Genomic DNA, 57,671 nt, shown 5'->3' with positions numbered 1-57,671 from the left:
GCTATTAATAAAAGTAACGCCACCACGCCTTTCAAAAGCTCCCCCTTCAGGGGGCCGGGGGGCTAAATAATCATACAACTCCCCTTTGCCTTTCTTCACGCCTTCTACCCCGCCAAAGCCTTCCAGGTGCGCTTTGCCTACGTTGGTAATTAAGCCATGCGACGGCTGGGCGATGGTGCAAAGCAGTTCGATTTCTTTTTGGTGATTGGCCCCCATTTCGATAACGGCCACCTGGTGGCTGGCGTCGATGGTTAAAATGCTGAGGGGTACGCCTATATGGTTGTTTAAATTGCCCTGGGTGGCCTGGGTTTTAAAGTGTTGGGACAGTACGGCGTTGATAAGCTCTTTGGTGGTGGTTTTACCGTTGGTGCCCGTAAGGCCGATAACTGGGATGGTTAGTTGGCGGCGGTGATGGCGGGCCAAATCCTGCAAGGCAGTAAGTACATCGGCCACCAGCAAATAATTATCGCCCAGCTGGTACCCGGGATTATCAATTACGGCGTAGGCTGCGCCTGCGGCAATGGCCTGTTGGGCAAAGGTATTGGCATCAAATTTATCGCCTTTAAGGGCAAAAAACAGGCTGCCGGTCGCAATTTTGCGGGTATCGGTGCTGATAACAGGGTGTTGCAGGTATAGCTGGTAAAGTTGCTGGGTAGTAATCATACGTGACGCGTTACGCTTTGGCGTTTGGATAACAAAGTTAAAGGATGGTGCGGACATATTGGCGGGGTGGTGGAAAAATTGTGGGGAGGGGGTATCAACCGGCTTGTCGCTTTTTCTGGTACCGGCCCGTGACATGCCCAGTTTTCCTGTCATCCTGAGGTACGAAGGATCTATCAACTATGCATGACCGATAGAAAAGTTGGCGAATAGATGCTCCGTTTCTACCTATGACATATCCAATTTTCCTGTCATCCTGAGGAACGAAGGATCTATCAGCTGTGCATGACCGATAGAAAAGTTCGCGAATAGATCCTTCACTACGTTCAGGATGACAGTTCTCTTATTGTATGTCATTTCTCCCCCTTCAGAATTTCGCTAAATTTTATCACTACCCATGACATATCCAATTTTCCTGTCATCCTGAGGAACGAAGGATCTGTCAGCTGTGCATGACCGATAGAAAAGTTCGCGAATAGATGCTTCGTTCCTACCTATGATATATCCAATTTTCCTGTCATCCTGAGGAACGAAGGATCTATCAGTTGTGCATGATCGATAGAAAAGTTCGCGAATAGATCCTTCACTACGTTCAGGATGACAGTTCTCTTATTGTATGTCATTTCCCCCTTCAGAATTTCGCGAAATTTTACCACTCAGCATGACATATCCAATTTTCCTGTCATCCTGAGGAACCTTTATTTGCGCACAAATGATCGCGTTGCAAATGACACTTTTTTTTACAATTGATAATCAGTCAGTTACAAATGTGTCAATGGCAGGAACGAAGGATCTGTCAGCTGTGCATGACCGATAGAAAAGTTGGCGAATAGATGCTTCGTTCCTACCTATGATATATCCAATTTTCCTGTCATCCTGAGGAACGAAGGATCTATCAGCTGTGCATGACCGATAGAAAAGTTGGCGAATAGATCCTTCACTACGTTCAGGATGACAGTTCTCTTATTGTATGTCATTTCCCCCTTCAGAATTTCGCTAAATTTTATCACTACCCATGACATATCCAATTTTCCTGTCATCCTGAGGAACGAAGGATCTGTCAGTTGTGCATGATCGATAGAAAAGTTCGCGAATAGATCCTTCACTAGGTTCAGGATGACAGTTCTCTTATTGTATGTCATTTCCCCCTTCAGAATTTCGCGAAATTTTACCACTCAGCATGACAGTCTTTATTTTTATATGTCATTCCCCCTATTCATCCAACTAATCACCGCTTTAATTTCGCCGTAGCTGTAGTTGTCGCCGAGGATTTGTTTGAGGGGCGAGAGCATTTGGGAGCCGTAGCTTTCAACGGCATCTTTAATGGCGGGGATTTTTTGGGCGGGTACCAGGGCTTCTACTTCCAGCTCGCCCGATTGTACAAAAAAGCTGAGGTGGCTTTCGATGGTCATGGGCGAGAGGTTGCGCTCGGCGGCAATTTCGGCAACGGTTTTGCCGGTTTGGTAAAGCCGGAGCGACTCGGTACGGGTATCGTTTGTTTTGCGGGCCTTAATGGGTTGTGCCGGACGGACGGACGCCACCTTGCGCTCCCGCTTGGGCGATTTATAGGCTATTTTTGATTCGAGGCCTTTTTCTTTGGCGTAATCTTTCACGGGCTGCAACAGCTCGCGGCCGTAGCGGGCCAGTTTTACATCGCCGAAGCCCGAGATAAGGCGCAGCTCGTCGAGGCTTTGCGGCAGGTAGGTGGCCATCTCGACAAGGGTAGCATCAGATACAATGATGTAGGCCGGCACGTTTTCATGTTGGGCAATATCGTTACGTACGCGTTTGATGCGGCTTAGCAGTTCGGCTTCGTGCGGTGGCGCCTGTACGTGGGTGTGTGTTTCTTCAACGGTTTCGCTTTCAATAAACTCAACCTTTTGCAGGCCTTTAAGTACGGCGGCGCTTTGGTCGGTCAGTTTTACAATGGGGTATTCGTCGCCGCCCATTTGCAGGTAGCCCATGGTAAGCAGCTCGCGAATGTAGCGCTGCCAGTCGGGCTTGCTGATATCGGCGCCAATGCCGTAGGTTTTAAGGCGTTTATGTTCGTCGCGAATTTTTTCAGATTTCGATCCGCGTAAAAAATCAATCACATAGTTAATGCCGAAACGCTCGTTGAGGCGGGCCACGGCCGAGAGGGCTTTTTGGGCTATCAGCGTACCGTCAAAGCGTTTAAATTCGGTAAGGCAAACATCGCAGGAGCCGCAATTGGGCGGGAAAGCCTCATCAAAATAGTTCATCAAATACTGGCGGCGGCAGCTTTGCAGCTGGCAGTAGCGCACCATATCGTTCAGCTTGTTGAGCATAATGCGGCTTTGGGCCTCGTTGCCCTCTATCCTTGCAAAATGCTGCAGCTTACCCGCATCGCCCGGCGAATACAGTAGCAAGGCCTCGGATGCCAGCCCGTCGCGCCCGGCACGGCCGGTTTCCTGGTAATAGCCCTCGATGTTTTTAGGCAGATCGATATGCACTACGTAGCGCACGTTTGATTTATTGATGCCCATGCCAAAGGCGATGGTGGCTACAATGATCTTCACTTCATCGCGCAAAAAAGCTTCCTGGTTACGCACTTTGGTTTCGTTGCTGAGGCCGGCGTTGTAGGCTTCGGCAGAAAAGCCGGCGGCTTTCAGGTCGTCGGCCAGGTCTTCAGTAGATTTACGGGAGAGGCAGTAGATAATGCCTGATTCATCCTTCCGCTCATTTAAAAAGTTAACCAGCTGCTGAAAGCTGTTTTTTTTGGGGATAACCCGGTAGGTAATATTTTCGCGGTTAAATGATGATACAAATACTTTGGGCTTGTTAAGATTGAGTTTCTCGAGGATATCCTTTTGTGTAAGCTTATCGGCAGTGGCGGTAAGCGCAATAACCGGCACATTCGGGAACTCGGTTTTCAGTTGGGCCAGCATCAAATACTCGGGGCGGAAATCGTGCCCCCATGACGAGATGCAGTGGGCTTCGTCGATGGCTATTTGTACTACATTCAGTGTTTTTAAAAAGGGAACCAGTTTGTTCTCGGCGCCAAACAAACGCTCGGGCGCAAGGTATAGCAGGCGGATCTGGTTGTTCCTTAATTTTTCTACCAGTTGGCGCTGCTCATCGGGGTTTTGGGCCGAGTTAAGGAACGCTGCAGGGATACCACTTACATTCAGGCTATCTACCTGGTCTTTCATCAAGGCTATGAGCGGCGAGATAACAATGGTTAAGCCGTTAAGCAATACCGCGGGCAACTGGTAACATAATGATTTGCCGCCGCCGGTTGGCATCAGCGCCATTACATCCTGCCCGTTTAATATATGCTGGATAATGGCTTCCTGCTGGTGCCTGAAAGCGCTATAACCAAAATATTTTTGCAGAGCCTCTTGCGGATTCATGGTAGATGTGCAGATTACAGATTTCAGATGTGCAGATTGATTTGCTTTTTCAGGGGCAAATTACAAATTATCAGGGAGATTGCTAATATTTTTAGATTTTTTGTAGGTGGGGAGTTGTCTGAACCTGGATTAAGCGGATTTTTCGGATTATTGGATTTTGATTTTCAGGTTCCCATAGCGGAAAGATCAGGTAATCTCTTAATCTGATAATCTGCTTAATCCAGGTTCAGGCAAGTCATCTTCAAATTTTCAAATCCTCAAATTTTCAAATGTTCTTTTGTAACAATCTCCACATCTGCACATTTGAAATTTGCACATCTGCACATATTTTCCGCATATTTAGCTTTTACTACCATCTATTCAGTTTTATGATAAAAAAGCTACTTGTTGTTTTATTGGCTGTTGTTTTCGCATCAGCTGCGTTTGCCCAAAAAATACAATCGCCTGAGGAGTTCCTGGGTTATAAGCTGGGTACACAGTTTACTCCGCACTACCGTATTGTTGAATATTTTAAATATGTTGCCCAGGCTTCAAAAAACGTAAAGCTGCAGCAGTTTGGTACTACCAACGAGGGCAGGCCTTTGCTGGCTATGTTCATCGCATCGGATGAAAACATTGGCAGGTTGGAGGAGATTCGCCATAATAACCTGCGGGTAGCCGGTGTTGAAAGCGGGCCTGTTATTACCAATGTACCTGTAATTACCTGGTTAAGCTATAACGTGCATGGCAACGAGCCGGCATCAAGCGAAGCCGCCATGTGGACTTTATATGATTTGGTCGATCCATCAAACGCGCAAACCCAGGGCTGGCTTAAAAACACGCTGGTGGTTATTGACCCTTGCCTGAACCCGGACGGACGCGACAGGTATGTTAATTTTTATAATTCGGTACACGGTCTGTCGCCCGATGCTTACCCAACCTCGCGCGAGCATGCCGAGCCATGGCCGGGCGGCCGGGTAAACCACTACTACTTTGATCTTAACCGCGATTGGGCCTGGCAGCAGCAAAAGGAAACGCAGGCACGCGTAGGCCTGTATAACCAATGGCTGCCGCAAATACATGTAGATTACCACGAGCAAGGCCCCAACGCCCCATACTACTTTGCCCCAGCTGCCGAGCCTTACCATAAAGACCTTACCCAATGGCAACGCGATGCCCAGGTACTTATCGGTAAAAACAACGCCAAATATTTCGACCAAAATGGCTGGATGTACTTTACCAAATACGAGTTCGACCTGCTGTACCCATCCTATGGCGACACCTACCCGTTATATAACGGCTCAATCGGGATGACTTATGAGCAGGGCGGTATTGGCGCGGGCCTGGCCGTTGTTAACCGCAGCGGCGATACGCTTACGCTGGTTCAGCGGGTGGCGCATCACCATTCCACGGGTTTAAGTACGGTTGAAACGGCATCGGCCAACGCCCAGAAATTTAAAGACGAGTTTAAAAAGTTTTATGATAACAGCCGCGCCAACCCGCCGGGCGAATACAAAACCTACGTTGTTAAAAACGACAACAACAATAAAATAAATGCCATGGCCAAACTGCTTGCCCGCAATGGTATTCAATATGGTTTTGGTTTGGCCAATAAATCGGTTACCGGCTATGATTATATGAGCGGTAAAACCGAAGCATATACCGTTGGGCCTAATGATTTGGTGGTAAACGCCTATCAGCCCAAAGCGGTATTGCTGCATGTGCTGCTGGAGCCAAAAACTATTATCCCCGATTCAAATACGTATGATATTACAGCATGGTCGTTACCCTATGCATTTGGGTTGAAGGCTTATGGTGTAAAAGAATCGCTAAAACCGGCAAGCGCCGAGTGGGGTATTACCGCGCCGAAGCCTTTGGTTAACACCCATGCTTACGCCTATGTATCGTCATGGCAGTCGTTGGGGGATGTTAAATTCCTTGCAGCGTTGTTTAAAAAGAAGATCAGGGTACGTTATGCCGAAAAATCATTTGAGGCCGCAGGCAAAACTTTTGCCCCCGGATCGTTATTGATAACGCGGGCCGGTAATGACCGTGCCGATTTTGACCAGGTGGTTACCCAAACCGCTGCTGAGCTTAACCAGGAGGTTACGCCACTTTCATCGGGCTTTGTGGATAAGGGCTCAGACCTGGGATCTGATGCGGTTAAGTATATCCGCCAGCCCAAAGTAATGCTGGTTGCCGGCGATGGCGTAAACTCCGAAGGCATGGGCGAGGTTTGGCATTTGTTTGAGGCGCAATTAGGTTATCCTATTACCTTGATCAGGTATCAGGACATTGGCCGCACCCGCCTGTCCGATTTTGATGTGGCTATTTTCCCGGACGGACGCTACGATGATTTTCTGTCGGAGAAGTTGCAAAACTGGATCCGCGATGGGGGCAGGCTGATTGCCATTGATAATGCAGTGGCAGCGCTGGTTGATAAAAAAGGCATCCTGCTTAAAAAGAAGGATGATAAAAAAGACGATAAAGATAAAGACAAAACCGTTAAAATTTACGGCGACCGTGACCGGGACGCCATCCGCGGCATGATCCCCGGGGCTATATTTAAGCTGAACCTGGACAATACCCACCCGCTTGGTTTTGGCCTGCCCGACTATTATTATTCACTAAAAATGAACGATGATATTTATGAGTTATTTGGCGGCGAGGACGGCTGGAATGTAGGCACCATTAAAAAAGATAGTTATGTATCGGGCTTTGCCGGAGCCGCAGCCAAGCAAAAAATTAATAACGGTTTGCTGCTTGGCGTTCAACCCATGGGCCGCGGCTCGGTTATATATATGGTTGACGATCCGCTGTTTCGCAGTTTTTGGGAAAACGGCAAGCTGCTGTTTAGCAATGCGGTGTTTATGGTGGGGCAGTAAGCCCCCCAGCCCCCTGAAGGGGGAGCTTTTGATTTGCTAAAACGTCTGTCGGCTTAAACGGCAGGCGTTTTAGCAAATCAGATGTTAATGGCAGGCTTAAATACCCGCCATTAATCTTTCCCTAACAATTTATTCACCATTCACTACTCACCACTCACCAACAGGGGCGTCTTTAATTTTCTCGAGTATTGATGCTGGCAAATAAGGCCGCCCGCCTGTTGCGGGTACGCAGGTGCCTGTGAATACGGCTTTGGTCATTACCTTATTATTAAAAATGATGGATTGTTTAAAGTGTAGTTTAGGCAGGCCTGCCTTATCAGTATATAGCGTGCAGGTAACCGAAAATTCATCCCCTTTTTTTAACGACCGTAAAAAACTGATGCTGTAGTTTGATAGCACCATATGAACGCCGTTTTTAGCCTCGGTTTCAAAATCGAAGCCCAGCACTTCCCTGATATAATCATGCCGGCAATATTCCATATAAAACGGATAGTATAAGCCATCCATAATTTGCTGCACATCTATGTGCTCGTCCTTGGCAACGTAAGTTTTTGAGTATTCCATGGTGGTTGATTTTAACGGGTAGCGGGCAAATATATAGCAATCCGACGTATGGTACCCACCATTTCTGTCTCAAATCTCAAATCTCACATCTAAACATGGCGTACCCCCGCCGGTAGAAGCGGGGTCGTGCTTTCCCCTCATACGCCTGCAGGCATTACGCTCATTGGCCGGTATCCGGTACAATCACTTACGCGAAATTGGGGTACTGATGAACTTTGAGTAAGCTGCTAATTTGTTTTAGCGGTGGTTTACCTGTCAGCAAGGTATACGCGACAGCCGTGCACCAACGGAGGCGGAGGCACAACCATTTAAACAATTTCCTTCTTTTTCATTCCCCAACATATTCCTAAATTATTACCTTTAAACAAATTGACTGTTTATGAATAAAGTATTTTACCTGTGTGTAGCGTTGGTTGTTTTGGGTGCCTGGAAATACCAGGACGATCATAAAAAAGGTTTTGTTGACGTTGCCGGGATCGACTCCCTGACAAAACCCGGCGATAATTTTTTTCGCTTTGTTAACGGACGCTGGTACGATACCGCCAAAATTGCTGCCGATCAATCGGGCGTGGGTTCTTATAGTTTCATGAACATTCCGCAAAAGCTACTGCTGCAAAGCATCCTGGATAGTGTTTCAAAAGCCCGGAACCCAATGGGCAGCATCGACCAAAAGGTGGGCGATTTTTACGCTTCAGGCATGGATACCGCAACTATTAACCAACGCGGATACCAGCCCATTAAACCGGTACTGGCACAAATTGATGCCATTGCCAACGTGCCCTCACTCATCAAATTTGTAGCCGCGCAGCTAAAATCCGGTAACGACCTGATTATTGGCTTTGGTATTTATCCCGACAATAAAAACAGCAGCATCAATATTGCCCATGCATCACAAACCGGCATTGGTTTGCCAGAAAGGGACTATTATTTTAAAACAGATTCATCTACGCTTGGCATTCAGCAGGCCTACAAAAAATATATAAGCACCCTGTTCCGGTTAACCGGGAGCAGCCCTGCCGCCGCCACAAAAAACGCGGCTATCGCTTACGGCATCGAGCAGCAAAACGCGGCATCGCATAAAACCAATGTCGAATTAAGGGATGTTAACGCCAATTACCATAAGGTAGCGGTTGCGGCCATCAGCAAAACACAGGCTAATATAGGCTGGCCAACATTGCTTGCCGAACTGGGCGCCACAACCGACTCGGTTGATATGGGCCAGCCCGCTTATTACGATAAGCTGAACGTACTGTTGAAATCGGTATCCATAACCGACTGGAAAATTTATTTAAAAGCCGCCACCCTCCAAAACTACGCCGAAATACTGAGCAAGCCATTTGTAGATGCCACGTTTGAGTTTAATAAAGTATTAAACGGGCAGGCCGTACAAAAAACCCGCAGGCAAATCATGACTCAAAACGTCGACAATTACCTGGGGCAGGCTTTGGGGCAATTGTATGTGAAACGATATTTTAACGAGGATGCAAAAAAACGGGTACTTGTATTGGTAAACAACCTGCAAAAATCTTTCGAAAACAGGATCAACCACCTGGACTGGATGAGCGACAGCACCAAACAAAAAGCAAAAGAAAAATTATACGCCATCACCAAAAAATTGGGCTACCCCGATAAATGGCGCAATTACGATAAGGTGCAGATAAACCGCACCAAATACTTCGAAAATATCCTGTGGCTTAAACAAAACGACTACCAGTTTCAATTGGCCAAACTAAACAAGCCTGTTGATAAAACAGAATGGGGCACCACGCCATCTACGGTTACCGCTTACTACAATCCCTCGTTTAATGAGGTTGTTTTCCCGGCGGGCATCCTACAGTTTCCCTATTTCGACTTTGCGGCAGATGACGCTATCAATTATGGCGGCATCGGCATGGTGATTGGCCACGAAATGACCCACGCCTTTGACGACCAGGGCGCGCAGTTTGACAAAGACGGCAACGTAAAAAACTGGTGGACAAAAGAAGATTACGAAAAGTTTAGGGCCAAAACAAAACAGCTGGCCAATTTATATGGCTCCTTTACCGTTTTAGATACCGTACACATAAAAGGCGCACTCACCCTGGGCGAAAACACCGCCGACAATGGCGGCATAGCCATAGCCTACGACGCATTTAAAATGACCGAACAGGGAAAAGGCAACGTTAAAATTGACGGCTTTACGCCCGACCAGCGCTTCTTCCTGTCGATAGCCCAAATCTGGAGGGTAAAAACCAGGGACGAGTTCCTGCGCACCTACGTAAACACCAACCCGCATTCACCAGCCATGTGGCGTGTAAACGGCCCGTTAATGAATTTCGCCCCGTTTTACAAAGCATTTAACGTGCAGCCGGGCGATAAAAATTATAAGGCGGAAGATCAGAGGGTTAAGATTTGGTAGGAGGGAACTCAATTGTTGTTGAGAAAAAAGTAGAAGTAAAAAATAATATCGAACACTGAATTTCGAATATCCAACACCGAAGTTTTCGGTTCATTATTCGAAATTGGATATTCAGTGTTCGATATTAATTCTATTTTAACTTTCTTGAATTAATGACATTGCGGAAGGGGAGATAGGGGTTAAATAAGGCGCTCAATCCCTGCACCCTCTCGCTTGCAGAAAACCTCAACCAAGCTAATTCATGGGCGTTCCCGTTGGTAGAAACGGGCCGTGCTTTCCCCTCATACGCGCACAAGGCATTAGGCGCGAGGTCCCGATAAAATCGGGATACAATCACTAACGCGAAAACCGTTAAACAAGAAATCCCCGATGTTATCAGGCATCCGGGATTTTTTAGCTTCTGGCCGGTGTTACCCACCGTACCAGCCAGGGTTTGCGTTTTAAAATAGCCTTAGTTGGAAACCTATTTGGTGATTGCCTTTGGCCTTCCCTGAGGCTAAATGAACGGGGCATAACACCGACAACTGGCTGAAACATGGTTAACATAACTTAACACATTTTATGTAAATTAATTATAAATATTTGATAATCAAATGTTTGTAATTAAACATGGTTAACATTGAATTGGTGCTTTCCGCAGTTTGGGAGCTTGTAAAATGTTTGTGTTTGTTGGCACTAAAAGAGGCACCGAAGGGCATGGGCTTTAACCGAGAGATCATAGGGTTAAGATTTGGCAGGGAGGATAACCTATATAAATTCGCATTACCCTTTTAACCCTGCCTAATAACACAAAATCCCAATCCAGTTAAGCATCCGGAATTTGCATATTCAATACTTAGCATGCGGACCACAAGGGGGACCTTGCGGTAGCTGGGGGAATAAAATACGGGACACATTAATAAGCAACCAGACTTAAACTATTTTTTTTATTTGGATTTTTAAATCAATAAAATTTGTAAATTCGATGTAAATATATTGCAGTCAATTAGTTGCAAAAAAAATATTACAAGCTATGCAACCTAACCCCTTATCAGAAAAAAGTTGGATTCATCCGATTATCGATTTGCTAAATGACAAAGAGTATGGTGAGGCATATTGTCTTGCAGATTACTATCCCGCTACCCTTGAAAGAAATATTACCCAAAGTATTGCTCTTATTGGTCAAAAAGATTTGCTTCGAGCTAATTTATTAATAAAAAAGAACCTCGAATCATTTTTATCACTTAGAGATTTTGTTAATAAGATGTTACAATTGGGCTTCATTCCAAACGAAATGGGAGGTGATAAATTTTCAAGCAGTGATCCGAGCGAATATATTGAAACCATCTTGATAGTATCAAAATTAATACTTGATCCACTAACTATTGACGAATCATGGCGCGCGCTATATGCAATTGTGGCGAAGCCGAATTGCCAAGATAAATTACTTATTAATTCAATACTAACTTGTCTTTATCAGATCAAAAGTGAACCTGAAAAGCTCTTAAATTACGCAGAGATAGTGGTTGCTAAATGTTACTGGGACAGGAACGATAGCGAATTAAAACAACTTGGCGCGTTTTTTTTAGCAGAAGCTATTTCGACACCTGATATAAAATTTACACTTCTTGCACATGCCGCGGAGATAATTCAAAAAAATTACCCTCTAAACCTTGATCAATTGAATTATGTATTTGATAGAATATTAATAATAAAACCCGATGGGCGTAAGTGGGTTTTGTCAAAATATCAATTTTTGTTTGATTCATACGGCTTGGAAGAATACAAAACTCAGTTCCTAGATAAAAGCATTTTTTTTTCTAAGAATCTTCGCGATTTTATAGTTTTAGAGACACGAAAGGCAAAAGATCAAATCCAATTGCTTATCCAATATCAACAATATAAATATGCGAAATGGTACGTTCCGGGAGATGAAATGCTTTTAGCAACTGCAGTATTTTTAGATACAAATAATAAAAACGTCAAAATTGAACTTATACTGCAGTTATTAAAATACGAAAATACACCTAATGATTATTTCGCCTTCGAATTATTTGCTGCTTTTTTAGACTTATTTTTCAAAGAGGTTGGAAGGTCTGCGCAGGCATATTTAATAAGATTTTATACGATTAAAAATCACGCAAAACATTTTGAACAGCTATTATTATCAATAAATAAGTATCAACATTTTTATAAAAAATACACCAAAAAGTCATTAATAGCATTTTTAGAGCACGAAGAACAAAAAGAAAACCATAGAGAGTCATATAGTTTAGGCGGTGATGTAATTTACAGTATAGGGGGAGTGAAAAGTGTGAGCGGAATACTAGATTATCACGTTGAGATTGGATCCGACTTTAATATTAAAATGGACGGAGAAATTGCCACTCCTAAGGAAAATGTTCAAGAAATGCCATCGAATGAAAAACGCTTTACCTTCATTGACTTTCCTTCAAAATGTCAAATAAATAAAAAAGTACAATTGCGCGTTCAGCTAACAAAAGCTATACCGTCTTATACTCGAGTATTAAAACAACTCGATTTATTAATCAATTCCGAAACAAGAGAAATATGCTTAGAAATTAACATTAGCGCTAAGGGTTTCGCGTTGAGAGACTGGCATAAACAATTAAGGTTTTTAGTAAGTGAAGATTCTGAAATTGCTGTTTTTGACTTGGTCGCATTAGATACCGGAAAACACGCAATTGAAATTGAATTTTTTTTTGAAGCTGCCAGGGTTGGCTACGTTATTGTAGAAACCGAGGTTGGTTATTATTTGAATGGTGTAGATACCCCCTCTGATTTCAAGATTATTCAGGACCCGTTAACTGTTCTAGCAATTACAGAAAACCACACAGCATCGGTTCCTAAATATACCCTTAATGTACTATGGATGGAGAAGGAGCGAAAATTATCATACCGTGTTTTGTCGATCGATAGCGAACAAAACTTAAGTTGGGAAAAAATGGATCCCCCTTCAATAGAGCAAATTTCTGATTATCAACGCGATTTGAATGCTTTTTTATATGAAGTTGCAACACAAGCAAACCCAAATGACGACTATTGGGATTCAATTTCCGTAAATATGCAGGGGTTAGGTAATACGTTATTTCTGGAACTAATACCAGCAGAACTAGCGATATTGATAAAAAAATGGCCCCCCGACACAGTTCTTATAGTTTCCACTAATGAGCAATGGATTCCTTGGGAACTAATTTTTGATGGCGAGGATTTTTGGGGAAGTAAATTTATCGTTGCCAGGCATCCTAGAATAACTTTAGCAAGTGGAGTTCCAGAAAAAGACCGACATCAAGGCAATCTAAAACAAAAGATTAATAGAGTAGTTAATGTCATTGGCGGGGGGGTTCCTAAAATAGAGGCCGAACGAGCAAGACACCTGTTTGACACAATTATTTCTAAGGAGAACATTGAAATACTCACCGAACAGCCCGTATCTGTATTTTCAAAAGCATTACTTGAAACCGATGCCATTCATTGCACATGCCATGGACATCTTGAGCCACATATGCTGCAAATTGCATTAGATAAATCAAGAATATTAAACTTACCGCCAGATACAATAAAATTGCTTCCATTGAAGCAAGGAAGTATGGTCTTTGCAAATGCTTGCTCGTCCTCGGCACCAATACTAAAATTTGGTCGGTTCAGTTCATTTGGCTGGGAATTTTATCTAAATGGTGCAGATGTTTTTATTGGCACCTTAGGAGCGGTACCTATTACTTATGCCATTAGTTTCGCCGAAGATGTTTATAAAGAACTTTTTTCAGGGGATTCAAATGTTGGACAGGCAGTTCTTGCAGCCAAGAGGACGGCAACTAAAAAAAGAAATCTATTTTGGTTGTTTTATTGTATTTATGGTGATCCTTTTTATTCAGTTAACTAAAATTTAAGCACATGTCATTAGAAATTTATGCAATTACTTCTGAATCTGGTAATTCAAGTAACGTAAAAATAGGAAACTCTGAAACTCTCGCTACATTGGGCGGAGCTGAAGATACGATTGCCGTCCAGCTCAAGGAACTTCTAAATTCAGTAATAGAATCTATATCTGAGGATGTAACAGAAGAATGTAACGTGAGTATTGAAGTTAGTGGTTCCGTTAATCTTAAGGCACAAGGTGGGGTTAAGTATTTGTTTTTTAATGTTAGCGGAGAGGCAGCTACTAGTAATAATATGAAAGTTGTTTTATCGACTAAAATTCAACCAAAGAAATAATTAACTCCGCCCTTGTTGGTGTTCCCGGCCGCACTTTGTTGGAGTTGTCTCCAACAAATTCGTCGACCATTAAAATGTCGCAATAGCCAAAGCCATCTGACCCCGATTTTATCGTCATCAATTGGCAGGGTCGTTGTCTAATAGGAATTGGCATACAGCTTACGTTTTAACTAGTTTGCCGCCGGGACCGAAGTTGTTGGAGACAACAGGTTGACCGAGAATTCAAATCCAACACACGAGTATTCGGATAGGTATCTGAGACAAATTGCTTTTACGCGATTCTCAGGGCACTTAAAATAATTCTCGGTCAGCCTGACAACTCCAACAACGGCTTCGGAAGTAAGAATAGGTAATATAAAAGCAAAAAAAAAGAGGCTTACACCTCTTTTTAAATCTGCAACCGAAGCGGCAGTAAAAACGGACAAAGCTTACCAGTTGAGGGTTAACTCAAAACTGCTCTTTGTAATCTTCAGCTTTAATCGTAAAGCGAGAAGAAAAATCAAAATTTCTTTCAAAGTATTAGAAAGCGGCTGTTAGGATAATGGGGGCCAACCCTCGATTTTTTTTCCCCCTTGGCGCAAGTGTTGTGCGGCTGTATGCGGGAGGCTCACTTGTGACTTTGTAAGCCATTCACATCGCAAGCCCCCCTTGGCGCAAGTGTTGTGCGGCTGCAAGCGGGAGGATCACTTGTGGCTCTTGTAGAACAACTAACCATGTCGTAATCCTCGGCTCCACTCTTCGATTCGGCAAACAGGCACAAGCCACTGTGCCGTCGTTTCCAACGCTCAAGACTGCGCCAAGGACGTGTAAGTTTAATAGAAATAGGGTGGTTAAAGACCATTCCAACAACGGCTGTAAAATGTTATAATTGTTAAGCCCTTTTGTGGGCTTTTTTTTATTCATAAATAAATGAAATTAGAAGATTGGTTAACAATTGCACATCTACACAGAGGGCAATTAATAAGCGAATTTACAGTGCTCGAAATCGCAATAGAGTATTATTTAGCGGAACATTTCGTTTTTGATAGTTCTATGCAGAACTCATTTCGCTCAATTATTCTTAACAGAATGACTTTTGAAAGTAAAAGAAGTTCATTTAAAACTATTTTGGAACAGAAGGCGATCGATAGTGGATTCACAAAAACTAAAAGTAATACTTACCCACATGGTAAATTTCTTGACGAAATAAGAAGATTAAATGATGAAAGAAATTATTTTGCACACTATACACTGGTGGGTAATAGTGACTTCGACAAAAACCAATATGTTATTGGCTTAGCGGAATTTAGAGATAGTACAAAATACAAATGGTACACCATTGAAGATTTTAATGCGTTAATCAGGCGTATCAGAAAAGCTACAAACGATGTTCTAAAACTTAAGAATCTATAAGGCCCCCAAACTGGCGCACGCGTAATTTTCCGCTGGCGCACTACGTGTCGCTGCCGCCCCTCGCTCCCGCAAGAGCTTTTTTCGCTGCCGCCTCCAGGCTTGTGTGCCCGCTGACAGGTAAACGCCATGCTAAGTATACGCCACGCAAATCCCGGATGTTATAATATATATCCGGGATTTTTATTTTAAGCGGGGCGAAAGGGTAATATTAAAAGATTGAGATTAACAAGTTGTGTAGTTGATTGTGCTAAAGGCATGGCGTATATTGAGCATGCGGGCGCACAAGCCAGGAGGTTCGGAGATTGATGAGACGAAGTCTGGTAAAATGAAAGATCCTTCCGCCAATTAGTTTCGCTTATGGCTGGTGTTATCCCCAGCTCCTCCCGCTCGCGCAAGCACTTTTTTCTTCGCTGCCGCAACCCACCCCTAATTGATATATCAGGATGCACCGGCATGCAAAAGTTTAATTTAAACTTTATAATATAAATTATAATTAACTTTATATCAGCACATTTTTCGTTGTCTGTCTATCCACTGCACATTAACCTTATACCTATGAAAAGAAACAGATTTATAACAACCGTATTAACGTTCGCGGCTATTCCATTTACATCATTTGCCCATGGTATAAAAAAGTATGGCGATACCCGTACCAATAAAGGGTTTAAAGTACAAGCCGGCGAAGGGAGGGTTCACGGCCATATTAAACTTAAGGGCGTAAATTCAAATATACTTGATGTGAAGATATCCGGGAAAGATACCGATGGCGACCTGGCTATTTTTGAACAAACCAGTTTATCGCAAGGCCGTGGCACGCCCTTGCACATTCACCCAAAGCAGGACGAAGTTTTTTATGTTGTAGAGGGGGCCTACTTTTTTAAAGTTGGCGATGATAAATTTCATTTAAGCGCCGGTGAAAGTATTTTTTTGCCCCGTGCTGTTCCGCATGCCTGGACACAGGTAAGCGAAAAAGGAAAGATGACAGTTACTTTTCAGCCCGCGGGTAAGCTGGAGGAGTTTTTTTTGGCGATGCAGGCGTTAGATCATGAACCATCGCACCCCGAACTTGAAAAGATTTTTGCCGACCATGAAATGCAGCTGGTAGGGCCGCCACTAAAAATTGAGTAGGCAGTTGCCTGTTAACTATGATTTTAAAGTATTAAGCCAAAAAAACAGGGCTGCACTTGGTTGGAATTATCTCCCAAAAAACCGAAACCCGTTACAATGTTATAATAGCCAAAACCCTTTGCCCCGCTCCAGCGAGTACTTTTTTGCGCTGCCGCAAGCCTGGAGGCAGCGGAGGGAAGTAGTGACGATCACCGTTATTTGAAAACACACCAGGGGCAAAGAACGATGGTATAAAAACCTTAAATTTTAGTCGACATAACGTTTTGTGAATAAATACAATATGTTAATATTTGTATATTAAATTGAACACCTTCAGTTAAATAAACCAATTATGAAATTAAGGCTGATTTTATCATTTCTCCTTTTAACCATTTCTGTTACTGCGTTTTGCCAGGAAAAGCAGAACGTAACTATTGTTGAAAAAGGCTTAATTAAAGTATCTGTCATGTACCCTTATGCCGAAGGTAAGACCTTTAATATGGAATATTATGAATCGAAGCACATGCCAATGGTAGCGCGGTTTTTAGGATCAAATTTGGTTAAATACACCATCGAAAAAGGGATTGCCAGTGGTATTCCAAACCAACCGCTGCCTTTTATGGCTATTGGCACATTTTATATAAAAAGCCTAAGCGACTATCAAGCTGCTATCGCGCCAAACAGAGATGCCATTCGTGCTGATTTTTCAAATTATACCAATATCAGTCCTGTCATTTTGGTAAGTGAGGTGATAATGTAAACATAACATTTTTTTGCTTCTGTTCGGTATTATCACCGCACCAGCCAAGGCTTGTATTTTACATATGCTTTTTTGCAAATTTATATAATACCGGGCTTCTGTAAGGCCAACCGGAAGTGCTGCGATGATAACGCCGATCACAGGCTAAAACGGCCCTAATATTAATTATTAAGGCCGTTTACTTTTTTAAATCCGAAGAAGATTATTCGTACAAATGAAAGGCGATACTATGTTTAACGTATTTACTTTCCGCTTCTAAAATAGATTTATTGTTTTCTATTTCATTGATTTTTTCCTTTTCCAACAAACGGTACCATAAGGCAACAGGAAAATTCTTGTTGGAGTGAATATGTAACCTCAAAATGATTCTATCCGTTGGTTTTCTATGCTTCCCAATAATCTGGCTGATGGTACTTGCTCCAACATCGATATCCCTGGCAAAATCGGCATAGTTCATTTCAAGGCAGTTGATATATTGGTGCAGGAAAAACCCAAAGTCGTATCGTTCTTCAAACCTGGGAGATACTAAATAATCTTCCATCAAAAATTTTAACTGTAATAAACGGTTTTTTGATTTGCTTTCTGCGGATTCCGCATCAGACTTTTGTTTTCTAAAATCACGAAATGCATTTAAAAGCTCATCTCGTTCTTGTCCTGTTACAACATCCGGGAAAACGTAAGATTCTGCTAAATCTTTAAGAGTATAATCTTTGTGTGTGCTCATTGTTTCTGTGCTTAAATGTAACGAAGAATTATTTCAGATATTTCTCAATCAACAACCTGCTTGTTTGACCGTAAAGTACAAGAATTCCTTCGGGCCTGGTTGGGGTTCTGATTGGCATACGTTCGAAACCATAAATTTTAATATAATGAGTAATCAGGTTAGTTTTGGGGACTAAAAAAACAAATCCATCATGTCCCCGTTTAATGGACTCGCGGCATGCAAAGGCTATAAGGCAACCGCCAATATTTTCTATTTTTTTGTCTTTACCAACATTTTCGATAGTAACTTCCAGTAACCCGATTTCAATTGCATCTGTTTGAGGGTCGGTATGATCAACAATACACATCAAGCCTAAAATTTCGTTGTCATTTTTAAGCTTTAGTTTATAAACTTCTTTACTCTTGTATAATGACCAATCAAACTTCGAAAATCTCTTTATGTCTTTTTTTATAGCTTTGAGATCTTCTTTCGATACAAGCAGGATCTCGGCTTCAAATTCGACACCTGATTGTACATTTTTAACTTTCATTATATTTCATGCAATATGTAAAGATAAGAAAATTCATTACAAAAATGTAAATTATTTACATTTTTGTAATGAATTTGGATTGTTAGCCTAACCACATTGTAAGCCCTCTTTGGCGCAGTGTTATGCGGCTGCACGCGGGAGGCTCACTTGTGCCATCGTAGCTTGCATAGCGGACAGTAGATTCTTCGTTCCTCAGAATGACAGGGTGGCTTAGCTTCTGGTGGATGTTTAGCTTCCGGTCGGTGTTATCACACCGGTCACAGGCTAAAAATGGGGCCAAAATCCGTAATTGGGCTTTACAACATCACATTTACATAAACGGTGTATTTTATAAACTATGCTGATGTAGTTGATGGGCTAAGCCCCATTTGTATATCTCGGTAAGCATGGGAAGCGTTGTTTGCCCCAATGGGGTAGGCCTGTATTCTACAGTTGGGGGCACCGTAGCAAAAATCTCCCGGCTTATCAGGCCATCGCGCTCGAGTTCTCTCAATTGCATGGTGAGCATGGTTGGCGACACACCGGTGATCTCTCTCTCCAATACTTTAAACCTTTTGGGACTTCCGTTAAGTAAGGCATGCAGAATCCGCAATTTATATTTACCGCTCAGTAAATTAATTGCGTAATTCACCGGGCAGCTAATTTCTTCATCAGTATTAAATTTTATTGTGCTCATTATCAGTAATACTACAGTTATTTTAACTAATACAGTTTTATTATACTACTTGTAAAAGTATAGTGTTGGGATTACATTTACAAAAAAAATTAAAGAAATATGAAAGCAGTAAGATTTCATCAATACGGTGGCCCCGAAGTTTTAAAAATAGAAGAAGTAAATATTCCTGAACCTGGGCCCGGTCAGATTATTATTGCTGTGAAGGCGGCTGGTGTTAATAAAATCGACGGAACGCTTCGGGCAGGTTATTTACATGATTTTATGCCGGTTTCTTTTCCGGCAGGAGTGGGGCTCGATGCTTCGGGCATAGTCACCGCGATTGGTGAAGGTGTAACTGGTGTTGCAATAGGCGATGCTGTGTTTGGAAAGGGTAAAAATACAGTTGCGGAATATGCCATACTTCAGGAATGGGCACATAAGCCCGATTCCATTTCGTTTGAAGAAGCGGCTGGCTACCCTATCCCTGTTGAAACAGCCTTCAGGATCATTGATGAAGTAGGTATCAGGAAAGGAGAAACATTGCTGGTAAGTGGGGCCTCAGGTGGTGTAGGATCAGCAGTGATTCAGTTTGCAAGGGCTGCAGGCATTAATACAATAGGGACGGCAAGTGAAAGCAGGCATGATTATCTCCTATCTATGGGAGCAATACCTACAACTTATGGTCCCGGCCTTTCGGCGCGGGTAGCAGCCCTGGCGCCAAATGGCGTACAGGCGGCACTTGACATTGCCGGTTCGGGAATTATTCCGGAACTTATTCAAATCACAGGAGATCCAAATAAAGTGTTAACTATCGTCGACGTTTCAGCACATGAATTTGGGATCAAAACATCTTTCGTACCCCGGAATTTAACACCGGCGATGGAAGCAGCTATGGGGTTATTCAATGAGGGACGGTTTTCCCTGCCTGTTGCACGTGTATTCTCTATGGATCAGGTTGGCCTGGCACAGGAATTAAGTACAAAGGCCCAGGGCCAAGGTAGGCTGATTATCAAAATAGACTAATATAGTTACCTATTGAAGGGAAAACGGAGAAAAAAATAATATCGAACACTGAATATCGAATGTTCAACACCGAAGTTTTATAATTCATTATTCGATATTGGATATTCGGTGTTCGATATTAAATCATTTAAAAACCCCGCAGGCCCTGTTAAACAAAGGCGCTGCGGGGTGGTAACCGCTACGTTACAGTTCTTTATCGTCTATCAGTTTAGTTTCTGGCCGGTGTTATCACTGCACCAGCCAAAGCTTGTATTTTACATATGCTTTTGTCGCAAATCTATTAATATCAGGCCTCCCTAAAGCCAATTGGAAGTGGAGCGGTAATAACACCGACAATAGGCTAAAATATATAGTAATCTGTTGTATGGCGCTTGTCAAAATTGAAGAATGCCCTCGATCGGAAAATTTCCCCCCGGAGGCCAATATTTGCCGTTTAAATTTGACTATATTTAAATCATATTTCACGGCCTTTACCGGGAATCGCCAACATGAAACCTTTATCATGGCTTTTGCCTGTCATCCTGCTGTTTTGCACATTTGCGCCTAAAAGCGCCAACGGTCAAACCCATTATTTTGCAGTTAAACCTGTTGAATATGTGGAGGACGGCCGCGACCTTCATTTTCCTGTGTTTTATAGCGATTCGGCACGCGCGTTGCCCACTGCAAAAATAAACGAGCTATTACAGCTATCCGAACTGGAGATGCTGAAAGGCTATCAAACCAAAACCGTATTCGAAAAAGTTAACTATAATAATGGTACAATTTACGGCGGGAAATGGGAAATGACTTACACCGTATTCACCAATAACAACAAGGTGCTGAGCCTTGGTTTTGATGAATCAAGCAGCGGTATGACCACTGCCTATTGGGTTCGTTATTATAACTTTAACCCCGGCAATGGCGACCTGGTGCAACTGCAAGACCTGTTTACACCAACCGGATTTAAACAGTTTAAAAGCCAGGCCATCAAAAAAAGCGTAAGTGCCTTTAAAGACCAAATTCATGCCGCCGGCGAGCAGGACAGCGTATGGCAAGAAGTTATCGGTGATTTGCACGACTATATTACCGACGATTTTTATATCAAAGGCAGCTCCATCATTTTAAACGGCGATAACTGCCTATCCAAAAATCAAAAAGGCTGGGATATGGTGGTTAAATTTAGCTTGCCCTCGTTCAGCAAATACCTGAGTGATTACGGAAAATGTGTGTTTGGACTAAAAAGCGGCCCGGTAGCCCAATACAAGTCAAAATCCCTTCACCAGCTTTTTACGGGGAAAATCGACACATTCGCCATATTATTTGTGCTGTGGCCCGAGGGAAAGACATGTGAAGGTATTTATTGTTACCAAAAATATGGCAGGGGCATCACCGTGCGGGGCGATATTGTAAACGGGCAAATAAATTTAGAGGAAGAAAACACCCGGTTTAAAACCAACCCGCATATCTCGGGGAGAGTAACCGCCGATTCGATAATTGCGACGTGGACAAAAACTAAAACCAGCCGGCCGTTGCCGTTTGTTGTTTACAGGAAATCATAGTGTACCCTGGAATTCCTGAAGCACATCAATCAAAAAAAGGATGGAAGTATATAATTGCAAAAAGCAGCATAAGTATTGTTTTTAATTTTCCAGTTGTTGTAATTACCCGGGGTAACTACTGCCATAAGCCGGAGCGATTTGCAAAAAAATATGGCCTTTTGGCCTCGGCGATATTATAGATTTTGTTGGTGATGGTTTCCTGGTACGTCCGGAATTGGTAGTTTATGGCCGGGTATTAGCGCCGCACCAGCCAAAGCTTGTATTTTACATATGCTTTAGGTTGCAAATCTATATAATAACGGGCTTCCGCAAGGCCAACTGGAAGTGATGCGGTGATAACACCGGCCACAGGTTAAACATGGGTTTACTTTCAAGTATAAAACCTAAATAAAAAGATTTTTTAAGATTGTTTTAGTATGTTAGTATCAGCAATTATACCTGAAAGCTTTAAATGACGATAACTAAAACCATCCTGTTTTTTTTGATTGTTGTTATTTTGCCCTGTGACCTGAAAGCACAGAGATACCAGCTGGTCGACTTTACAGAAACTACATTACCCAGGCCCGGTTCTGATGAATGGTATGAATTTTTAAAAAACACTTTTGGTTTTAAAGTTGCCATAAAAAGAGGCAAGTTAAAAATAGAATATTACGATACAAACGACCGGGATAGGGAGGTGGAACTCAGTGTAGAAAATGGCAGGATAGTAGGAACTGACGAAGGGGAATTTTGGGGGCAATTAAAGTTTTTTGATGATGCAGATAGGATGACGGTTATAAAACGTGGTAACTTTCCGTTTATATTTAATTATAAGCATGACGTGTATTTTATTGATACTTCTGCTCCCGTAAAACAAGACGCAATTTCCCTGGAAAGTATACCGCAGGGCGCCCTTTATAAACTCGTTTGGAAAAATGATGAATATAGCTATTTAAAAATCTTTGAGTTTGATGAATTCCCTTTGGGATTATGCATGGTAAATGAAGATATTTTGGCAGTATCCTGGAATTACGTTTACAGAATACACAACTTGCAGAAAGAGGTTATTTTTAAAAAAGAACTTATATTTGATAATACCCTTAATCGGGCTTTTAGCCTAAATTCAATCGCTGTCGGCGATGCCCGTCACGTTTACATAGGCACAGAAGGTGGGTACTTGCAATTCGATCTGCTTAGCAAAGTGTGCAAATACTATAAATATAATAAAAAATGATACCCCTTGGGGGCAAGTGTTGTGCGCCTGCAAGTGGGAGGATCCCCCCTCTCTGCCGCAATAGGGATAGGAGTGGGTACCGGCCCCGCGCGTAATGCCTGCAGGCGTATGAACGCATAGCCCGGACCGCAGGTATTGCCCCTTTTTAGTATCAAGTAGCAAGTATCAAGTAGTAAGATTTTGAAGGGAAAACGGAGAAACAAATAATATCGAACACTGAATATCGAATGTCCAACACCGAAGTTTTCGGTTCGTTATTCGAAATTGGATATTCAGTGTTCGATATTAAATTCATTTAAAAAAACCCCGCAGGCCTTGTTAAACAAGGGCGCTGCGGGGTGGTAACCGCTACGTTACAGTTCTTTATCGTCTATCAATTTGGCGTCGCGGGTATTTTTTTGGACGGCAATGGCCGAGAACATGCTTAGGCAAAATGCCATGGCGTAAAAGCCTTTCTCGCTTCGGGCCAGGTCGGTATTCCACAGGCCGATGGTTAATAAAACCATTGCCGCGATGGTGGCAAACCAGCTGAGGCCGTAGTACAGGTCGGTAACTACAAGCCCTTCGGACCTGTCCCTCACGCTTTTTTGTACCGAGATAACGGCGAATAAACCAAATAATAAAATGGTGAAATAATAGCCTTTTTCGTTCAGCTGTATAGTTGCGTTCCATAAGCCAACGCAGTAGCCTATCACGCCCACCAATAAGGCAAACCACGAGGCGCCTATAAAGGCGGCAGTGGGTTTTAATGGGTTTCTTTTAATCTTGTCGCCATATTTTCCAAAGGCTGAATTTTCTTCTGTTTTGTTTTGTAGCGGTTCCATGTTTGTGTTGTTTTAGTTGTTAATATGGAAGCAAATGTGCGGTGTAAAACCGGCCTGCTAAAATCAAAATATGTAAATTACTGACGATATAGATTTGTAATTAACGTACCTTTACGAGCATCAACATAGCTATATGGACTCACTCTCGGAGTTGGTTAACCTGCTCAATAATACCGATAAAGCACTATTCAGGCAGTTTTTACAGCGCAAAAACAAAAGGGGCGACGTAAAAAACCTGGCCTTACTTCATTTAATAGAAACTGACGACATAGTAGGCATAAACAAACTGTACAAGCCCGAAAAAAATAAAGACGCCTATCATGCATTACGCAAAAGGCTGCAGGATAATTTGCTGCTGTTTTTATCACAAAAAACCTTTGAAAGCAGCCATGCCGAAACTTACGATGCCTTGCGCCTGGTGGTGGTGGGGCGTTTTTTGTTGGAGAACGATGTGTATAAGGTAGCCTTCAAATGCCTGGATAAAGCCGAAAGGCTGGCCAACCATTTGGAGCAGTTTAATTTATTGAATGAGCTTTTGCTGCTGAAGCTGCAATATGTCCATCTGGAGGGAGCCGAAGACCTGGATGCCCTCACCGCGCGCTTTATGCAGAACCAGTTACACATGCAGCGCGAGGCTAAGCTAAACATGGCCTACGCCTTTTTGAGACAGGAACTACAGGCGATACACCTGCAAGGGAAGATAGTGAATTTGACCAGCCTGGTGATCACCACGATTAGGAAATACAAGATCTCGGCACAGGACCTGATGACCTATAAATCCATCTACCAGATCCTTTTCATCGCCAATGAATACGCGGCGATACAGCAAAATTATGGATTGATAGAGCGCTACGTGAACCGGACGGATCAGTTTATGCAAGGCCAGGCGGCTAAAAAACAGTCGTACCTTTTTTACCATATATCTATCCTCTATTTTTTGGCCAACTTTCACCTGCGGCAAAAGGATTTTGCCAGGAGTGCATCCTATTTAAAGGAAATGATTGATTTAATGGAAACAGATAGCCGTTACCATGCGGTATTTTATTTGCGTTACCAGTTACTCCGCGCCCTTAACCTGTTTTTTACAGGTTTTGCCAACGATGCTACGGCCATATTGCAGGAATCGCTCGCCAAAACCAACAACAGGAGCAAACCTGAAGATATAGAAGATGTGCGCATATGCCTGGCCATGTTTTTGGCCCTGTGCAACAACCAGCAAAGTTTAAAACAGCTCACTTTACTAACGCGCACCGATGCCTGGTACGAAAAAAAGATGGGCATGCTATGGACCATCCGCAAAAACCTGATGGAAATTTTGGTGCATGCGCAGTTCTCCAACATCGACGTTGCCATGTCGCGGCTAACCAGCTTCAGGCGGCGCTATAAGAAGTACCTGCTGAAAACTTCGGAGGAGCGGGTACTATTGTTTTTGAAGCTGGTTGAAAAATACCTGCAAAAACCCGATGTGGTTTTTGAACCAGCCTACCGGGACCAGGTTTTAAACCTGGCCGACAAGGCAGAAAATCATGATATTTTCACCTTAAGCTTTATAGCCTGGCTAATGGCGCGCCGGGAGAAAAAAACGGCTTTTGAAGTGGTGCTGGGCTTGGTGCGGGGGAAGAGTCAAGAAATTAGAATCAAGAATTAAGAAAGCCTCATTTAGCGCAAGTGTTGAGGGGCTGCAAGCGGGAGGATCACTTGTGAATTTGTAAACTAATAGCATCATAGGGCTGAATGAGGGACGAATGAAGCGGCTACACCTGTTGACTTAAGACATGATAATACCTACCCAGTCAGAATTTATTTATTTTTACGGACGTTCATGAAAAAGAAGAGGAAAAATCTTGCGCCTAAGCGAACAACATTACCGCGCCCCCGGCGCTTATTAAAGGCAAAGGATTGGATCGGCACCTATACCGGTAAAAATATTGTTCGCGGATATGCCCAGCATTTTCGTGTTGACCTACTTGCTGCTATAAACGAATTAAGGATGCTGGGCGTAACCGTAACAACAGAATACGAAACCGCAGTGAAACACACTATGGCTGACAGGACTGAGCAAAACCGCAAAAAGAAAGAGGCGAAACAAAATGCAGATACACTGAAGGAATTTCAGGATGGTGAGTTCGCCTTTATTGCGGGCTATACCAGTGGAGGTCTCCCTTATGGTGTACGTTGGGATGATATGCCAATGGATTCAACTGACATCGAAGAATAGATCACACCTTGGCGCAAATGTTGTGCCGCTGCATGCCGTGGGTTCATTTGTAACTTTTGTAAACTAATCATGTCGTAGGCACTCGCCTGTTTGGCGGGAGGCGCATGTGATGCGCCTCTACAAGAGATCCAGCAGATGTCATTATTTTTTTGCAGCTAAGCTGGTGCGTATGTGTGGATGTTCCAACGCCTTTTCGCCTTCCGGGATGTTCGCAATAGGGATAGAAACGGTTACCGGCCGGGCGCGGAATGCCTGCAGGTGTATGAGTGCATAGCCCGGGCCGCAGGCATTGCCATTTTGGAGAATAGCGGCTGCGCAGATGCATGTTATTTCATAACTTTACGCCAATGCACCACATGTGCCTGCCTTAACCATGGACCTGAAAACCCTTAATAAACTTCCGTTTTATATTAAACTGGCCTGCGTATTGTTCAGCCTGTTTGCCATTGGTTATTTGGTGATCATTGGCAAAGAGATCCTCTCGCCGTTGATATTTTCGTGCCTGTTCTCGATTTTGTTGCTGCCGGTGGCCGCCTTTTTAGAGAAGCGGCTGCGTTTGCCGCGAAGTGCCGCCTCCATGACGGCTGTGGTGCTGCTGCTATCGCTGATAGGGTTATTAATCTATGTCATCGCCTCGCAAATTGCCGATCTGGCAAAGGATTGGCCGCGGTTCCAGGCGCAGATCAGTCAATCGATGTGGGAATTCAGGGGCTGGGTGCAGGATACCTTCCATGTAACGCGCGGTAAGCAGCTCAGGGTGGTAAATTCGGCGGCCAGTAAGGTAATGTCGCCAGATCCTGCGATATTGGGGGCAACGGTGCTGTCGTTATCGTCTATTCTGCTGTTTTTGGTGTTTACCTTTATATATACGTTTTTCTTTTTGCTATACCGCCGGCTAATCATGAAATTCCTGGTATCGGTTTTTTTGCCCGAAAATAAAACCACCGTGCATGAAGTAATTGAACAGGTGCAACGCATTATCCGTAAGTACATTATTGGTTTGCTTATTGAAATGAGCATTATAGCTACGGGCGTAAGTGTGGCATTCAGTTTTATGGGGCTGCAGTATGCCATTTTGCTGGGCTTGATTACCGGAGTGTTTAATATTATCCCTTACGTGGGTATTTTTAGCGCCCTGGTGGTAAGCGCCGTGGTTACGCTGGGCACATCGCCGGATAGTACCAAAGTTATCTGGGTAATGGTTACGCTGGTTGTTACCCATTTAATTGACAGCAATGTACTACTGCCCATTGTTGTTGGCTCCAAAGTGCGGATCAACGCTTTGATAACCGTGCTTGGCGTGGTAGTGGGCGAAATGATATGGGGCATACCGGGCATGTTCCTGTCAATCCCCAGCATAGCGGTGCTAAAAATTATTTTCGATCGGGTAGAAAGTCTGCAACCCTGGGGCATTATCCTGGGCGACGAGGAAAAAGAACAAAACAAACTGGCTAAAGGCTTCAGGATAAAAAAGAAGAAAGCCATTGTTGAGGATGCGGAGCCATCGGTGTGATGGGGTCATGATGTGCAGATTTTAGATTTCAGATGTGCAGATGAAAAAAGCCGATCGTACAATTATATGATCGGCTTTTTTTAACAAATGATGCTTTCCGCAACATTTAAAAATCATTTGCATATCTGCACATCTGAAATTTGCACATCTAATTAATTATTCCCTTTCACCCTGCCTTTTTCATCGTCGGCGCCGCTGCGGTGCTGGCGAACTTTGATAGAGCTGTTGCCAAAGTTGTAGGTAAGGGTTAAACGCCCTACCCTCGAGTCGTTTTTCTGTTTAATGGTGAACTCATTGCCAAGCGCGTTGCTGCTCAAATCGTTACGGCGGATGTTGAAAATGTCATCGCAGGCAACTTTAACATTCAGCTTTTTATCCATAAATGATTTGCTTATACCCAAATCTACCGAGTAGCGGGGCCTTATTTTGTAAATGGCATAAGTTAATGCCGATTGATAATCGCCCATGAGCTCTAAACGAGCGCCCGCAAATTTAAAGGTCTGTGTCATCCTGGCCTGGTAAGCCCATTGCCCATCTTTAAAATTTTGGCCGGCCAGCGTATCTGATTTAAAGCCCAGGTAAAATGCTGTTACATTAACATTGCCTTCCCACCATTTGGTTATAGTAAAGGGGGTGTTGATATTGGCGTTATAACCTGTTTGTGTTTGCAAATTTGCATTGGTTTGAAACGTCTTTTTACCTTCGGTTAAAATCAGTTCGGTAATGGCATTGGTAGTGTGGCTGTAGCCCAGGCTCACGTTAACCGTTTTTTTATAAGTGTAGTTTAATTCAAAATTTTGAGTGTATTGCGGATTAAGGAACGCGTTGCCCTTGCTAAAGGTATACGGGTCGAGGTAATAAATAAAAGGGTTCAAATTGTCGTATCCGGGCCTGTCAATCCTGCGACTGTACGAAAAGCTAACTTCATTTTTATCATTAATAGTATGGTTGATGAACGCGCTTGGGAAAAGGTTAAGATAACTGCGTTTTACCGGTGTGCTGCCCATCAGGTTTCCGTTCGATTGGGTGTTTTCGGCACGTAAGCCAAGCTGTACCGATGTTTTTTTGAATTGTTTGTTGATATTCAAATACCCGGCCTGAATTTTTTCGGTATAGATGAAGTGATTGGACCGGCCTTTATCATTAATAAAAACACCGTTGCTATCTATTTGCGCACGCAGGTCGTTGTCAGTTTTAACACTGCTGAATTTAGCGCCAACTTCAAGCTTGATGGTTTTAGTGAGCGGTTTGGCGTAATCAACTTTGCCGGTATATATGGTGATATCTGACGGCGTTTGGTTCAGCAAAATCTGCGACGTCCTTTGCGGACTGCCATCTGCCAAAAAATAATCGGTATTGTAGCGGGCATCAGAAAAGTTCCTGAACTTGGAGTAATCCAGGTCGACGCTTATTTCCTGCCCGCTGGTATCTATTTTATATTTGTCGTTAAGGTTAAGCGCAAAGTTTTTATAGGTTTGAGGTATAGTGGATACCGTATGCAACGATGAATCGGCCTCGCCGTATTGTTTGCCAATAATGGTGTGTGTATCATTGACGTCGTTACCGCTGTTGCTATAGCCGCTCACTACAAAACCGATGATATGCTTGTCGGTAAGGTCATAATCTGCACCTAAGCGATAGTTATTATAATGATTTGATCCTGGCATTGATGATTGCTGATCAAAATATGTTTTGTAGCCGGCGCTATCGGTAACACGTTTAATACCGAGGTTATGCCCGCGCTTATTATCGCCATGGCTAAACGTACCAAACATATTCAGCTTACCATCCTTATGGTTAAGGTTTAGGCTGCTGTTATCGCGCCAGTACCAGCCGCGGGCAATGCCGGCAGTAATACTTCCGTTGGTGCCCGATTGCGTATTCTTTTTAAGTTTGATGTTGATAATGCCCGAATTGCCGGCAGCATCATATTTTGCCGAAGGGTTGGTGATAATCTCGATCGATTTGATGGTATTACCGTCAGTTGAGCGTAACAGTGTAGCCAGTTGCGCGGCGGTAAGGTAAGTAAGCTTATCGTTTATCATTACAGTTACGCCCTGTTTGCCTTTAAGACTGATGTTATCGTCTTTATCCACAGTTACACCCGGAGCCCTTGCCAGAATTTCCATGGCCGTATTACCGGCAGCAAGTACACTGCCTTCCACATTCATTACGGTGCGGTCAATTTTGCGTTCGATAAGCGGCTTGGTGGCGGTAACGGTAACCGTTTTTAAGGTGGTATTCCCTGGTTGCATGTTTAAAACGGGAACCTCGACCTTAGTTGAGCCTTCGGTAACGGTAAAAGGTTTGCTCACGGCTTTTACATAACCAACAATGGTAGCTTTAACCAGGTATTTACCGGCGGGTATTTTCTCAAAGGTGTAAACACCGTTATCATTACTTAAAGCACCTTTAACTACAGTGGAGTCGGTTGCTTTGATGATACTTACACTGGCATAGTCAAGTGGCTTGCCCTGGTCGTTCACTAATGATCCTGATACTTTGGCGGCGCCCGTGTTGCCGGTTTGGCCAAAGGATACACCCCAGCTGATAGCTACAAGCAGGAGTGTGCATAATATATAGTTGATTTTAGTTTTCATTATTGTGTTATTAAAAGTTTGGGCAATACAATGCCATTAAGGAAAATGCTCCTTTTAAAATTTAGTAAATAAGTTTTTAGCTGTTTTGGCGGTGGCCTTAAGTGTGTTTAGTAATTATTTGATATAAGCTTTTTTGTTCATAGTGTATGTCAGTTTAGGGCCGGCTTACTGTAATTGTCTTCGTTCGGGCCTGGATCTGTAATTTTTGTGTCTTTTTACATAAGATGCACAATGGGGTGCATTGGTTACAGAGAAATTAAACTTTTTAACACAGGGAATATATTTTTGGCCATATTGGTTATAACGGTACGGGCTATTGTCTGGTCGTTACCTGGCTGTTTTGGGGCTGTAACAAATGATGCCGGCTTAGCAGTGTGTTGTGGGCTTTGGGTAAATGTGGTGTAATAAAAAGGAATAATAAGCCCGCTAAATAATAGCAGGCTTATATATTTTATGAGTAATTTCATTACGTTTTATAATGACGTGGTTTTATTGCATGGCATTTTTCAGGCTATCTGCTACCTCTTGCCTTCTCAGGCTGTCGATAGTTGTCTGTGGCACAGGAGGGATATCGCACTCGATGCCATTTTCTTTCATAATAAATTTTGCGCCAAGCGGGTTAAGCGGTTTATTGCTTTGCTGGCAATCATAAGGGTTAAAGCCTATGTTAACATCCAGCCTGGTATCGATAACCAGTTTTGAATTTAACGGCACTTTTAAGGTAAGGTGCAACTCCTGGCCGCGCCACAATGTACCGGCGGTCCTTTCCAGGTGACGATCAAATTTCAACACCGAATCTTTTTGTATAAAGCGATAGGTAATGTTTTTTGTATTGGTAAGTGCGTCCTCATAATCGCGGCCGCGGGCGGTAAAGGATTCAACCAGCACAGGTTGCGGCACGTCGCTTTTTTCAATATCGATGCTAACCCGGTTTGGGCCGTCCATCTCGTCGTTGCCGTTAAAGTCGTCATCTAAAATAACCATGCCGTTAAAGCGCTCTTTGATGCGCAGGCGGGTGCTATCCTCGTTGCTCAGGTATTTGGCATCGTTAAGCTGCAGATAATAGGTGTTGTTTACAGGGGCTTTTAGATTGATGGTGGTGTTTAACCTCGCACCCTGCCTAAAATCAACAGAAGCCCTTACGCCATAGTATACAGTTGCGCCAAGGGCTGCCAGCCATATACATAGTAAGGTAGTACCAACCGAGCGGTTGAATGATGCATTCCTGAACAAAAAGCCAATGAGGAGTAATATAATGGCAGTTAAAGGGATGGCCAGTAATAAAAAGCCGCCGGCTATAAATACAAGATTGGTATTATGGTTAACTATATTAAACGGAAATATGTGATAGATATCTGTTTTGCCAAACGCTAAAAACATAATAACAAGCACAATAAGTGCAATAGCAAAGCCAAAACAGGTTAATAATATACCGCCCGCTATTATTTTACCAAGCAAACTGCCGGCGCCCCTTAAAAACACGCCAAGGTGGTCAAAAAAATCGCCTATAAAATCGCGGGTTTTGTATACAAAAGGCCTGGCTTCGTGCTTAAAATTGTGCAGGTTTTCTTTAACCGAACTTAATTCATCTTCAAAGTTCTTTTTAAAACCTTTTAAATCCTGCTTTTCGCCCTTCATGGCCATCCTGTCGGCGCGGGTTATTGCTTTCGGGATCACCATCCACAGTATAACGTATAAAAAGAAGCCGCTGCCCGCTACGCAAAGGAATAAAACAAAGGCCAGCCTGATCCAAACGGCCGGCACATCAAAATAATTGGCAATGCCCGCTGCAACACCGCTCACCAAATGATCGTCCGGATCGCGAAAAAGCCTGCGGCGTTCGGTGTTGTAGGTATAGGCATTGTTTCCGGGTGCTTTTGCATCGTTTTCGGCCGATTCAAAATCTTCAACCGAGCCCATTTGCTCAACCACAAGCTTTACATCCTGTTCAACAATAACCTGCTTGCTTTGGCTTGCCAAAATTTCGTTAAACATTTCGGCAATGCGGTTTTCAATGTCGGTTGTTATCTCCAGGCTGTCGGCCGAGGTAGAAAAATGACGTTTTACATCAGTCATGTAAAGTTTAAGTACGTCATAAGCATCCTCTTCGATGTGAAAAACGATGCCATTTATATTGATGATGATAGTTTTGTTCATGATGGGTAATAATTTCAGGTTTTTTTATTTTCTGTCTCCAATGGCCGTTTGCACAGCGTAAACTAATTCCTGCCAGGTTTTATCCAGCTGTTCCAGTACGTTACGGCCCTCGTCTGACAGGACATAATACTTTCGCGGCGGGCCTGAAAGCGACTCGACCCAGTTGTAAGTGAGCAGTCCATTGTTTTTTAAACGGGTTAATAATGGGTACAGAGTACCCTCAACTACAAGCAGTTGGGCTTTCTTTAGCTCAGCAATTATGTCTGATGCATATGTTTCGCCCTTGGCTATGATGGATAGGATGCAGTACTCCAGTATGCCCTTCCTCATTTGGGTTTGTGTGTTTTCGACGATCATAATACAAAGATATATGTTTAAGATTGTATTATGCAATACATAGTACTAAAATTATTAATATTTATTATAAAAGATGCTTTTTTTAAAAAAAAGTCATCTTTTTAAAGATTTTACTTGACTTTTTGATAACGTAACATTACTTTTAACATTAATTAACTATTAACTGATCTTATTATTAACAAAATGAAAAAACTTCTACTAGCAAGTTTGTGCTTTCTGTTGTTATGCCTAACGCAGGTGCACGCACAAAACCGTACAGTTACTGGTACGGTTACAGCCAAAGACGATGGCTTACCCATTCCGGGAGTATCAGTAAAGATCAAGGGAACTTCAAGCGGCACGCAAACCAACGCTGCCGGTAAATTCTCGCTCAGCGTACCACAGGGCGCAGTGTTATCCTTCTCTTTCATTGGGTATAATTCCCAGGATGTAACAGTTGGAACCAAAAGCAACATTGAGATTGTGCTTTTAAGCGCCAACAGCCAGTTAAATGAGGTTGTGGTAACAGCCTTGGGTATTCAAAGGCAGGCTATCTCGGTAGGTTACTCTACATCCAAGGTGTCTGGCAAGGATATTACGCAGGCAAAACCTATTAGTGTTGTAAACGGCTTAACCGGTAAAGTATCGGGTTTGCAGGTTACTACTACAAATAACGGCTTGTTTGCCCCTACCCGTGTAACCTTGCGTGGCAACAGGTCATTAATTGGTAATAATCAGCCACTTTATGTTGTTGATGGGTCTATCTTTTATAGTGATATCAGCACGCTTAACCCTGAAGACATCGCCGAAACTACTGTATTGAAGGGATCAAGCGCATCTGCAGTTTACGGTTCTGATGCGTCAAACGGCGTTATTGTAATTACTACCAAACACGGCGTAAAAGGAACATCGTCATTAATAGTATCTTCTACTTACTCGCTTGAAAAAGTTTCTTACGTTCCTGAATACCAAACGCGCTTTGGTGCAAATGGTGGCGAAGGCGAAGTATTTGACTTTACCAAATTTGGCGACGGAAATGGTAATTACTATTATTTCCCTTATGAGAATCAAAGCTATGGCCCGGAATTTAATGGTAAGTTAGTGCCTATTGGCCGTCCGTTGCCTGATGGGTCATCTGAACTCGCTCCTTATTCGGCCGTTAAAAATCAGAAAAAAGACTTTTTTGATACCGGCATCACTACTCAGCACAATTTTTCTTTTAATTCTGGTGATGAGAATGGTAGCATGTATATCTCTGGTCAGGATATCAAGAGTAAATCTATCATGCCTAAAGATGAAGGCCGGAGGGATGTATTTCGTGTAGGCGGAGATAAAAAGTATGGTGCTTTTTCAACTTCTTATTCAGCAACTTATACTTATAAAACTACAAACCAAACCAATACAGGAGCGGTTTACAATGACTTGATCGAGTCGCCTGTTAACATACCATTGGCAGATTTAAAGGACCCTACCAGTAAATATGGTACTCCAGATCAATATTATAATGATTATTACGTTAGTCCGGGACAGATAATTGCCCAATCAAGGTTCCTTGGTGTTGAAAGCCATATTCAGGCAAACTTACAGTTAAATTTAAAAGTGGCTAAGTTTTTAACTTTGTCTTACCGGACATCGCTTGATAACAATAATGCCAGGACAGAGAATAAAGATGCAGGCAGATTTTACAGCGCTTACACCAAGGATGTTAACACTAACACAATGGTTTATCCTGATACCGATGGAGATGGAAAATTAGATGTTGTTCCGGGTGATGGTGCAGGTAAGAAAAATAATGCTACAGACGTATTACCTTCATATGGAACAGGTAACTATAGTAATATTTTGTTTAGTTCGGATTTCCTTGCTAACTATAACTTTAAGCTTCCATCAGATTTTAAAATTGATGGTACATTGGGTGTTTCTTATCTAGACAATAAAATTACAGGAACAAACATTAATCAAACCTCGATAAACTTTACGCCGTACAATGTATCTAACTTCACTGGTATTTCATTGTCATCAATAGGCCAGTCGCAATTCCAAGCCCGTAAAATGGGATACTTTGGTACAGCAACTATAGGCTATAAGAGCTACGCGTTCTTACATGGCTCATACCGTACCGACTTAGATTCAAGGCTGTCTGATAAAAATAAATACATCCCTTATTACGATATCGACGGTACAATCGTACTTAGTGAAATTTTTAAAAGCATAGCTGATAATGATTACCTTAACTTTGTAAAAGTACGTTACGCCCACTCGGTGACAGGTAACGCATCTGCATTAGCAAACGGTTCTGCATATTTAGCTGCCGGCGCTTACCGCACCCAGCCAACTGTTATTGGCGCAGCAGGTTTCCCTTACGGCAACATATCCGGTTATTTATTAAATGGCACTATTGCCAACCCAGATATTAAGCCGGAAAAAGTTACTGAAGACGAGGTTGGTTTAGATTTAGGCTTCTTTAAAGACCGTTTAACATTGACTGCTTCAGCCTATCATTCAGTTACTAAGGATGGTATAGTAACAGCTCAAATCTCTCGCACATCAGGCTTTACATCAGCATTATTAAATGCCGCAAATTCTGAAAACAGAGGTTTGGAGTTAGATTTACGTGGAACGGTTGTTAACTCACAGGCTGTGAGATGGACCGTAGGTGTTAACTATACAAAACAAAAAAGTAAAGTACTTAGCATTGTATCAGGAGTAAATGAATTGCCGTTAGGCGGAAATACTTTTGCAGTGAGAGGATTGCCATATCCACAAATTAAAGGATATGATTGGTCAAGAGACCCGGCAACCGGCAAAGTAATAGTTGATGCTAATACTGGTTTACCAACAAGGGGCTCTGCTACTTTGGCATTAGGAAACGCTAACCCAACAGACCTTTTAGGTATCACTTCTTCATTGACTTATAAAGGTGTTACATTAAACTTAACTGTTGATTACAGAAGCGGTCATAAAATCTTTAACCAAATTGCCAATACGCTTGATCACGCTGGTAACAGCATCACATCTACGCTTACAGGCCGTCAACGTTTTGTATTCCCAAATTCAGTTTACAAAAATGCCCAGGGCAATTATGTTGATAATACCACTGTGCTTACACAGGATGGTAACTTTAACTTCTTCCCAACTACTTACTTAGGGGTTGACGCCAACTATGTAACCAGTGCAGCTGCCTGGAAACTACGCGAAGCTTCTTTAAATTATAACTTCCCTAAAGCATGGTTAAGAGATGTTAAATTCATTAAAAATGTTAACGTAGCAGTTTCCGGTCGTAACCTGTTAATGTTCCGTCCGTCAACTAATAAATTTACTGATCCAGAGTTTAACGATGATACCAGCAACGCTGTTGGTAGAACAACTTTAAACCAGGCTCCTCCAACAAGAATATTCAGCGGAACATTAGCTGTAACTTTTTAACAAAGAAATTGATAGAAAAAATGAAAACGAAAACAATATTTAAGCGAAAAGTTAACCTGAGTTTGCTTTTCTCGGCTTTGATGTTAACGGGTATTGTAGGATGTCAGAAAGGTACATTTGATGTTAACAAAGTGAACCCTAACAACCCAACCTCAGTACCCCCGCAATATTCACTCAGCTATTCATTGAAAGCCACAGCTGATTTGGTGCAAGGCGGTAACTCTGATATGATAAATAACTGGATGGGTTATTGGACACAAAGTGGTGGGTTTACACCAAGTACCACTTATGTAATTTATCAGATTACCAGCAGTAACTACACCGGTAATTTTGACAACGCTTACCTTATTTTATCAAATTATAACCTGTTGTTAAAAACCGCAGGCAAAGACCCTCTGCAGTCAAATTACAGGGCTATAGGGATGATAATGCAGGCGTTTCTTTATCAGCGCCTGGTTGATTTATATAACAAAATCCCATATTCGCAGGCGTTATCAACTAATGCTACTTTTTCTTATAAATATGATGACGATCCTAAAGCGATATACGCAAGCCTTGTTGCTAAATGTGATTCGGCTGTTGCAATTATCGCCGCTGCCCCAACAGCAGCAATAAACCCGGGCAATTATGATATTGTTTTTGGTGGTACCATGACCAATTGGACAAAGTTTGCCAAAACATTAAAGTTAAAGCTTTTATTGCGCCAAACAGAAGTGAACAGTGCAGCGGTAACCAGCGGGTTAAACGGGATGAAAACTACTGATTTCTTAGATGTTGATGCAGCTGTTAACCCTGGATATTCAAGCAATACTGATGGGCAGTTGAATCCATTTTACTATGATATACAAGCTAATGCTGTAGGATCAAATGGCCTGAATACTACTTATTATCGTGCAAACAGCTATGCGGTGACTTTTTATCAGAATCATAATGACCCAAGGGTTAATTATCTGTATGCTCCGCAAGGCCGTGAGGTGGTTGTAAATCCAGTTACCGCGTATTCAACGCCAATAGATGGCACCGTAGCTGCAAACCGGGCAATGGTAAAAGGCCGCGCTTATGGCAGCACAAATGGTAATGGCGAATCAAATTCAGCAATATCTGCTATTGTTGGTACCGGATTTACGTCGGCTGGTAAATTAAAAGGCGCCGGACAAGGTGCCCTTTTGATCCCTGCCTTTGAAAGTAAGTTTTTACAGGCCGAGGCCGTTCAACGTGGATATATCACCGGTGCAACTGCCGCTGACGCTTATAACGCCGCCGTTGCTTCGAGTTTCGCTTTCCTTGGTGCGCCAGGTGCTGCGGCTTATACAAGCCAGATTGACGCATTAACTAACTATGTTTCATCGCCAGATAAAATCACGCTTATTATTACACAAAAATGGGCTGCAATGAATTCGGTTGATCCGTTAGAATCGTATAGCGACTGGAGAAGGTTAAATATACCTGCAAGTTTACCTGTTTCTCAGTATCCGGGTGTTACGGTGCCACATATACCATACCGTTTGCCTTATCCTATTAACGAAACCACGTTGAACGGAGCCAATGTACCGGCAGGTGGCACAGGTACAGACTTATTCACGTCTAAAATATTTTGGATGAAATAAGCTTGCGCTTAGGTTTAAGAAACAATTTAAAACAAAAAAGAAATGAAAAAATTAATTATACTATTAGGAGTCCTTACCGTCTCGCTTACGTCTTGCTTAAAAGACAAGCCAAACGTGGATTTTTCAAATCTCACCGCATTTGCCGAGATTGTTCATAGCGGAGTGCCTTATTTTAGTGAGGCGGGTATTACCGATACCGGAAAGGCGATATCAAGAACCTTGCAGATTAACGTAACCGGCCAATATCCGCCAACCAGTGATGTTAAAGTTTCAGTTAGCATTGACAATTCTATAATCGCTACCTATAATGCTGCTAATACAGTAGTTTCATATGTACCAATGCCTGCTGGATCGTTTACATTTACAAACACAACTGTAACTATAAAAGCAGGTACCCGTTTGGCCGACCTTCCGGTAACTTTTGACAGAACAAAATTAGACCCGTCGAAAAGTTATATGCTGCCCATTAAGATCAGCAATATTACCGGTGCATCGCAAAGTGCCAACTACAGCATAAAATATTACCATTTTATTGGTAATGATTTTGCAGGTACTTATAAACACCAGTTTACCCGTACACCAGCAGCCGGTAACTTTACCTACGCTGATGGTGAAACATCCGCATTTTTACCAAATTCACCGTTGGAGTTTGAAATGATGGGTGGTTATTACACCGGAAAAATTCGCTATGTAGTTGCTTTCCAAAAATCTCCAGCCGGTACATATTCACACTTTACGTTGAAAATTGATCCAGCGGATGTAACAAATATATTGGGTAGTATCAATGCAACTATAACTGTAGCACCATCGATACCTGATTATGTTGAAAAAGAATATACTTTTGCACAGGCGTTAACTATGTTTGATGTGCAAGGCTTCCAATACGATATACTTGGCGGTTCGGGTGCAAGGCATAATTACGATCAATATAAAAAATAATTAAAAAAAGCAGTAATGCACAGTAAAGGCCGGCTCAATTAAAAAGCCGGCCTTTTTTTGTATCGACACAATAAAATTATAGTATTTGAGTTCAAGTAGGGCAATAATACCTATATTGTTGTTTTCGGTTATGTGTAATTGACTTATTGCGGCAAAAAAAGTTTTTTATTATGTAGCGTTTAGACGATTTATCTCGTCAATAAATAACGGCGGCTAATTTATTGACCTTTGGGTTTAAAGGCAAATAGTGCTGTTAAGGGGTTGACTTTGAATGGCTTTATACTTAACTTTATTACATAATTATTTAATATGAAAAAATCATACATTTTAACCGCGATATTGTCTGTTGCAGCTATCCATGCTTCGATAGCGCAGTCGGTAACCGCATCGGGTACCGTTAAAGACGAAAAGGGAAAGGCCGTTCAGTCGGCTTTAGTACAGGAAGCAGATACTAAAACAGCAACTTATACAGACTCACTTGGCTTTTTTAGCCTGCCGCTAAAGGATAACGTTGAAATTATAGTTAGCGCTAAGGGTTATAAAGATGAGAAAGTGAGTCTCAAAGATAATGTTGTTGTCATTCTTAAAACAGGTAAATCATCTGGTGGCGGGTTAACATTGGCAGATCCTGATAAAATAGTTTCAGGTACACCTAAAACAAACAGAGAGCAAGGGTTTACTTATACAAATGTAAGCGGAACAGATAGGTCGTCCAGGGGCGGCGGGATGTTCTTTAACGTTAGTGTTAAAGAAAATACAAAAGGGAGCCGTTACTTAGTAGGTGACGGTTGGGCCAAAGGTTACGTAGTTGATAACACCGGCACTAAGGTTACAAACGAAAACTATAACTATAATTATGATAAAATCAACGGGTCGTTATTATTAACCCAGGATAAGCGTGCGGCAGTAGATGTAGACCGTGATAGAATAAAAAGTTTTACTATATATGATAAACTGGATCAGCCGGAAACATACCAGCTAATCACAGCTATAAACCCAACCCATTATACCCAGGTGTTATCAGATGGCAGCAAATACAAAGTTTATAAGTACACAAAAACAACGTTTGTAAAGTCGGATTTTAAAACTGATGGCATGACCTCAAGCGGCAACCACTATGACGAATACGTTGATGAGCCAACTTATTATGTGCTTAACGTTAAAACGTCGGCCATGCAAAAGATCTCGTTAAAAGGAAAAGCCATCAAACAGGCTTTTGCCGACGATGCGGATAAAGTAAAAGCCTATTTCAGCGATCATGCTGATGATGATATTAACGATACCTTCCTGGCAAACCTGGCTGATTCATTGAATTAAAGCCAGTTGCAATATCTTATAAAAAAGGCCGTTGACATGTTAACGGCCTTTTTTATTGGAAAGCAGTTTAAGGCAGATCATTATTACAATATTTAAATGAAAAAAATACTTATTATGACAATTGGGCTGTGCATTGCGGCCGGTGATATTAAGGCTCAAACCGGGATATCGGCAAGCGGTATAACATCGGGTAGTATGGCTTATAACCTCACCAGTAAAGAAAATACCAAAGGTAGCCGCTATTTGTTTGATGATTGGGCAAAGGGTTACGTTACAGATGTCAAAGGCAATGCTATTAACAGTGAAAATTATACATTTAATTACGATAAAATAGCTGGCACGCTGTTATTGAGCCAGGATAAACAGACAGCCATAGCCGTTGATAAAGAACATGTTAAAAACTTTGTGGTTTACAATAAGACCGATAAGGCTATGGCGTTTGAATATGTGCCTGCAATTGATGCCACTCATTATTGCGAAGTATTGGCAACCGGGGCAAAATACAAAATTTATAAGCTTACTAAAACCAAGTTTATTAAAGCAGATTATAAAAACGATGGCATATCATCAAGCGGTAACAAATATGACGAGTATGTTGATGAACCTGCTTATTATGTAGTTGATGCTAAAACGCCGGCACCACAAAAAATAGGTTTAAAAAACAAAGCGATTAAGCAGGCCTTTGCCGCCGCCGCGGATAAGGTAAAGACATTTTTTACCGATCATAAGGATGACGATATTGACGAAACCTTTTTGGCTGCCCTTGGCAATTTTCTGAATCAATAAGATAAAATGAGTAAGCGGGATGTTGGTTAGGTCACGCATGCATTCGGGCTACTTTTTATCCACACTATATTTACCCGGCCCTATAAAGATTAAACCGGCAAATACTACAGCATCTTCAATAGCATGAGCGGCTTCGCCCAGGCCGCCACCGGTGCGCAGGTGCATTAATGCCGCAATAACCATGTTGATAAATAGTAAAATGCATACCGGCCTGAACGCAAGCCCAATAACGAGCAGGAACCCTCCCATTAACTCGGTAAGCGCTGCAAGCAGGCCCCATACTACAGGCAAAAAATAAATGCCTACGTACTTCATTGATCCGCCTAAGTGTTCCCAGCTCTTTACCCCTCCTATCAATTTAGGGTATCCGTGATAAATAAACATAATACCCAAACCTATGCGGATAATTAAAAGGCCGGTGTTTTTGTAGTTGCCTAAATTGCTAAATAGTGCCATGTATTGATGATTGAGATAATATTTTAGTTGTGATTACGGGCACCTCAATTTTTAGCCCCCGCCCGTGTTAAACAAATTTTAAAGTGCTGTGCTGCTCCTGTACGTTCAGGTTTACATTGCGCCCAAATATAAGGCTGCAGTTATCGGGGATGTGCCCTGCCGGGAAATCAAAACAGACAGGATAGTTATAGTGCTGTACAATATCCATAACAATTTCGGGTATGGTTTGGCCAAATGGAATGTCGTTGTCCTTTATATCGGTAAATCCGCCAACCACCAGGCCGGCCAGGTTTTTAAGCTTGCCCGCCCTGTCAAGGCAGCGCATCATACGGTCGACGCTGTAAAGATATTCGCCCACATCCTCGATGAATAATATTTTATCATCATAATCTACATCGGATACTGAACCTGATACCGCAACAAGCAGGGACAGGTTTCCGCCTGTTAGGACGCCGCTGCTAGTACCCGCGCGATTGGTGGCATGCGTGGGAAACTCATAAGTCAATTCCTCGCCAAACAAAGCCTTACGCAGTGTGTCTAATGATCTTGCAGATGCGTCCGGAATATTTATCGGCATTTGCCCATGGATGCTTTGTGCGCCATAATTGGCAAACAGGTGGGTATGTAATACGGTGATATCACTAAACCCGACAATCCATTTAGGATTTTGGGCAAATCGGCTAAAATCAACTTTGTCAATCATCCGGATGGTGCCATAGCCGCCCCGCGCCGCTATGATGGCTTTAATGCCGTCGTCGTCAATAAACCGCTGCAGATCCCTGGCCCGCAAATCGTCGTCTCCGGCAAACTGGTGGTACGATGCATCGATAGTTTCGCCCAATACAACTTCCAGTCCCCACGATTCCAAAAGAGCAACCGCATCCGTCATTGGATTGGGCAATTTTTTTGCAGGGCAGGTGATAGCTATTTTGTCGCCCTTTTTTAGGTACGGAGGAAGTCCGGAAGTCGGAAAGTCGGGAAGTCCGGAAGTTTGGAGGGGCGAAGGCCCGGGATTGGCAGGTGATTCCATATCTATACTAAAAATGTTCTGTCTTCCTATCTTTCGGACTTTCGGACTTTCCGACTCCTCCCCCGACTTTCCGACTAAAAACCTATCTTTGCAAATTATTTATAACGTCGCTTTTAATGTCACAACTCAACAAATATAAAAGATATACGGTTACATCTGCATTGCCTTATGCTAATGGGCCGCTCCATATTGGCCACCTTGCGGGGGCTTACCTGCCTGCCGATATTTTTGTAAGGCACCTGAGGCTTAAAAAAAAGGATGTATTATATGTTTGCGGATCTGACGAGCATGGTGCGGCCATTACCATAAAGGCAAAAAAGGAAGGTACAACACCCCAGGCCATCATTGATAAATACCATACCCAGATAAAAGAAAGTTTTGAAGAGTTTGGGATAGCGTTTGATATTTATCACCGTACATCGTCGTCTATACATCATGATTTATCGCAAGAGTTTTTCCTGAATCTTTATGAGAAAGGCGAGTTTATCGAAAAATTCAGCGAGCAGTATTATGACGAGGATTACCAGCAATTTTTGGCAGATAGGTATATCACCGGCACCTGCCCAAACTGCCACAATGAAAATGCCTACGGCGATCAGTGCGAGCGTTGCGGCACCTCGCTAAACCCTACCGACCTGATTAACCCGGTATCAACCCTAAGTGGTAAAACTCCCATTTTAAAGCCAACTAAACATTGGTACCTCCCTTTGGATAAGTACCAGCCCTGGCTGGAGCAATGGATAGATGCCAAGGAAGGCGAGTGGAAAACCAACGTATTTGGCCAATGTAAATCATGGCTAAAATCGGGCCTGCAACCCCGCTCCATGACCCGCGATTTGGATTGGGGTATAGATGTACCGTTGGAAGAAGCCAAAGGCAAAAAGCTATATGTTTGGATGGATGCGCCGATAGGTTATATATCTGCCACGAAACAATGGGCGATCGATAACAATAAAGACTGGAAATTATACTGGAAAAAACAAGCCGATGAACAGGACGACGCCTGCCTGCTGCATTTTATTGGCAAGGATAATATAGTGTTTCATTGTATTATTTTCCCATCCATACTGCACGCCCACGGCGAATACATTTTACCGCAAAACGTACCCGCCAACGAATTTTTAAATTTAGAGGGCGACAAGCTATCAACCTCGCGCAACCACGCGGTTTGGCTGCATGAGTACCTGGAGGAGTTTCCCGGCAGGCAGGACGAACTGCGCTATGTATTAACCTCTATTTTGCCCGAAACCAGCGACAGCGAGTTTACCTGGAAAGATTACCAGGCCCGTATTAATAACGAACTGGTGGCTATACTGGGCAATTTTGTAAACCGGGTAATGATACTGATGCACAAATTTTACGATGGTAAGGTTGAATGCGCGTCTGATAAACTCGAGTTGCAGGATGAATACCTGAATACCGAGATTGGGATTTGTTATGATGAGATAGAAAAAAACCTTGAAGCTTATCGCTATCGCCAGGCCTTACAGGCGGTAATGGATATTGCCCGCCTGGGTAACCGTTACCTTACCGAAAAGGAGCCATGGAAAGCTATTAAAACCGATCCAGAAGGCACAAAGGAAGTATTGCACAACTGTTTGCTCATTATTGGTCATTTGGCTACTGCCGCGCAGGCTTTTTTGCCGGCAACGGCTAAAAAGATCATTGGTATGTTAAACCTGCCCGACCAGGTTATTACTTACGACCAGGAGATCACTTTTGATAATGGCCATCAGCTAAACCCGGCCGCGTTATTGTTTAATAAAATTGAGGACGACGCGATTGAATACCAACTAAAAAAGCTGCAGGACAAAAAAGAGGCCGCCGCCCCGGAAAAAACTATAAATGTGCAGCCTGCGAAAGAGAATGTTAATTTCGAAAGCTTCGCGGCAATGGACATCCGTACCGGGACTATCCTGGCTGCCGAAAAAGTGGCCAAAACTAAAAAACTCCTGAAGCTAACCATAGATACTGGTATCGACCAACGGACGGTAGTATCGGGCATAGCCGAATATTACGAGCCGGAGGCCATCATCGGCCAAAAAGTGAGCATCCTGGTAAATTTGGAGCCACGCGAAATTAAAGGCATCATTTCCCAGGGAATGATCCTGATGGCCGAAAACAGCGAAGGCAAACTAAGCTTTGTTGCACCTATGGATGATTTTCATAATGGGGCAGTAATCAGGTAGATGTGTACATTACGGATGTGCATATTTTTGCCGATAAAAATTTGCCATTAAGGCATGTGATTTTTCATTGATAATTTGCACCTTTGCAAGCTGATTGAGGGTTTGCCCTTATCCGCCATATCCGGTCCCGTAGTTCAACGGATAGAATAGGAGTTTCCTAAACTCTAGATATGAGTTCGATTCTCGTCGGGACCACTGGAAATAGTATTAAAATGATATAAAAGCCTGCAAATCAAATGATTGCAGGCTTTTGTTTTATGGTCAAAACACCAAAAAATGCACTGATTTTTAACAAAAAGGTGTCAAATTCGGTGAGTACCTCCAGAACAAAATACTACTCACCGAATATGTCATAATTAATTGATATTCAAGATGTTCATCTTTTGAACATCTTGATGGAAGATGCTTGCAAACTTACTTTTGATCATTTAAAGTACGTTGTTATGAAAAGTAATTTCCATCTGCTTTTTTACTTAAGGAAGCAAAAAAACTACAAAGAAGGCGCTGCTGCCATTTATATGCGGATCACCGTTGACGGTAAAAGGTCAGAATTTTCTGCCGGAAGGGAGTGTGATCCGTCCCGTTGGAATAGCCATTCCGGGCGAGGAATTGGCACTAAAGAAGATATAAGGGCGCTGAACAGCTATCTGGATATCTTACACACCAAAGTAAATAGTGCTCATCAGCAATTGCTGATTGCAGGTGAAGCGATCACTGCGGATAAATTGCGTAATCAATTTATAGGACGGGCTGAAAAGCGCTACCACGTGGTGGCATTATTTAGTGAGCACAACGATCAGGTAAAAGCATTGATCGGAAATGGATTTGAAGAGAATACGTTAAAAAGCTACCGTAGCTCTTTTAAGCACCTCGCTGAATTTGTAAAGTATAAATATGGTGTTGCAGATGTTGACATTAAAAGTCTGAATCATGCCTTTATACTCAATTACGAGTTTTATCTAAAGACCACCTGTAAATGCAGCGGCGTTTCCGCTGCCAAATATATCAAACACCTTAGAAAAATTGTCAACAACTGCTTAAACAACAAGTGGCTCGTTGAGAATCCTTTTATTAATTACCGCTCAAAAGCGAAAGCTAAGGAAAAAGAGTTTTTAACTGAGGATGAACTGGAGAAAATAGCGAATAAGGAGGTGACCATTGACCGTCTGATCCAGGTTCGGGATACTTTTGTTTTCTGCTGCTATACGGGCCTGGCTTATGCTGATGTCCAAAAATTACAGCGCCATCAGATTGCGAAAGGCGTTGATGGTGAACAATGGATTTTTACGAACAGAAAGAAAACGGATACTGCATCAAGAATACCTTTATTAGCGGCGGCTGAAGATATCGTAAAAAGGTACGCCGATCATCCGCAATGCGTAAATAAGAATCTTGTGTTACCGGTACTAAGTAACCAAAGAATGAACAGTTATCTAAAAGAGATCGCGGACGTTTGTGGTATAAGCAAGCTATTGACCTTTCATATGGCCCGGCATACTTTCGCTACGACGGTTACATTAGCCAATGGCGTGCCCATAGAGAGTGTAAGCAAGATGCTTGGACACACCAGTATAAAAACGACTCAACACTATGCTAAGGTACTTGATATCAAGGTAGGCTCAGACATGGCCATGTTGCGGAAGAAGTATAAGCCCGCCTGATTCAAATCTTTCAATATTCAATAGCTTATTTCGCCGTTTCTATTTCCCTTGAATAGAAACGGTTTAATTATTTAACCATGCCTAAAAAAACAATATATATTGATTTAATGATCCATTTCGGCTTCGAGAGGATTTTCGGTATTGTCCTAAACGTGATTTACTAATTGAATTCCTTAACGAGGTGTTCGAGGGAAAAAGCACATTGTTGATCCGGTATACAAAAGGGAGAATATACCGGCGATACGATCTATTAAGGTAATGCGATCTTTGATTACTTGTACCGGGATTGCTGGCGAGGGTTTTATTATAAAGGTGCAATGGGGTAAACAGGAAAACTTTAAACAATGTGCTTGATTATAGACCAGTTGGGTGATCCGCGGGCAGGCACCGAAAGGTAACCGGTTTAAATGGACTTACAATACCTCTGAAGGGTACCTGCTGACTTACTTTAAAATATTATATTTTGTGTTTGAGTAATCTTTGAGCAAATATGGGTCTTTTCATAAATGTAGCTTTTAACGTAACTTTGGATACAGCACAATAAAAATAATGGATCAAAAATCGCTTCAAGTAAAGTTTGCTGAATTAATAGCACTTCCAGCCGAAACCGAGACCATCGAATTTAAAGAAGCGAAGAATACCTATGATCTAACTAAGCTTGGTAAATATTTCTCAGCGCTTTCCAATGAAGCCAACCTTAACGGCAGAGCTGATGCCTGGTTTATCATGGGAGTTAAAAATGATCAGACCGTTGTAGGAACAGCTTTTCGACCCAGCCGAAAAGATTTGGACAGTCTTAAAGGGGAGATTGCTAATAAAACGAGTAATCGGATTACTTTCATGGAAATCCATGAAGTTTTTTTACCTGAAGGACGAGTGTTGATGTTTCAAATCCCACCAGCGCCCAGAGGGTTGCCGGTAAGTTTCGACGGTCACTATTACGGCAGGGACGGCGAAGAATTAGTGCCTTTGAATATAGAAGAGATTGAGCGTATCCGTACACAACGCAGCAGCGAGGATTGGAGTGCAGGTATTATTAAAGAAGCGATTATTGCAGATCTTGATCCTGAAGCAATAAAAATTGCAAGGGAAAACTATAGAAGCAAGTTTCCGGATAAAGCTGAAGAAATTGACACCTGGAATGATGTTACTTTTCTAAATAAAGCAAAAATAACGATCAAGGATAAAATTACCAGGACAGCGCTCATTATTTTAGGGCGCGAAGAATCCGAACACTTTTTAAGCCCTGCAGAGATCAAGATCAGGTGGGTGCTGAAAGACACCCACAATACAGACAAGGATTACGAAATATTTAATTGCCCACTACTGCTGGCTGTAGACAAGGTATATGCCAAGATAAGGAACCTCAAATATCGATATATTACAGAGACGACTTTATTTCCCGAAGAAACTTTACGTTACGAACCTTATAGTATCCGGGAAGCATTAAACAATTGTATTGCTCACCAGGATTATACATTAGGTGGAAGAATTAATGTAGTGGAGATTGAGGACGAAGCTCTGATATTCACTAATTATGGTTCTTTTATTCCCGGTTCTGTAGAACGCGTAGTAAAGGATGACGCACCGGAAGAACATTACCGTAATAAGTTTTTAGCAACCGCTATGTTCAATTTGAAGATGGTGGACACGGCGGGAGGAGGTATCAAGAAAATCTTTAACTTCCAAAGGCAACGATTGTTCCCATTACCTGATTATGATTTAACTGGTGGTAAAGTTAAAGTGACTTTGGCTGGTAAAGTTTTAGATATGGATTTCGCCAGGGTATTGGCACGTCATAAAGACCTGACTTTAGATGAGATTATCCTGTTGGATAAAGTTCAAAAAAGGAAGAAACTTACGCCGGTAGAGGAAAAGCACCTTCGGATGAAGAAGTTAATAGAAGGAAGAAAACCTAATTATTACATTTCACTTGATGTCGCCAGTCAAACAGGGCAAAAAGCGGAATATTCTAAGAACAGGGCTTTAGATAAAGCCTATTACATTGATCTTGTCAAGAAATCAATTCATCAACATGGACATTTAGAACGGAAGGATATAGATGAATTGTTGTGGACGAAGTTACCGGATTGGATGAATGAACATCAGAAAAAAATTAAAATAAACAATCTGATATCAGAGATGCGAAAGAAAGGATCGATTTGGAATGAAGGAAGTGATTCCAAGCCACAGTGGAAGCTGGGGAAGGAGGAAAGAAAAAGATCAAAAGAATAGTTGTTATAAAAGAGTTCTAATTAATGTTTCTAATTAAAGATGTTAATTAGAGTTTAATTAGAGATATTAGTAATTCTAAGTATAAATAGCAGGCTATTTAATTAGAGTTAATTAGAGGTTGAGAAAAAGTAGAGTTACTTAAACAGTCGAAAGGTTTATAAGTTATCTTTTATTACAGCCACCCCCAGTCATTGCACCGCTTAAACACCTGTAGCTTAACGCAGGAAAACGGTCAAGGGCGGGGCAAGCCAATAAAAAAGAAAACAACCCTGCCCCGTTTATATACCCTTTACCGTTTTCCTGCGTGAGCTAATTTTGTGACTGCGGTGCTGTGACTAACCGACAACCCGTGGACGGGAAAGGCAGGTGTGTATGAGGTACGAATATACTCCTGCACGTGCTGCGGCGAGACTGGCGGCGTAATGGAACCGGAGCGAAGCGCGTGGTGTTATGAAGTCGCCTGCCACAGCTGCATGGCCACTCTCTTCTATCAAAAACAAGAAACATCTGTTTATTATAGCATCAGCAACCTTGCTCAACGCGACACTTGTTGGCCATGGTATTTCTTCTTTTTTTTTTTCTTTTTCTCCATCTCGCTTTCCGGGACAATGTTAGCACCTCCAGTATACATCGGTTCCAGCATCACTTCCAAAAAGCTTGCCGCTGTCTTACCTGCTGTGGACAACATACCGGCTGTTGAGGTAAATATGCCCTCCGCGACTCCCTGGGCAAGTTCATTAGCCACCGACCTGCTTTCATAATTCTGCGAGGAACCCTCGGCTAACATGCCCAGTTGTTCCCGTTGCGATAACTCGCCGTTCTTCTGCACATTGGCATATGCCATGGTATCTTTTAACTGTCTGTCAAATTCAAAAAGGCTGTCAAAAAGAGATTCGCCGCTCTGTTTAAATGCTACCCGGTCAAACTGTCCCATCTTTTTAGAATGCGTTGCATTCTTTCCCCTTGAGGTATTCATCGGGCTAAGCTTGATCTTATTGGTTATATCCTTACGGCTTACAATAACCTGCACATGCATCTGCTCGCCCTCCTTACGGTCACCCCGTTGTTTCAGGCTCTGTTTTACCTCCGGGTCAGTATAGTTGTAATAACGGTAGTTTTCCAGCTTGGCGAACCATAACAGGTCTTCGTTACTGCTCACACCATCCCGGTTAAAGTTTTTTGCATAGGCATCCATCACTCTGACCGCGAAACCTTTCATTTGTTCTTTAGCACCCTCTTCCCCATATTGCTCTTTTAAAAACCTGATCTCTTTCTGGCTCGGGCTGATATTGACCAGGAAAAACTTAGCATCGTCTTTACCCAGCTTGGCGACATTATTATCGATACTGCGCATGACCTGGTAAGGCTCGATCCTGATCTGCTGACCATTGAACCAGTATTCAGGTTCAAGTTTATGGTCTATCCTGTTTTCTTTTTCCAGGTAATTTACCAGCCCCGCGCTGCTGCCTTTGTTCGCCGCTTCTTTGCTATCGGTGATATTGATAAACATAATGCCCCCTAACCCCCTAAAGGGGGAATTAAAATACATGATTAAAGTAAACTGACCTGTGATCTGGTAACAGCGATCAGCTCATCTTTTTCCCGGCCCGATGTCATCATCCCGAAAGCTTCCCTTGATTTGATATAACCATCAAGGATGAACAGGAACTGTTTTTTCAGGTGTTCCTTACTTTTTTGGTTTTTCGAGATGATTTCCATCAGCGCATCTATGCCGGTTAACTTTTGGACCAGGGCATGCTGGTTATTCAGCAAGTCCGCATTCGCCTTGAGGATTTGCGTATTAAAGCGTTCGATGATCTTGGCTTGTGATACTGATACCCTGTCCATTTCCGTTTTGATCGGAATGAGCAGCATGTTCTCCTGGCTTTTGATAAAACTGATATACTGCTGGTGGTTCTTCATCAGCGCATTTTTTAATAATTCATCATTCAGGTCCAGGGGATCTTTCTTACTTTTATAAAAGTAATCGACCATCTGGATAAACACCTGCCGCTTAGTCCTGCCCAGTTTAAGGGCGATCTTTTCAAACTTTTGATCTACCATAACCGGGTATCTCACTGATCTAACATTGATATCTTCCATACTGATCTTTTCAAACTGACCAAATAGCTGTCTATGCAGCTATGCCTTTATTCCTGTATGCAGGATACCGCCGGGTATCCTGTTTTCTTTTATTTCATAGGCGAAAACGCCCTAAAGTATCCCCGGAGGATACGTAAACCCCCCGTAGCGAAGCGTAGGGCAAGCAAAGTAGGGCTCTGCCCAACTTCCGCTTGCTCACTTCGCTTTCGCGAAGCGACCGCCGCTCTTCTTCCTGATTTGCAAAGCAAATCATTACCGGTGCAGCCATTGGCTGCACCGGATTCATATAGCTGGATATCTGTCTATCCATATATCGGAATAACCAGTTATTCCGATATGAAGTTATTTGTATAGGATGGTATATAGATATACCGATACAAAGTGTCGGGCTACACTTCCCAACCGACGGGCCAGTAAACCTGGCTGCCGAGTTTGGGATGGTAAGACGGCTGATAACGGATGTAACCATATTGATCGAGTTCTTTGATACACTTGTGATACGTTGCAATGGATGCGACCTTGGAAAACGCCATGAGCGTTTTTCGGGTCACACCAAAAGGGCTTGTAAAACCATTCCGCTGCCAGCAAACAAATAAACCCGTGAATAAGCTAAGATGGGTTGGCAATAACCGGTTGTCTTTTTCCATGCGCCTGACCAAACCGGCATAACCAGCCAGTTCTTTGACAATTTCCTTTTGGAACTTCATTTGCCTTCTCCTTCCAGTATCTTGTTGATGTCTTCCAGTTTGTAGTACATGATACTTCCCACTTTCGTGAAACGCAGCGTACCGTTGATGCGCAGGTTTTGAAGTGTGCCGGGCGATATGCCTAAAAGCTTCCGCACTTCGACGCTCTTCAGCCATTTCTTAGATTGCCCCTGTCCCGGCTGCATCAGTTGTTTGATCTCCGTCAATAACTCACTTTTAAACTCCCTTAAATCCTCCTTGGTGATCAATTCGATTGCTGTCATAGTTGATATTTTTTATCGTGAATAATTCTTGCCCAAATTTGGGCAAGCCCTATTTTATTGCTTGGGGACTTTAATAGGGTGACCCCAATTTTCTGTTTATTACATCTTGTTTAGTTTCGCATGGCGGGGACCTCCTTTCTTTATTAAACCCGTTCAGCGGAACAATAAAATGCAAGCCACTGAATACAATGGTTCAAAAGTGAGGGCTAAAACAGCAAAATGAATGACCATTGGAGGCGTTTGGTCACGAATGAAAAGACAAAAGCCTATCTTTTAGGCTTTTGAATGATTTTGAAAAGCTTATCCTTTTCAGTGATAATCGTGTATTTCGGCGGCGGGTTATCCTTGTCGGCCGGGAAATAATTCTGGGCGGTGCCGATTGCTATGGGTTTATCACCATTGAGAAAGTGCTTGGCGATCAATTTATACCAGGGACTTGCCGTTTGGCTGTTCACCAGCTTATTGCCATTCGGCAATTTCAATTCCCTCACCTGATCAATTAAGTCAATAAACACAGGCAGGCCGTCTTTGCTGATGACGATCTTTTCACCGGCTTCGTATTTAACGTAATCTTTAATCTGGCTCTCCAGTTCTTTGATTCTTGCTTCTAACTGGTCAATCTGTTTGTTTTTATCAGCGATGACTGATTCCAAGGGCTGTGTTTTGTGCCACTGATCTATACTTTCCAGATATACCAAAAAAGCTTCCAGTTTGGCCGTAAATTTCAATCCCTGAGCAGATGGCTTAAGGCCTTTGTAGAATTTAATCCTGGTATTTACAATATCATAAACATGATCGAAAAAAGCCTCTTCCTGTCCGACGTTACCCTTAAGGTAATGATTTAACTGGTAATTGTAAAACGTAGCGTACTCATCTTTTTTGATCTTATAAATCTTATTGACAAAGAAATTTAAACCGAAAACTCTGTCTGTAAATATCGGCCAGCCGATATCGTAACGATGAGGGTTTAACTCAAACCGGCCTCGGAATTTGAAATAAGTGTCTGAAGGCATACAACAATATTTCTTGATAAACGAGTTACCATAGTTTTAGTTTATATGACTGAGAGAATTTGGAATTTGCTTTCATAAATAACTGATTCGAGCCCAGTCTCGGACCCGCACAACCTCCCACCTAAAATGGGAGGTTTTTTTTGCATTAATTTTCAGCTTATTGAGGTCCCCGCTGCTATTTGCCGGTCTGCCGGGAAGTTTCGTTTGTTTTTTTTGCGGCAAGTGCACCTCCCCAAAGTGAACCCGGGTTCAAACGATCAGGATAGAGCTCCATCATCGCGTTATACAACTCGAGCGTAGTGGAAGTTTCCCTATTGAGGCGATCAAAATCCTCTATATATTTTTTTGTCGTGAATAAAATTTCGGGATCATCAGTATTGGTTGGTACTTTGTGGCCTGCAACTACTGATTTAGGATGAAGGGTAATAAGCTTATCAATTGCGTTTATCCATTCCTTGCGGGTTTCTGTTGTCGTTTCAGCCAAATACTGGTGCACACCATTATAAGCAACATCTCCAGCTGCGATTAGTCCGATAGATGGCACATACAGACTGGTCGTGTTATGCGTGTCAGAAAAACCGGTATGGATTATGATCAATTTCTGTCCTTCCAATTCAAATTCGTCGCCAGGCAATGCGGTAGGGACCACCAGTTTTTCAGGTATTTGTCCGGGATAGCGCGGCACCCAAAAACCTTCTATGACCGCTGGCTGTACCTGTTCCCGGCAATCTTCCGCGGTAGCCTTGGTAGCTATCGCCTTTGCATCAGGAAAACGGTCCAGCAACAATTGCAGACCATAAAAATGGTCACCATGCGAGTGGGTGATGTAAATGTACTTGAGGTTCTTACCGGTAGCAGCAATAGCATCCGCCAATGCCTTTGAATGGTCAATGGCTAGAAATACATCTACTAATACGGCGTCTGTTTTGCCATAAATGAGCGTAGCGCTATTGGGCACCCATTTAAGGTCATCAAGACCCGGAGGAGTGTTGGGGTCGCGGTTTAAACCGGGGCGTCTTGAAGTGAAAACTTCATAGTTCAATACATTGGTCTGGTTGTCGTTTTCTTTTGTCATGGCTTTGAATACATTTGTTTGATTGGTAAACAAAATTAGACCGATCAGCTGATGAAGAACGTACCTCAGGCAAAGTAAAAGATACGAAAATCAAATAATATAACGATGTCTGAACGTGACCGGGGTGACGGTAGTGTGTTTTTTAAAGAAGGTATTGAAATGATTGGGGTAATTGAATCCAAGCCCGTAAGCAATGTCCGCGATGCTCCAGTTGCTATGTTTAAGCAGTGCCTTAGCCTCATTGAGCAATCTATCTGCGATGTGGCTGGAAGTGGGCTTTCCGGTAAGGTTTTTTACGGCCGAATTTAAATGATTGACGTGAACAAATAGTTTGGATGAATAATCACCTGGTTTTTTTAAGCTGACCGGTTCCTGTGGCGATTGGATAGGAAATTGTTTTTCGAGTAAATCAAAAAAAAGATAAACGATACGGGCTCCGGCGTTACCGGGTTGAATCCTGATCGGATCCGTTTTAAGTTTTAATCCTTCATAAATGAGCAAACTGATATAATGACGTGCAATTTCATCTCCGAATGAAAAAGGGGAATTAATCTCATCAATTAATTTATCGAACAATAGCCGGATGAACTGCAATTGTTTTTCTTCCGGAAAAAGTACACTGGTGCCGACAGCGCCAAAAAGGGAAGAAGGCGATATTTTGCCGGCAGCTTCTGAAGCATTGAGAAAATCATGGATGAATACACACCAATATCCTGATCGCATAGATTTCAGGCTGTCATAAGCATAGGTAGCCGATGGGTGCGCAAAAAAAAGCGCGGGTTTGTCGCAATCAAATTCCTGATCGTTAAAATATAGTTTGCATTTATTTTCAATCAGCCAAATCTTAAAAAAATCATTCCGGCTATAGGGCACTTTTACCCTTTTACCGGAGTATTCATAACGCCGTGCATTAATGGAATAAGGAATTTTCTGCAGGTTATGTGTAAAATAAGTTGCTTCCATAGCTAAAGCTACAAAAATCAAATCAGCTAACAGCTTAAAAGATTAATTTCATTGGTGGAGAGTGTAGATGGAGCTTTTTAAGCCCGCTGGAAAATTATGAGGAGCTTCGCTTTAAATCAGCAATAAACTTGTTCGATTTTCGTACAGTAGTCGACCGGTTCGATATTGCCCCGTTAAGGTGTTTAAATTCTTGCTATTTTCTTTAAATCAGCTATAAAATTATTTGAAAATAGACCCATGATCGACCCCTTTCTAAAAAGCCTTTTTACAGCGATAAAAGGGCTTTTTTATGCCCTCAGGGCAGATTTTTCGATGAAAAGATAGCAGTAAGTTCAGGCATGGTCCGTACCATAGCATGGCAACTCGTTTGCTTCAGAGATTGGTTATTTATGTTTTGGTGATGAGATAAGGAATTGCCACTTTTATCTCTTTAATTACGATTTTATCTTACTTTTATGCTATCTTAGAGTACCGGCTTGCTAAAGGGCCAGGTTCCCGATTTCGAAGATCTCAACTAAATTTTAATGCGTTTAAAACTTTATATTGTCGTTTCAGTGTTGTTTTTTGCTTACACGAACAATTTTGCGCAAGGCAATCAATACCGGTTTTCGCACCTTGATATAAGTAACGGACTGTCGCACAATCAGATCACCAGTATTTTTAAGGATTCTGAGGGGTTTATGTGGTTTGGTACTTCTTTAGGTCTCAACAGGTATGACGGTTATAACTTTAAAGTATTCAGGCACGACGCAAATAATAAGAATTCTATTAATTTCGATTATATAAGAAGTATTTTTGAAGGGCCTGACAAAAAATTATGGATATCAACCACCACCGGCTTCTGTTTCTATGATCCGGAAACCGAACGGTTTAACAATGATATGTCATTATTGTCACGTCCTTTGAAGCTACCCGTTAATGATCCTCAAAAAATTGAACGCAGCAGCGCTGCAGACTTTTGGTTTTTATATGCCGATTCGGGCATTTACAGGTATAACGCCATAAGCAAAAAGACGACACGTTATTTTCACAGTGTTAACGGGGTTCCCTCGTTATACCCAGGTTCCATTGCAGATATCACCTCTGACGTTAAAGGCAATATTTGGATAGTTTATACTGACGGAATGGTGGAGATGCTTGATGTTAAACTTAACAGGATCAGCTATCGCACCAGCATATTTAACAAGGGAACTAATAATAAGAAAGATCGTTATACACTGCTCGTCGACCGCGATGGTGATTTATGGTTTTACTTGCCGTACAATGATTTGGGCCTATCTTATTACCAGCCTTCAACAGGCACTTTCAGGCATATTGATAAAGAATCACCCGGGATAAAGTTAAAAACGAACTTTATTACCAACATTGTTCAGGCTAATGATGGCTTAATATGGATCGCAACTGACCACGGCGGGGTAAATGTGCTGGATAAAAAGAATTGGACAATCACCTACCTGCTAAATAAGGGAGATGACCCTACATCATTAAGGCAAAACACCGCAACACTTTATAAGGATAACTTAGGTATTATATGGGCCGGTACTAATAAAAAGGGAATAAGTTATTATCATAAAAATATTATCAAGTTCCCGCTTTTCAAGCATTTAGATTCTGATCCGGCTAGTTTAAAGTTTAACGATATCAATAAATTTGTAGAAGATAAACTGGGGAATTTATGGATCGGCACCAATGGCGGCGGCCTCATTTATTTTAATCGCAAAACGGGCGTATACACCCAATACAAAAACAATCCTAACGACAGCAACAGCTTATCGAGCGATRTAATTATTAGCCTTTGTATAGATCATGAACAAAAATTATGGATAGGTACCTATTTTGGCGGTTTGGATTGCTTTGACGGGAAAACGTTTAGCCATTATAAACACAACGATAAAGTKGCCACCAGTATTGCTGATAACCGGGTATTTAGCATTTTGGAAGACTCGTCTCACCGTTTGTGGATAGGAACGCTTTTTGGGGGCCTCGAAATTTTCGACCGTGCAAAAAAAATATTTTACCATCCATTAACGCAGGCTGATATCAGTTCTACTATAATATTCTCAATCTTCGAGGATAAACAAGGCAATATCTGGATAGGGGGAGGATGGGTGGTAGATGTTATATGGAAGGACGGCCGGCGGACAAGCCACTATACCGCAAAAGATGGTTTAATTGACAATGAAATAAGCAATATCAATGAGGATAGCCGGGGTTTGATATGGATAGTGGCCGGGGGCGGATTGTGTGTGTTGAATCGCAAAACAAACACTGTTATCTCGCTGACAAAAAAAAGCGGGCTCCCGGCCAATTCAGTGACCAATACGTTGGAAGATAACAAAGGGGTAATGTGGTTAAGCACTTCGAACGGGTTAGCCCGCGTCAGATTAACACCAACAGCTGATTCTTTCAATTTTCACTTCGACAGTTTTGACGATACAGATGGTTTGCAGGGCCGGGAGTTCAACATAAATGCAGCTTTAAAAACACGCGCCGGTGAATTGATATTTGCGGGCCCGGATGGTTTTAATCTGTTCGACCCCGCAAGCATTGAACCCGATACCGCCAGGCCTCGATTAATCTTTACCGACTTTCAGTTGTTCAATAAGAGCATATCAGCAAATGAGGCGGTTAACGGCCATATTATCCTTCCAAAAAGTATATCAGWAGTACATWCRATAGTYCTTAATCACGACGAAAATATCTTTTCGATAGAATTTGCCGCCCTCGATTATATCAATYCGGGTAAAKTAAAATATCAGTATATGCTGGAGGGCTTTAATAAGGCATGGGTAAATGTAGATAATAAAACGCGAAAAGCCGGTTAYACCAATCTGGATGGGGGAGATTATACTTTTAAGGTACGTGTGTCCAATKCTGAAGGTGTTTGGAGTCMGCATAGTATTTCTTTAAARATTAAGGTATTGCCCCCGTTCTGGAAATCTACTTTAGCATATGTCATTTACCTGTTGTTGATAACCGCGACCCTGTTTTTTATACGCCGGCGCGGAATACAAAAAATAAGAAGACAGTTCCTAGCAGAGAAAGAAAAATTTATAGCAGAGAAAGAAAAACAGGAAGCAAAATTGATAATTGAACAGGAGCGGCAGGAGATTAAGCGAATGCAAGATCTTGATCAACTGAAAACTAAATTTTTGACCAACGTAAGCCACGAGTTCCGAACACCGATTTCGCTGATCATGGCGCCGGTCGAAAAAATGCTTACCCGTGCTGATCAGGAAC

Annotated in this window: 43 protein-coding genes and 1 tRNA gene (1 of these 44 running past the window's edge); 23 read left to right on the top strand and 21 right to left on the bottom strand. The window is 42.3% G+C overall.

Translation table 11 applies throughout. The annotated features are described in order from the left end of the window. The 3 genes from AC1DXF_RS01895 to recQ all read right to left on the bottom strand — a co-directional run. Window positions 1–816 carry the 5' portion of a UDP-N-acetylmuramoyl-tripeptide--D-alanyl-D-alanine ligase gene (locus AC1DXF_RS01895; RefSeq protein ID WP_477445549.1) on the bottom strand. It extends 693 nt beyond the left edge of the window, so the window shows 816 of its 1,509 coding nt (coding positions 1–816); the start codon lies at window positions 814–816; its stop codon lies beyond the left edge, outside the window. A gap of 692 nt (window positions 817–1,508) precedes the next feature. Then, complete coding sequence (locus tag AC1DXF_RS01890) at window positions 1,509–1,766, bottom strand: hypothetical protein (RefSeq protein ID WP_477445547.1); 258 nt, start codon at window positions 1,764–1,766, stop codon at window positions 1,509–1,511. Between the two features lie 90 nt (window positions 1,767–1,856). After that, a complete protein-coding gene (gene recQ / locus AC1DXF_RS01885; RefSeq protein ID WP_477445545.1) occupies window positions 1,857–4,031 on the bottom strand; it encodes a DNA helicase RecQ in 2,175 nt (724 codons plus the stop codon). A 368-nt stretch (window positions 4,032–4,399) separates the two neighbouring features. On the opposite strand from recQ, the gene AC1DXF_RS01880 reads away from it, so the two are divergent. Next, complete coding sequence (locus AC1DXF_RS01880) at window positions 4,400–6,895, top strand: M14 family metallopeptidase (RefSeq protein ID WP_477445543.1); 2,496 nt, start codon at window positions 4,400–4,402, stop codon at window positions 6,893–6,895. A 147-nt stretch (window positions 6,896–7,042) separates the two neighbouring features. On the opposite strand, the gene AC1DXF_RS01875 is transcribed toward AC1DXF_RS01880, so the two are convergent. Beyond that, entirely contained in the window at window positions 7,043–7,459 is a 417-nt protein-coding gene (locus AC1DXF_RS01875; protein ID WP_477445541.1) for an acyl-CoA thioesterase, read from the bottom strand. A 379-nt stretch (window positions 7,460–7,838) separates the two neighbouring features. Between AC1DXF_RS01875 and AC1DXF_RS01870 the strand changes: the two genes are divergently transcribed. The 6 genes from AC1DXF_RS01870 to AC1DXF_RS01845 all read left to right on the top strand — a co-directional run bounded on the left by AC1DXF_RS01870 (window position 7,839) and on the right by AC1DXF_RS01845 (window position 17,331). Continuing rightward, window positions 7,839–9,857, top strand: a complete 2,019-nt coding sequence (locus AC1DXF_RS01870; RefSeq protein ID WP_477445539.1) for a M13 family metallopeptidase — start codon at window positions 7,839–7,841, stop codon at window positions 9,855–9,857. Window positions 9,858–10,869: 1,012 nt separating this feature from the next. Next, complete coding sequence (locus AC1DXF_RS01865) at window positions 10,870–13,740, top strand: hypothetical protein (RefSeq protein WP_477445537.1); 2,871 nt, start codon at window positions 10,870–10,872, stop codon at window positions 13,738–13,740. 11 nt (window positions 13,741–13,751) lie between these two features. Next, complete coding sequence (locus AC1DXF_RS01860; RefSeq protein WP_477445535.1) at window positions 13,752–14,072, top strand: hypothetical protein; 321 nt, start codon at window positions 13,752–13,754, stop codon at window positions 14,070–14,072. 909 nt (window positions 14,073–14,981) lie between these two features. After that, window positions 14,982–15,464, top strand: a complete 483-nt coding sequence (locus tag AC1DXF_RS01855; RefSeq protein WP_477445533.1) for a hypothetical protein — start codon at window positions 14,982–14,984, stop codon at window positions 15,462–15,464. Between the two features lie 555 nt (window positions 15,465–16,019). After that, window positions 16,020–16,592: a cupin domain-containing protein gene (locus tag AC1DXF_RS01850; protein WP_477445531.1), complete on the top strand. Its 573-nt coding sequence runs from the start codon at window positions 16,020–16,022 to the stop codon at window positions 16,590–16,592. 331 nt (window positions 16,593–16,923) lie between these two features. Then, window positions 16,924–17,331, top strand: a complete 408-nt coding sequence (locus AC1DXF_RS01845; protein WP_477445529.1) for an EthD family reductase — start codon at window positions 16,924–16,926, stop codon at window positions 17,329–17,331. A gap of 202 nt (window positions 17,332–17,533) precedes the next feature. On the opposite strand, the gene AC1DXF_RS01840 is transcribed toward AC1DXF_RS01845, so the two are convergent. From AC1DXF_RS01840 to AC1DXF_RS01830, 3 genes are all read right to left on the bottom strand, one after another. Then, a complete protein-coding gene (locus AC1DXF_RS01840; protein WP_477445527.1) occupies window positions 17,534–18,055 on the bottom strand; it encodes a hypothetical protein in 522 nt (173 codons plus the stop codon). Window positions 18,056–18,083: 28 nt separating this feature from the next. Further along, entirely contained in the window at window positions 18,084–18,584 is a 501-nt protein-coding gene (locus AC1DXF_RS01835) for a hypothetical protein (RefSeq protein ID WP_477445525.1), read from the bottom strand. Window positions 18,585–18,912: 328 nt separating this feature from the next. Further along, window positions 18,913–19,260 carry a winged helix-turn-helix transcriptional regulator gene (locus AC1DXF_RS01830; protein WP_477445523.1) on the bottom strand — a complete coding sequence of 116 codons (348 nt, stop codon included), beginning with the start codon at window positions 19,258–19,260 and terminating at the stop codon, window positions 18,913–18,915. 99 nt (window positions 19,261–19,359) lie between these two features. On the opposite strand from AC1DXF_RS01830, the gene AC1DXF_RS01825 reads away from it, so the two are divergent. From AC1DXF_RS01825 to AC1DXF_RS01815, 3 genes are all read left to right on the top strand, one after another. After that, window positions 19,360–20,262, top strand: a complete 903-nt coding sequence (locus tag AC1DXF_RS01825; RefSeq protein ID WP_477445521.1) for an NADP-dependent oxidoreductase — start codon at window positions 19,360–19,362, stop codon at window positions 20,260–20,262. A 488-nt stretch (window positions 20,263–20,750) separates the two neighbouring features. Continuing rightward, window positions 20,751–21,800 carry a hypothetical protein gene (locus AC1DXF_RS01820; protein WP_477445519.1) on the top strand — a complete coding sequence of 350 codons (1,050 nt, stop codon included), beginning with the start codon at window positions 20,751–20,753 and terminating at the stop codon, window positions 21,798–21,800. A 451-nt stretch (window positions 21,801–22,251) separates the two neighbouring features. Continuing rightward, window positions 22,252–23,013 (top strand): hypothetical protein, encoded by a 762-nt coding sequence (locus AC1DXF_RS01815; protein WP_477445517.1) that lies wholly within the window; start codon window positions 22,252–22,254, stop codon window positions 23,011–23,013. 353 nt (window positions 23,014–23,366) lie between these two features. On the opposite strand, the gene yiaA is transcribed toward AC1DXF_RS01815, so the two are convergent. Continuing rightward, window positions 23,367–23,837, bottom strand: coding sequence for an inner membrane protein YiaA (gene yiaA, locus AC1DXF_RS01810; RefSeq protein WP_477445515.1), 471 nt, complete (start codon window positions 23,835–23,837; stop codon window positions 23,367–23,369). Between the two features lie 133 nt (window positions 23,838–23,970). On the opposite strand from yiaA, the gene AC1DXF_RS01805 reads away from it, so the two are divergent. The 3 genes from AC1DXF_RS01805 to AC1DXF_RS01795 all read left to right on the top strand — a co-directional run bounded on the left by AC1DXF_RS01805 (window position 23,971) and on the right by AC1DXF_RS01795 (window position 27,568). Then, window positions 23,971–25,485: a hypothetical protein gene (locus AC1DXF_RS01805; RefSeq protein ID WP_477445513.1), complete on the top strand. Its 1,515-nt coding sequence runs from the start codon at window positions 23,971–23,973 to the stop codon at window positions 25,483–25,485. 174 nt (window positions 25,486–25,659) lie between these two features. Continuing rightward, a complete protein-coding gene (locus tag AC1DXF_RS01800; RefSeq protein WP_477445511.1) occupies window positions 25,660–26,055 on the top strand; it encodes a hypothetical protein in 396 nt (131 codons plus the stop codon). Between the two features lie 373 nt (window positions 26,056–26,428). Then, complete coding sequence (locus AC1DXF_RS01795) at window positions 26,429–27,568, top strand: AI-2E family transporter (RefSeq protein ID WP_477445509.1); 1,140 nt, start codon at window positions 26,429–26,431, stop codon at window positions 27,566–27,568. A gap of 152 nt (window positions 27,569–27,720) precedes the next feature. On the opposite strand, the gene AC1DXF_RS01790 is transcribed toward AC1DXF_RS01795, so the two are convergent. The 4 genes from AC1DXF_RS01790 to AC1DXF_RS01775 all read right to left on the bottom strand — a co-directional run bounded on the left by AC1DXF_RS01790 (window position 27,721) and on the right by AC1DXF_RS01775 (window position 32,682). After that, complete coding sequence (locus AC1DXF_RS01790) at window positions 27,721–30,168, bottom strand: TonB-dependent receptor domain-containing protein (RefSeq protein ID WP_477445507.1); 2,448 nt, start codon at window positions 30,166–30,168, stop codon at window positions 27,721–27,723. A gap of 245 nt (window positions 30,169–30,413) precedes the next feature. Further along, a complete protein-coding gene (locus AC1DXF_RS01785; RefSeq protein ID WP_477445505.1) occupies window positions 30,414–30,635 on the bottom strand; it encodes a hypothetical protein in 222 nt (73 codons plus the stop codon). Between the two features lie 22 nt (window positions 30,636–30,657). Continuing rightward, complete coding sequence (locus AC1DXF_RS01780) at window positions 30,658–32,325, bottom strand: PspC domain-containing protein (protein ID WP_477445503.1); 1,668 nt, start codon at window positions 32,323–32,325, stop codon at window positions 30,658–30,660. A 24-nt stretch (window positions 32,326–32,349) separates the two neighbouring features. Further along, window positions 32,350–32,682 (bottom strand): PadR family transcriptional regulator, encoded by a 333-nt coding sequence (locus AC1DXF_RS01775; protein WP_477445501.1) that lies wholly within the window; start codon window positions 32,680–32,682, stop codon window positions 32,350–32,352. Between the two features lie 183 nt (window positions 32,683–32,865). Here AC1DXF_RS01775 and AC1DXF_RS01770 point away from each other — a divergent pair, with 183 nt between their 5' ends. The 5 genes from AC1DXF_RS01770 to AC1DXF_RS01750 all read left to right on the top strand — a co-directional run bounded on the left by AC1DXF_RS01770 (window position 32,866) and on the right by AC1DXF_RS01750 (window position 40,736). Then, on the top strand, window positions 32,866–36,087 hold the full coding sequence (locus tag AC1DXF_RS01770; protein ID WP_477445499.1) for a SusC/RagA family TonB-linked outer membrane protein: 3,222 nt from the start codon (window positions 32,866–32,868) through the stop codon (window positions 36,085–36,087). A 20-nt stretch (window positions 36,088–36,107) separates the two neighbouring features. Beyond that, entirely contained in the window at window positions 36,108–37,694 is a 1,587-nt protein-coding gene (locus tag AC1DXF_RS01765; RefSeq protein WP_477445497.1) for a SusD/RagB family nutrient-binding outer membrane lipoprotein, read from the top strand. A 42-nt stretch (window positions 37,695–37,736) separates the two neighbouring features. Continuing rightward, on the top strand, window positions 37,737–38,633 hold the full coding sequence (locus AC1DXF_RS01760) for a DUF1735 domain-containing protein (protein WP_477445495.1): 897 nt from the start codon (window positions 37,737–37,739) through the stop codon (window positions 38,631–38,633). Between the two features lie 309 nt (window positions 38,634–38,942). Then, a complete protein-coding gene (locus tag AC1DXF_RS01755; RefSeq protein ID WP_477445493.1) occupies window positions 38,943–39,950 on the top strand; it encodes a carboxypeptidase-like regulatory domain-containing protein in 1,008 nt (335 codons plus the stop codon). Between the two features lie 96 nt (window positions 39,951–40,046). Continuing rightward, window positions 40,047–40,736 (top strand): hypothetical protein, encoded by a 690-nt coding sequence (locus AC1DXF_RS01750; protein WP_477445491.1) that lies wholly within the window; start codon window positions 40,047–40,049, stop codon window positions 40,734–40,736. A gap of 48 nt (window positions 40,737–40,784) precedes the next feature. Here the strand turns inward: AC1DXF_RS01750 and AC1DXF_RS01745 are convergent, their stop codons facing one another. Then, window positions 40,785–41,192 carry a DoxX family protein gene (locus AC1DXF_RS01745; RefSeq protein ID WP_477445489.1) on the bottom strand — a complete coding sequence of 136 codons (408 nt, stop codon included), beginning with the start codon at window positions 41,190–41,192 and terminating at the stop codon, window positions 40,785–40,787. Window positions 41,193–41,259: 67 nt separating this feature from the next. After that, window positions 41,260–42,222: a S66 peptidase family protein gene (locus AC1DXF_RS01740; RefSeq protein ID WP_477445487.1), complete on the bottom strand. Its 963-nt coding sequence runs from the start codon at window positions 42,220–42,222 to the stop codon at window positions 41,260–41,262. A gap of 116 nt (window positions 42,223–42,338) precedes the next feature. Between AC1DXF_RS01740 and metG the strand changes: the two genes are divergently transcribed. The 4 genes from metG (at window position 42,339) to AC1DXF_RS01720 (ending at window position 48,307) form a co-directional block, all read left to right on the top strand. Further along, complete coding sequence (gene metG, locus AC1DXF_RS01735) at window positions 42,339–44,411, top strand: methionine--tRNA ligase (protein ID WP_477445485.1); 2,073 nt, start codon at window positions 42,339–42,341, stop codon at window positions 44,409–44,411. Between the two features lie 123 nt (window positions 44,412–44,534). After that, window positions 44,535–44,606 (top strand) — tRNA-Arg (locus AC1DXF_RS01730). A 248-nt stretch (window positions 44,607–44,854) separates the two neighbouring features. Beyond that, on the top strand, window positions 44,855–46,072 hold the full coding sequence (locus tag AC1DXF_RS01725) for a tyrosine-type recombinase/integrase (protein ID WP_477445483.1): 1,218 nt from the start codon (window positions 44,855–44,857) through the stop codon (window positions 46,070–46,072). Window positions 46,073–46,621: 549 nt separating this feature from the next. Next, window positions 46,622–48,307 (top strand): RNA-binding domain-containing protein, encoded by a 1,686-nt coding sequence (locus AC1DXF_RS01720; RefSeq protein WP_477445481.1) that lies wholly within the window; start codon window positions 46,622–46,624, stop codon window positions 48,305–48,307. Between the two features lie 535 nt (window positions 48,308–48,842). Here the strand turns inward: AC1DXF_RS01720 and AC1DXF_RS01715 are convergent. The 7 genes from AC1DXF_RS01715 to AC1DXF_RS01685 all read right to left on the bottom strand — a co-directional run bounded on the left by AC1DXF_RS01715 (window position 48,843) and on the right by AC1DXF_RS01685 (window position 54,431). Next, window positions 48,843–49,817, bottom strand: a complete 975-nt coding sequence (locus AC1DXF_RS01715) for a DUF5712 family protein (protein WP_477445479.1) — start codon at window positions 49,815–49,817, stop codon at window positions 48,843–48,845. Window positions 49,818–49,858: 41 nt separating this feature from the next. After that, complete coding sequence (locus AC1DXF_RS01710) at window positions 49,859–50,410, bottom strand: BfmA/BtgA family mobilization protein (protein ID WP_477445477.1); 552 nt, start codon at window positions 50,408–50,410, stop codon at window positions 49,859–49,861. Window positions 50,411–50,799: 389 nt separating this feature from the next. Further along, window positions 50,800–51,117, bottom strand: a complete 318-nt coding sequence (locus tag AC1DXF_RS01705; protein ID WP_477445475.1) for a hypothetical protein — start codon at window positions 51,115–51,117, stop codon at window positions 50,800–50,802. Beyond that, window positions 51,114–51,380, bottom strand: a complete 267-nt coding sequence (locus tag AC1DXF_RS01700) for a helix-turn-helix domain-containing protein (RefSeq protein ID WP_477445473.1) — start codon at window positions 51,378–51,380, stop codon at window positions 51,114–51,116. Before AC1DXF_RS01700 ends, AC1DXF_RS01705 begins: the two co-directional genes overlap by 4 nt. 266 nt (window positions 51,381–51,646) lie before the next feature. Next, a complete protein-coding gene (locus AC1DXF_RS01695) occupies window positions 51,647–52,393 on the bottom strand; it encodes a hypothetical protein (RefSeq protein WP_477445471.1) in 747 nt (248 codons plus the stop codon). Between the two features lie 175 nt (window positions 52,394–52,568). Further along, window positions 52,569–53,468 carry an MBL fold metallo-hydrolase gene (locus AC1DXF_RS01690; protein WP_477445469.1) on the bottom strand — a complete coding sequence of 300 codons (900 nt, stop codon included), beginning with the start codon at window positions 53,466–53,468 and terminating at the stop codon, window positions 52,569–52,571. Window positions 53,469–53,558: 90 nt separating this feature from the next. Further along, window positions 53,559–54,431, bottom strand: a complete 873-nt coding sequence (locus tag AC1DXF_RS01685) for a helix-turn-helix domain-containing protein (RefSeq protein ID WP_477445467.1) — start codon at window positions 54,429–54,431, stop codon at window positions 53,559–53,561. Window positions 54,432–54,955: 524 nt separating this feature from the next. Between AC1DXF_RS01685 and AC1DXF_RS01680 the strand changes: the two genes are divergently transcribed. After that, the coding region (locus tag AC1DXF_RS01680) for a ligand-binding sensor domain-containing protein (protein ID WP_477445465.1) at window positions 54,956–57,671 on the top strand (2,716 nt) is incomplete at its 3' end.

The organism is Mucilaginibacter sp. P2_A5 (assembly GCF_056404995.1).
The sequence above is the reverse complement of the archived record's forward strand: the minus strand, read 5'-3'. Positions and strand labels throughout refer to the sequence as shown.

What these genes read in the sequence shown, in the direction of transcription:
- AC1DXF_RS01870 (WP_477445539.1), top strand. Translation starts at nt 7,839, where the DNA reads ATGAATAAAGTATTTTACCTGTGTGTAGCGTTGGTTGTTTTGGGTGCC.
- AC1DXF_RS01770 (WP_477445499.1), top strand. Translation starts at nt 32,866, where the DNA reads ATGAAAAAACTTCTACTAGCAAGTTTGTGCTTTCTGTTGTTATGCCTA.
- AC1DXF_RS01855 (WP_477445533.1), top strand. Translation starts at nt 14,982, where the DNA reads ATGAAATTAGAAGATTGGTTAACAATTGCACATCTACACAGAGGGCAA.
- AC1DXF_RS01860 (WP_477445535.1), top strand. Translation starts at nt 13,752, where the DNA reads ATGTCATTAGAAATTTATGCAATTACTTCTGAATCTGGTAATTCAAGT.
- AC1DXF_RS01815 (WP_477445517.1), top strand. Translation starts at nt 22,252, where the DNA reads ATGACGATAACTAAAACCATCCTGTTTTTTTTGATTGTTGTTATTTTG.
- AC1DXF_RS01800 (WP_477445511.1), top strand. Translation starts at nt 25,660, where the DNA reads ATGAAAAAGAAGAGGAAAAATCTTGCGCCTAAGCGAACAACATTACCG.
- AC1DXF_RS01840 (WP_477445527.1), bottom strand. Translation starts at nt 18,055, where the DNA reads ATGAGCACACACAAAGATTATACTCTTAAAGATTTAGCAGAATCTTAC.
- AC1DXF_RS01740 (WP_477445487.1), bottom strand. Translation starts at nt 42,222, where the DNA reads ATGGAATCACCTGCCAATCCCGGGCCTTCGCCCCTCCAAACTTCCGGA.
- AC1DXF_RS01845 (WP_477445529.1), top strand. Translation starts at nt 16,924, where the DNA reads ATGAAATTAAGGCTGATTTTATCATTTCTCCTTTTAACCATTTCTGTT.
- AC1DXF_RS01775 (WP_477445501.1), bottom strand. Translation starts at nt 32,682, where the DNA reads ATGATCGTCGAAAACACACAAACCCAAATGAGGAAGGGCATACTGGAG.
- metG (WP_477445485.1), top strand. Translation starts at nt 42,339, where the DNA reads ATGTCACAACTCAACAAATATAAAAGATATACGGTTACATCTGCATTG.
- AC1DXF_RS01710 (WP_477445477.1), bottom strand. Translation starts at nt 50,410, where the DNA reads ATGGAAGATATCAATGTTAGATCAGTGAGATACCCGGTTATGGTAGAT.
- AC1DXF_RS01685 (WP_477445467.1), bottom strand. Translation starts at nt 54,431, where the DNA reads ATGGAAGCAACTTATTTTACACATAACCTGCAGAAAATTCCTTATTCC.
- AC1DXF_RS01695 (WP_477445471.1), bottom strand. Translation starts at nt 52,393, where the DNA reads ATGCCTTCAGACACTTATTTCAAATTCCGAGGCCGGTTTGAGTTAAAC.
- AC1DXF_RS01715 (WP_477445479.1), bottom strand. Translation starts at nt 49,817, where the DNA reads ATGTTTATCAATATCACCGATAGCAAAGAAGCGGCGAACAAAGGCAGC.
- recQ (WP_477445545.1), bottom strand. Translation starts at nt 4,031, where the DNA reads ATGAATCCGCAAGAGGCTCTGCAAAAATATTTTGGTTATAGCGCTTTC.
- AC1DXF_RS01755 (WP_477445493.1), top strand. Translation starts at nt 38,943, where the DNA reads ATGAAAAAATCATACATTTTAACCGCGATATTGTCTGTTGCAGCTATC.
- AC1DXF_RS01880 (WP_477445543.1), top strand. Translation starts at nt 4,400, where the DNA reads ATGATAAAAAAGCTACTTGTTGTTTTATTGGCTGTTGTTTTCGCATCA.
- AC1DXF_RS01830 (WP_477445523.1), bottom strand. Translation starts at nt 19,260, where the DNA reads ATGAGCACAATAAAATTTAATACTGATGAAGAAATTAGCTGCCCGGTG.
- AC1DXF_RS01790 (WP_477445507.1), bottom strand. Translation starts at nt 30,168, where the DNA reads ATGAAAACTAAAATCAACTATATATTATGCACACTCCTGCTTGTAGCT.
- AC1DXF_RS01700 (WP_477445473.1), bottom strand. Translation starts at nt 51,380, where the DNA reads ATGACAGCAATCGAATTGATCACCAAGGAGGATTTAAGGGAGTTTAAA.
- AC1DXF_RS01825 (WP_477445521.1), top strand. Translation starts at nt 19,360, where the DNA reads ATGAAAGCAGTAAGATTTCATCAATACGGTGGCCCCGAAGTTTTAAAA.
- AC1DXF_RS01850 (WP_477445531.1), top strand. Translation starts at nt 16,020, where the DNA reads ATGAAAAGAAACAGATTTATAACAACCGTATTAACGTTCGCGGCTATT.
- AC1DXF_RS01785 (WP_477445505.1), bottom strand. Translation starts at nt 30,635, where the DNA reads ATGAAATTACTCATAAAATATATAAGCCTGCTATTATTTAGCGGGCTT.
- AC1DXF_RS01745 (WP_477445489.1), bottom strand. Translation starts at nt 41,192, where the DNA reads ATGGCACTATTTAGCAATTTAGGCAACTACAAAAACACCGGCCTTTTA.
- AC1DXF_RS01835 (WP_477445525.1), bottom strand. Translation starts at nt 18,584, where the DNA reads ATGAAAGTTAAAAATGTACAATCAGGTGTCGAATTTGAAGCCGAGATC.
- AC1DXF_RS01720 (WP_477445481.1), top strand. Translation starts at nt 46,622, where the DNA reads ATGGATCAAAAATCGCTTCAAGTAAAGTTTGCTGAATTAATAGCACTT.
- AC1DXF_RS01875 (WP_477445541.1), bottom strand. Translation starts at nt 7,459, where the DNA reads ATGGAATACTCAAAAACTTACGTTGCCAAGGACGAGCACATAGATGTG.
- AC1DXF_RS01750 (WP_477445491.1), top strand. Translation starts at nt 40,047, where the DNA reads ATGAAAAAAATACTTATTATGACAATTGGGCTGTGCATTGCGGCCGGT.
- AC1DXF_RS01765 (WP_477445497.1), top strand. Translation starts at nt 36,108, where the DNA reads ATGAAAACGAAAACAATATTTAAGCGAAAAGTTAACCTGAGTTTGCTT.
- AC1DXF_RS01725 (WP_477445483.1), top strand. Translation starts at nt 44,855, where the DNA reads ATGAAAAGTAATTTCCATCTGCTTTTTTACTTAAGGAAGCAAAAAAAC.
- AC1DXF_RS01780 (WP_477445503.1), bottom strand. Translation starts at nt 32,325, where the DNA reads ATGAACAAAACTATCATCATCAATATAAATGGCATCGTTTTTCACATC.
- AC1DXF_RS01820 (WP_477445519.1), top strand. Translation starts at nt 20,751, where the DNA reads ATGAAACCTTTATCATGGCTTTTGCCTGTCATCCTGCTGTTTTGCACA.
- AC1DXF_RS01865 (WP_477445537.1), top strand. Translation starts at nt 10,870, where the DNA reads ATGCAACCTAACCCCTTATCAGAAAAAAGTTGGATTCATCCGATTATC.
- AC1DXF_RS01795 (WP_477445509.1), top strand. Translation starts at nt 26,429, where the DNA reads ATGGACCTGAAAACCCTTAATAAACTTCCGTTTTATATTAAACTGGCC.
- AC1DXF_RS01760 (WP_477445495.1), top strand. Translation starts at nt 37,737, where the DNA reads ATGAAAAAATTAATTATACTATTAGGAGTCCTTACCGTCTCGCTTACG.
- AC1DXF_RS01705 (WP_477445475.1), bottom strand. Translation starts at nt 51,117, where the DNA reads ATGAAGTTCCAAAAGGAAATTGTCAAAGAACTGGCTGGTTATGCCGGT.
- AC1DXF_RS01690 (WP_477445469.1), bottom strand. Translation starts at nt 53,468, where the DNA reads ATGACAAAAGAAAACGACAACCAGACCAATGTATTGAACTATGAAGTT.
- yiaA (WP_477445515.1), bottom strand. Translation starts at nt 23,837, where the DNA reads ATGGAACCGCTACAAAACAAAACAGAAGAAAATTCAGCCTTTGGAAAA.
- AC1DXF_RS01805 (WP_477445513.1), top strand. Translation starts at nt 23,971, where the DNA reads ATGGACTCACTCTCGGAGTTGGTTAACCTGCTCAATAATACCGATAAA.